This is a genomic window from Streptomyces zhihengii, from assembly GCF_016919245.1.
Lineage (GTDB): Bacteria > Actinomycetota > Actinomycetes > Streptomycetales > Streptomycetaceae > Streptomyces > Streptomyces zhihengii.
Map to the genome: position 1 here is coordinate 2963101 of NZ_JAFEJA010000001.1, position 57671 is coordinate 3020771.

Sequence of the window (57671 nt, forward strand, 5' to 3'; positions counted from 1 at the left end):
TCCTTGGCCTGCTCGTTCGGCTGGACCTGGAACTTCTGGACGATGGCCGGGTACAGGCCGCCGATCAGGATGGCCGAGAGGACCATCAGGCCGAAACCGATCACCGGGAGCTGCCAGGTGCGGCGCCACAGGGTGGCGAAGAACAGCACCGCGCAGATGATGGCGATGCAGAAGAGGATCGTCTTCGCCGGCAGGTAGGCGTTGGCGTCGACGTACCGCAGACCCGTCCAGTTGCTCGTCGCCTTGAAGTCACTGGACTTCACCGCGAGTCCGTACCGGTCGAGCCAGTACGCGACGGCCTTGAGCGCCACGAAGATGCCGAGCAGCACCGACAGGTGGCCCGTCGCCGCGCCGGTGGCGCGCGCGCCGGGGCTGGTGATGCGCAGCCCGCCGTACAGGTAGTGGGTCAGCGCGGCGGCGATCAGGGAGAGCACGACGGCCGCGAAGCCGAAGCCCAGCAGGAAGCGGTACCACGGCAGGTCGAAGGCGTAGAACGCCACGTCCATGCCGAACTGGGGGTCCTTCTCGCCGAAGGGCACGCCGTTGACCCACATGAGCCAGGTGCGCCACTGGCTGGTCGCGGAGGCACCGGCGATCAGCCCGACGAGCGCGGTGACCCCGAGGAGGACCCACTTCTTGTACGGGGCGATGCCCATGCGGTACCGGTCGAGGCTCTGCTGCTCCAGCGACATCGCGCTGAGCGGCGGCCGCAGCCGGTGCGCCAGCCAGATGTTCAGCCCGACGGCCGCTGCCATGAGCAGGCCGAAGACGGCGAACAGTCCGATCTTGGTCCACAGGGTGGTCGTGAAGACGGAGGAGTACCGGACGGATCGGTACCACAGCCAGTCCGTCCAGAACCCGGAGAACATGACGAACACCATGGCCAGCGCGGCCAGGACGCCCAGTGTCATGAGCAGGGTGCGGACACGCCGGGACGGCCGGCCCACTCTGATCCGTGGCCCGGTCGGGCCTCCGCCGCGGTCCGGCATCTGGAAAGCCAACGTGCGCACCTCGAAGTTCGCGGTCGTGTGAAACGGGCCCCGCGATCGTAGAGCCCCACTCATGCAACTTACCGAGGCTTTACCTAGTTCCCGCAGCGGGGCAGGAACCAGGCAGGATATTGGCCATGTCCAACGCTTCAGCACCGACCCCCGACAATCAGCCGCCCCAGGCGCCCATGGCGGCGAGCCCGCTCACCCGGGCCGTGCTCGAGATCGACGAGTACGCCTCGGGCCTCGGCTGGGACCAGCCCGCCCGTCTCTTCGCCCTGGTCGACACCGCGCGGCTGCGCACCCAGGAGCCCTCCCTCGCCTCCCAGCTCGGCCTCGACGAGAACGACTCCGCGGCGGCCCTGACGCCGGTCGAGCAGGACGAGATCCCTGCGGGCACCGCCCTGGACGAGTTCCTCGGCACGCTCGCCTGGCCCGACGCGGTGGCGGGGTGCGCGCTGACCGTGGAGCGCCTGATGCTCCCCTCGTCCGCGGAGTCGTCCGTTCCGGAGGGGCTGGACGACGCGGCGCTGGCCGACTGGGTCGCCTCCCACCCGGACCGCCAGGAGGTCCGGATGACGGTGGCCGTGCTGCGGGACGGCAGCCGCGAGTCGGCGCTGCGCCTGCGCGAGAAGGACTCGCCGACGGAGGTGCTCACGGGCGCCGGGCTGGTCCCCGGTCTGGCCGAGGCGCTGGCGGCCACGTTCGAGGACTGACGGCACCCCGCACCCGACGGCGTCCCGGCCCGGCCCGGTCCCCGTATGCGTGAAGGCGCCCCCGGACGGTGGTCCGGGGGCGCCTTCACGCGTGGTGCGGCGGCGGGCCCGTCAGCCCGTCGTGCAGCTCGGCAGCCCGGCCGTCTCGCCGGCGCGGATCTTCTCCAGCGAGTCGGCGGCATCCTCGATCGTGTCGACCTTGACCAGCTTCAGGCCGTCCGGGATGTCGGAGGCCGCCGTGGCGCAGTTGTCGCCGGGCGTGAGGAAGTACTCCGCCCCCGCGTTCCGCGCTCCCACGAGCTTCATCTCGATGCCGCCGATCGGGCCGACCTTGCCGGCGTCGTCGATCGTCCCGGTGCCCGCGACGAACTTCCCGCCCGTCAGGTCGCCCGGGGTCAGCTTGTCGACGATGCCCAGGGCGAACATCAGACCGGCGCTCGGTCCGCCGACGTCGGCGAGGTGGATGTCGATGGTGAACGGGAAGGTGTGGTCCGTGCCCGCCGCGATGCCCACGATCGCGCGGTCGTCGTCCGGGGCCTTCACCGTGGTGACGGTGACCTTCTCGGTGCCCTCCGGCTCCTTGCCCGCCTTCTCGGCGGCGGCCGCGTCGGGGGCCGGGACGATGGTGAACTCGACCTTCTCCCCCGGCTTGTGCTTCACCACGAGGTCCGCCACGTCGCCGGGCTTCTCGATCGGCGTGCCGTCCACGGCCCGGATCACGTCGCCCGCGTGCAGGGTGCCCTCGGCGGGCGAGTCCTTGACGACGGTGGCGACGACCACCCGGGACTTCACCGGGATGTCCAGCTCCCGCAGGGCGGCGACCTTGGCGCTCTCCTGGGACTGGCTGAACTCCTCGGCGTTCTCCTGGGTGGACTGCTCCTCGGTCTTGCCGTCCGGGTAGAGGGTGTCGTGCGGGACGACCACGTTGTCGTGGGCGAGCCAGCCGTACATCGCCTCGAAGAGGTTCATCCGGTAGTCCGCGCCGGTCACCCGGACCGTCGTCATGTTGAGGTGACCGGTGGCGGGGTAGGTCTTGCGGCCGGAGATCTGCAGCACCGGCTCGCCGTCGGCGGATCCCAGGGTGTTCACCGTGGGGCCCGGGGACATCTCCGCGTAGGGGACCTTGAAGAAGACACCCGCGCACAGCAGTGCGATGAAGACCAGGGTGGAGGCGAGCATCGTCGCGGTGCGGCGTGGCATGGAACGACAGTACGGGACGAGCCTGTGCGAGCACTGCCGGGGCCGGTCCGTCCGGGGGCCGCCCGGGGCCGCCCGCAGAAGGGGTCCGGAGGGTCAGTTCCGCACGGCGTCCGTACCGGAGGCCGCCTTCTCCATCGCGTCGCGGAAACGCGCGTATCCCGCGAGCTCGGCGACGTCCCCGCTGGTGCGGTTGCGCGAGGCCCAGCTCGCCCATATCGCAGCACCGACAGCAGCGAAAAGCGGAATCAGCAACCAGGCCAGAACTGCCATCGCGACCTCCCTACCCCATGAGCGAAAGCGACTGAGTGATCAGCAGATTAGTCATCTGCGAGATCAACGCTCACGGCAGGGGTGGGGTTACGCAAATCGGGGCGGAAGGGGTCCGTGCGGGTTTCGGCGGCCCCGATCCGCGCGAACGGGCCGACACGCCCCGGACTACCGGGGAGCGCCGCCCCCGCCGCTACGCGCCGACCCACTCCTCGGAGCCGTCCGAGAAGCGCTGGTGCTTCCAGATGGGGGCCTCCTGCTTGAGGTCGTCGATCAGCTTCCGGCAGGCCTCGAACGCCTCGCCGCGGTGGGGGCAGGAGACGGCGACCACGACGGCCAGGTCCCCGACCGCGAGGTCACCCACACGGTGGACGGCGGCGAGCGCCCGAACGGGGTACCGGGCCACCACCTTCTCCGCGATGCCCCGCATCACGGCCTCCGCGCTCGGATGGCTGGAGTAGCCGAGGTCGGCGACGTCCGCCCCGCCGTCGTGGTTGCGGACGGTGCCGACGAAGAGCGCGGTGCCGCCCGCCGCGTCGTCGCCGACCGCGGCGAAGACCTCGTCGACGGAGAGCGGCGTGTCGCGGATCGCGATCAGCCGCACCGGGTCCTGCGCCGCCTGCTCACCGGGGTGGTCGTACGTGCGTGCCATGGCCCCATCGTGCCGCACGCCGGGTGCCCCGCCCAATAGACCCTCCGACGGTTCGGCGCCCGCCGGATTGGACTGTCCTACAGCGGCGCGGCCCCGGCCGGGGCCGCGCCGGCCCTCAGATCCTCCGTCGGGCCTTCCGGGCGCGCCGGACCAGGGCGGCGGTGCCCAGCAGGGCGACGGTCGCGCCCGCCGCGCCGGCGGCCGTGGCGTCCTTGCGCCCCAGCCGGCGGCCCGCCACCGTGTGCCGGCCCTCGACCTCCTCCAGGAGCGCGGCGAGCACCTCCTCGTTCGTCCACCGGGGGCGCCAGCCCGCGTCGTGCAGCCGGCTCACGCTCACCACCCAGGGGTGCATCGTGTACGCGAGGTCCCCGGCCGGGGACGGGGTGAGGCCGATCCGGTGCAGCCGGGCGGCGGCGCCGAGGGCGACGGCGGAGGGCAGTTCCATCCGCCGGATCCCGCTGAGCTCCTCGATCTCCTCCTGCTCCAGCCAGCCGTCGCAGCCGACCGCCAGCTCGCCCTCGACCTTCTCCAGCGCCGCGTACTCCAGCGCCGTCACCAGGTCGTCGACGTGGCAGAACTGCCAGGTGGGCCGGGAGCCGGCGACCACCAGCAGCCGGGGCGACTCGAAGTACCGGGTCAGCGCCGTGTCCGTGCCGCCGACCAGCACGGCGGGGCGGACGACCGTCACGTTCAGGCCGGGGTGGGCGCGGGGCGCGCGGCGCGCCAGGCGCTCGATCTCCAGCAGGTCGCCGACCCCGGTCGCCTCGGCGGTGGCCTTGAGCTCGGCGTCCTCGGACAGCGGGACGTCGTTGTCCGGCAGCGCCCCGTAGACCATGGCCGACGTGCACAGCACGACCCGGTGCACACCGGCCGCGGCGGCCGCGGTCAGGACGGTCTGGGTGCCGCGGACGTTGTACGCGGTGCGGGCCGCCGCGTCCGTCTCGAGGTCCAGGTCGAGCGCGAGGTGGACGACGACGTCGGCGCCGCGCAGCTTCTCGGCGATGGCCGGGTCGCGCACGTCCAGGACGTGCCAGTGCGCCTCGGGAACCTCGCCCCTGCGCTCGTCGATCGCGAGCACCTGCTTGACCTCGTCCGACGCGGCGAGACGCCGTGTGAGCAGGTCTCCGACGCCGGTGGCGGCGCCGGTCACGGCGACCACGGGGCCGCGCCCCCCGGCCGGGGTTGAGTGGTTTCGCGCTGCGCGAACCTGCGGATCTGGGGAACTCACCAGGCGTCTCCAGCGGTTGTCTTCAGTACGCAAGCGCATGACGCATACGCACCAGGTGACGTCCATCCTGCCGCAGGCCGTCGGCGGGCGGGGCACCGAGGCCGCAAGCCGCCTCGATGTCCTCAGCCGTCCGGCCGCCCGGCCGCTTAGGCTGGGTGTTGTTGTCGGGCAGTCGCCGTCGGCAGTCAGCCGACGGCCCTACGAGCCGAGGAAACCCGTGAGTGACACCCCATTCGGATTCGGCCTTCCGCCGGAGGAGCCGGAGAACGGCGACGAGGGCAAGAAGAAGAATCCCGGCGGAGGTGGCCAGGGCTCCGGCGGGTCCCCGGCCAACCCGTTCGGTTTCGGTTTCGGGGGCGAGGGCGGGGACAACCCCTTCGCCGCCATGTTCGGGTCGATGAACCCGAACGACCTGGGCGCCGCCTTCCAGCAGCTCGGCCAGATGCTGAGCTACGAGGGCGGCCCGGTGAACTGGGACATGGCCAAGCAGATCGCCCGCCAGACCGTCGCCCAGGGCACGGCCGACGGCACCAAGGACAGCAGCGTCTCCCCGGTCGACCGCACCGCGGTCGAGGAGGCCGTGCGCCTGGCCGACCTGTGGCTGGACGGGGCGACCTCGCTGCCGTCGGGCGCGAGCACCGCCGTGGCGTGGAGCCGCGCCGAGTGGGTCGAGGCGACGCTGCCGGCGTGGCAGCAGCTCGTCGACCCGGTCGCGGAGCGGGTCGGCGTCGCCATGGGCGACGTGCTGCCCGAGGAGATGCAGGCCATGGCGGGCCCGCTGCTCGGGATGATGCGTTCCATGGGCGGCGCGATGTTCGGCCAGCAGATCGGACAGGCCGTGGGCGTGCTGGCCGGCGAGGTGGTCGGCTCGACCGACATCGGCCTGCCGCTCGGTCCGGCCGGCAAGGCGGCGCTCCTCCCGCTGAACGTCGAGGCCCTCGGCAAGGACCTCGGGGTGCCCAAGGAGGAGGTGCGGCTCTACCTCGCCCTGCGCGAGGCCGCCCACCAGCGCCTCTTCGCCCATGTGCCGTGGCTGCGCTCCCACCTCTTCGGCGCCGTCGAGGGGTACGCGCGGGGCATCAAGGTCGACACGACCAAGCTGGAGGACGTGGTCGGCCAGTTCGACCCGACCCACCCCGAGCAGCTCCAGGAGGCGCTCCAGCAGGGCATGTTCCAGCCGGAGGACACGCCGGCGCAGAAGGCCGCCCTGGCACGTCTGGAGACGGCTCTCGCCCTCGTCGAGGGCTGGGTCGACGCCGTGGTCCACGCGGCCGCGTCGAACCGCCTCACCTCGGCGGGCGCGCTGCGGGAGACGCTGCGCAGGCGCCGGGCGTCCGGCGGTCCGGCGGAGCAGACGTTCGCGACCCTGATCGGGCTCCAGCTCCGTCCGCGGCGGCTCCGGGACGCCTCGCGCCTGTGGGCCTCGCTCACCGACGCGCGCGGTGTCGACGGCCGGGACGCCCTGTGGGAGCACCCCGACATGCTGCCGACGGCGACCGACCTGGACGACCCCGACGGCTTCGTGCACCGCGAGCAGCTCGACTTCTCGGAGCTGGACAAGATGCTCGGCGAGGCCGCGGCCCCCAAGGACGGCCCGGGTGCGGGCGCGTCCGGCGACGCCGGCACCGACGACGGCACGGGCGGCTCCGGCCGCGAGGACGAGGGCAAGGACGAGGGCAAGGGCGACGCCGGCCGGTGAGCCTCCACGACGACGCGGCCTCGGTGCTCAAGGAGTACCGGGGCCGCGATGACGAGCAGAGCGCGCTGCGGGACGCCTATCTCGCCCATCTCGCGGCGCACCCGGACGGCATGTGGAAGTCCTGCGGCGCGGGGCATCTGACGGCCAGCGCGCTGGTCGTCGACCCGGAGCGCGGGAAGGTGCTGCTGACGCTGCACCGCAAGCTCGGCATGTGGCTCCAGATGGGCGGCCACTGCGAGCCCGGGGACGGCTCACTCGCCGCCGCCGCGCTGCGCGAGGCGACGGAGGAGTCGGGCATCGCGGGCCTGACGCTGCTGCCCGGCGGCCCGGTGACGCTGGACCGCCACGCGATCCCGCCGCCCTGCCATTGGCACCTGGACGTGCAGTACGCGGCGCTGGCCCCGCCCGGTGCCGTCGAGAGCATCAGCGAGGAGTCGCTCGACCTGCGCTGGTTCGGCTGGGACGAGGTGGCGGCCGTGGCCGACGCCTCGGTGGTCCGGCTGCTGGAGCGGACGCGGGCGGCTCTCTGACCGGGACGGGCCCGGCTCCGGCCCCCGGACATGGCACAGGGGCGGTCGCCGGGCGACCGCCCCTGTGATGCCGTCCGGCCGCCCCGGCGGGGCGGTCAGTTCCAGGCGTTGTTCTGGTTCTGGGCGTGGGAGCCGTGCTGGCCGACGCCGTACTGGGCGCGGACGCCCTGGCCGAGGTCGGCGTGCTGCGGCGGCATGACCTCGCTGGGCTGCACCAGCGCGAAGCCCTGGCCGAGGAAGCTCAGCTCCCAGCCCTCTCCGGTGTTGCCGCGGCGGCGGCGCACGTTCGAGGAGTGGGTCTGCGCCTGCATCTGCACCCGCAGGCCCGAGGACCAGGCGACGATCGCGTCGGCGTCGACGTTGACGTACTTGTCCGGGGTGACGTGCATCATCAGCGGCTGGCCGGAGGTCATCAGCGCGACCTTGCCCCGGCCGGAGATGTTGAGCTGGTACTTGCCGGAGCCCGAGATGCCGTACTGGCTGTCCACCGCGATGACCTCGGTGTGCAGCGCGGAGTCGAGAGCCAGGACGTAGGCGCTGTCGACCGTCATGCCCTCCTGGTCCACGTCGACGACGTGGACGTACTGCGCGAGGTTGGCGAAGTAGACGGTGCCCTGGCCCGAGCAGCGCATCAGGTCGAGGCCCTCGCCGGTGTTGGCGCGGGCCCGGCGCTGGCTGCTCGTCTGGTACTCGCCGTCGAAGTCGATCAGCCCCTGGTACGCCACCATCGCGCCCTTGCGGGCGAGGACGTCGTCATGGCCGGTGAGCGCCACCCGCAGCAGCTGCGGGTTCTGGACGGCGTACCGCTCCTGGGACTGCTGTTCCCCGTGGCTGAAAAGCGAACTCTGCATGATCTGTTCCCGCTCCCCCTCAGCCCCGGACCCGCAGGCGGTCCGTGCTGTCCTCGCTCGGCTGTACGACGACGATGCCCTGGCCGGAGAAGGCCATCTGGTACGCCTCTCCGCTGCCCCGTCCGATGAGGGAGCCGGCCTTGAAGCTGCGCTTGCCCTTCACCTTGAGGTTCGGGGACCAGGCGACGAGGGCGTCGGGGTCGACGTAGGTCTCGTCCTCGCCGCGGCCGCAGTCGACGACGATCGGCGTGCCGCGCGAGGTCAGGGCGACCCAGCCGGTGCCGGCGATCTGGACGTTCCACAGGCCCTGGCCGGCGAACTTGGCGAGGCCCTTGACCTTCTCCACACCCCACTGGAGGTGGGCGTCGAAGGCCAGCAGGTTGGTGCCGTTCACCGAGATGGCGTCGTTGTCGAGGTTGATGACGACGACGTCGGCGCCGTAGTCGGCGAGGTAGAGCAGCCCGTCGCCGGAGCACTTCATGATGGGGGCGCCCTCGCCGGTGACCCACTGCGAGGCGACCTGGCGGACGGCCGGCGGGTTGGGCTCGTACTGCACGAAGCCCTCGTAGGCGACCATCGAGCCGGTGCGTGCGTAGAGGTCCTGGCCGGTGGCCATGGCGACCTTCAGCATGGTGCGGCCGTGGTTCTCCATACGGGCGGCCATCGGGGTCGGGGCGTAGCCCGCGAGTTGCTGGTTCATTCTTCGGGCTCCCTCAGACCTCGTAGGGCTGGACGACGATGAAGTTGCCGGGGGCGCCCCGGAACTGGAGGTTCACGGTCTCGCCGCTGTGGCCCGGGTAGGCGTTCCGCCGCAGCCTGACCTGGCTGGAGAGGATGACCTGGGAGGCCGCCGACCAGGCGACGACCGCGTTGCAGTCGGCGAAGGTGGTGGGCGTGACGGGCAGGACCACGGGCACACCGTGGGTCTTGACGACGACGGTTCCGGTGCCGTGGAACAGCATCGTGAACAGCGCGCCGCCGGGGATGCCGTGGCCCTCGATCCGCCGGACCTCGTACTGCAGGGTCTCGTCGAAGGCGAGGACGTTCTCCGCGGAGACGCAGATGCCGTCGCCCTGCAGGTCGATCTGGTGCAGGTGGGCGCCCTCCTCGGCGAGGAAGACCTGGCCCCGGCCGGTGCAGCGCATGAGCTGCATCTCCTGGCCCGTGGCGTTGCCGACCATGCGGCCCGCGAAGCCGGCGCCCTTGTAGCCGAAGTCGACCTTCCCCTGGTACATCACCATGCTGCCCTGACGGGCCAGCACACCCGAGCCGCCCATCGTCAGGTCGACCCGCATGAGCTGCTGGTTCTGCGGCGTCCACCGCTGGCCCGTGGGCGTCTCGCGGTAGGACTGGAGGGCGGCCTGGAGACCGGCGCCCGCCTGCGGCGCACCCTGGGGGACGCCCTGCGGCATCCCGCCCGGGGGCATGCCGGGGGGCTGCTGACCGTAGGGCGCCGGCGGCTGCTGCCCGTACGGCGCCGGCGGCTGCTGGCCGTAGGGGGCCGGGGGCTGCTGCCCGTACGGCGCGCCGTGCGGCGGGGTCTGGCCCGGGATGTGACCGGGCGGCTGGCCCGGGACCTGCCCGAACTGCGGCTGCTGCGGCGGCTGTCCGTAGGGGGACGGCGCGGGCGGCGCCAGCGGGGCGGCCATCGTGGGCGCGGCGTGGATCTGCGGACCGGGCGCCGGGGCCTGCGGGGCCGCGGGCGCGCCGAAACCGGGTGCGGGCTGCGGGGCCTGCGGCGCGGCCGGGGCGCCGAAGGAAGGTGCGGGCTGGGGTGCCTGCGGGGCCGCGGGGGCTCCGAAGGCGGGCGCGGGCGCACCACCGGCGGGCGGGGCGAAGCCGGGAGCGGCACCCCCCGGCTGCTGCGGAGCGGGCTCCTCCTCGGCGACCTCGCCGCCGAAGTTCTTCAGCAGGGCCTCCAGGCCGCCGTCGAACCCCTGGCCGATGGCGGCGAACCGCCATACGTCCTTGAGGTAGAAGTCGCCGAGCATCACGGCACGCTCGGTGCTGAACTCGGAGCCGTCGAAGGCGTACCTGACGACTTCCTGGCCGCCCGCGACGATCCGGATGTAGCCGGGGCCGATCTGCGACATCTGCCCGGCGCCGTCGATGGTGGCGGTGAACGAGAGCCGGTGGACGTTCGCCGGAATGCGGTCCAGCGTGACGCGGAACGACTCCGTGTCACCGGCCTGCGCGCCGAGGAGCTGAATGGACTCCTCGGGCGACTTCGGCTGGTTGAAGAAGATGAAGTACCGGTCGTCCGACAACTGCTCGTTCGCGTCGAGACCGAAGCAGCTGATGTCGAAGGTCAGCCCCGGAGCGGCGACCTGCACGCCGACGTACAGATCCGTTCCCGGAGTGAGATCACTGATCTTGGCCTTGTGGCCGCGTTGGAATTCCCTGGCCATACGTGACGACCGTCCCCCATCCCGAATTTCGAATGCGTCGCGCCAGGCTAACCGCTGAGGGCGACAATGAGCCAAGCCGGTACACATTCGGTACAGGAGCGACCCTGCTTCGGTACAGGAGTGACCTTGCTTCGGCACGGGAGCGACCCTGCTTCGGCACGGGCGGGCGCGGCGCACCCCCTTGGTGCGCCGCCGGTCCGCGGCGCACGCCCTTCGCACCGCCGGACCGCGTCCGCGAGGGCGGTCGCTCAGTCCTCCGGAGCGGGCGGCCGGTGCGGCAGCCGGCCCGCGGCGACGACACCCTCCAGGTAGCCGCGGGCCCGCTCGGTCCGCGGATAGGCCTCCAACAGCCGCCAGAAGCGCGGGCCGTGGCCCGGCACCAGCAGATGCGCCAGCTCGTGGAGGAGGACGTAGTCGACGACGTACTCCGGCATGCCCTGCAGCCGGTGGGAGAGGCGGATGCTGCCCTCCGACGGGGTGCAGGAGCCCCAGCGGGTGTTCTGATTCGTCACCCATCGCACGGATGCCGGTTTCGCCCGCCCGTCGAAGTACTGCCCGGACAGCCGGGCGGCGCGCTCGGCGAGTTCGCCGTCACCGAGGACCTTGCGGCTCTCCTGGGCGGCGAGCTTGTCCAGCATCACCGTCACCCAGCGCCGCTCCTCCGCCTCCGACATACGGGCGGGGATGAGCACGATGGTGCGGTCGCCCTCGCGGTAGGCGGAGACCGTCCTGCTGCGCCGGGCGCTTCTGCGGACCTCGACCGCGCTCGCCGCCGACGCACGGAGCGGGAGCCGCTCCGCTTCGCGCCGGGCACGTCCCGCACCACGCGCTGGGGTCTCCCCTGCGGTGAGCCGAGGGGACGGGTCGACGGGCACGCTCCGACGTTACCCGCTGCCCGCGCGGGAAGTCCCGCCCCGGACACGGTTCACGGGTGATCCACTCCTCGGCTGCACGATGACTGCACGATGACTGCACGATTCGAACGACAAATACACCGGGCCTGTGGACAACTTTTTCCCCGTCTCACCGACTGCGGGCATTCTGACAACACGTCGGAGAACGAAGATCGATTTCCCGGGGACGGGAGAGGACGGGGGCGGATGTGCATCCGATGATGAAGCCCGCGCTGCGCCGGGCCTGGCGGGACAGACAGTCGGTGCAGTTCGGGGTCACCCCTGAGCGCGCGACGACGGTGGGCCCGGTGGACACGGCGACCGGGTCGCTGATCGATCTGCTCGACGGCACCCGCGGCATGGATCTGCTGCGGGCGGCGGCACGGGCGATGGGCCTGCCGGACGGCCGGGCGGACGCACTGGTCCAGCGGCTCGCGGGAGCGGGCCTGCTCGACGACACCACCGCGGGCGGCCCGGCCGCGGTGGCCCTGCGCGGGCGGACGGCCGCCCTGGAGCGGCTGCGCCCGGATCTGACCTCCCTCTCCGTGGTCCACCCCGAACCGGGCGGCGCCATCGAGCGGCTGGCCGGGCGCAGGACGGCGCGTGTCCTGGTCCGCGGCGCCGGGCGGGTGGGCTCGCTCGTCGCCGCCACCCTCGCGGCGGCCGGCGTGGGGCGGGTGGAGGTGCGGGAGAGCGGCCTGACCGAACCGGGCGACGTGGCGCCGGGCGGCCTGTCCGCCGAGGAGATCGGCGAGCGGCGGGACACGGCGGCCCGCCGGATGGTGCGCAGGGCCGCGCCCGACCGGCCGCCCCGGTCGGAGGAGACCGACCCCTCGGCGCCCTCCCTCGCCCTGGTCGTGGTGGCCCCTCGCGACGGGCTCGGCGCCTGGGCTCCCGACCCGCTGCCCGCCGAGGACTGGATGGCGAGCGGAATTCCCCACCTCTACGCGGGGATCGTGGAGGCGACGGGCGTGGTCGGCCCGCTGGTCCTGCCCGGGGGCACCGCGTGCGCCTCCTGCCTGGAGGCCGGCCGGTCCGCCCGGGACCCGGCGCGTTCCCTGCTGCTCGCCCAGTGGCGCTCGGGCCGGCGCAGGAGGGTCCCGGCCGCCTGTGACATTGCTCTCGCCACGACGGTCGCCGGGCTCGCGGCCTGCCATGCTCTGTCGTTCCTCGACGGCGACCTGCCGGGGAGCGCGGGCGCCCGGTGGGAGGTCACCCTTCCGGGCGTACGGTGGCGGTCCGAGCGGATCACACCGCACCCCGAGTGCCCCTGCGGAGCCTCTGGGGGCGATAGGGGAATGCGCGCCGGCGGAGGCGACGGAGAATCCTGGACGAGGGCGAAAAGTAAGGGCAACCGCGCCTCGGGTATCCCCGCGGCACACGAGACAATGACCGGGTAACCGCCGTCAACGGTGCGAGGCCGTACGGCACATGCGACAGGCCGGCTGGGTTTTGGAGGGGCGTATGTCTGATCTTCCCCGCAAGGCGGTCACCCGTACCGCCAAGTTGGCCGCGCTGCCCCTGGGGTTCGCCGGCCGCGCCACATGGGGCCTCGGCAAGCGGATCGGCGGCCGGTCCGCGGAGATCGTGGCACGGGAGCTGCAACAGCGCACCGCGGAACAGCTGTTCAAGGTCCTCGGTGAACTGAAGGGAGGCGCCATGAAGTTCGGGCAGGCCATGTCCGTCTTCGAGTCCGCCCTTCCCGAGGAGGTCGCCGGTCCCTATCGCGCGGCGCTCACCAAACTGCAGGACGCGGCACCCCCGATGCCGACCGCCACGGTCCACGTGGTCCTCTCGGAACGCCTCGGCGAGGACTGGCGCGAGCTGTTCACCGAGTTCGAGGACAAGCCCTCGGCGGCGGCGTCCATCGGCCAGGTGCACCGGGCGGTGTGGCACGACGGCCGGGAGGTCGCGGTCAAGGTGCAGTACCCGGGGGCGGGCGAGGCCCTGCTCTCGGACCTGGCCCAGCTCAGCCGGTTCGCCCGGCTGCTGGGGCCGCTGATCCCCGGCATGGACGTGAAGCCTCTGATCACGGAGCTGCGCGACCGGGTCGCCGAGGAGCTGGACTACGAGCAGGAGGCCGCCTCCCAGCGGGAGCACGCGGCGGAGTTCGCCGACGACCCGGACGTCTTCGTCCCCGACGTGGTGCACCAGTGCGACCAGGTCCTGGTCACCGAGTGGATCGACGGCATCCCGCTCTCGGAGGTGATCGCCGACGGCACCCCCGAGGAACGCGACCGTGCCGGACAGCTCCTCGCCGGCTTCCTCTTCTCCGGCCCCGCCCGCACCGGTCTGCTGCACGCGGACCCGCATCCGGGGAACTTCCGGCTGATGCCGGGCGAGGAGGGCGAACCGTGGCGGCTCGGCGTCCTCGACTTCGGCACGGTGGACCGGCTGCCCGGCGGGTTCCCTCCGACCATCGGCACCTGTATGCGCCTGGCCCTGGAGGGGGAGGCCGAGGCGGTCTACCAGCTCCTGTGCGACGAGGGCTTCGTCAAGGAGTCGATCGACCTCGACCCGGACGGGGTGCTGGAGTACCTGCTGCCGATCATCGAACCGGCCGAGGCCGAGGAGTTCGCGTTCAGCCGGGGGTGGATCCGCTCGCAGGCGGCCCGGATAGCCGATGTCCGCTCCCCCGCCCACCAGTTGGCCAAGCAGCTCAACCTGCCGCCCTCGTATCTGCTGATCCACCGGGTGACCCTGAGCACCATCGGCGTGCTCTGCCAGTTGAACGCGACGGTGCGGCTGCGGGACGAGCTGGAGTCCTGGCTGCCGGGGTTCCTGGCGCCTGACGACGAGGCCGAGGCGGCCGCGGACGAAAACGCCGGGGAACTGGTGGAGGAGAAGACGGGGAGCTAGGGCCTCGCACGCCGCCGGGCCGGTGTCCTACCGGGCAGGCGGAAGCCGGCGGCCTGACGGGCCCGCGGTCCACCGGGCCGGGCCGGCGGCTACCACCAGGAGGAGTCGAGCCTGCCCTCGATCGCCCTGATGTGGGTGCGGGCGCACTCCTCGCACAGGTAGTGCGGGACACCGTCCTCCAGGGAGAAGGTCCAGGTGGGGGGCGTTCCCTCGGCGATCGCGCCGCAGCCGGAGCACACGGTGCCGCCGGCGGCCTCCGGCCGCTCGCTGCCGCCGTCGGATCCGTCGTGTGCGGTATGCGGTGTCCTGTCCTGGTCCACCTGGTGACGATACCTCCGGCCGTCGGCGGTCCGGGGGCACCACGCACCGCGGGGGCCGGTCCGAGGGACCGGCCCCGCGGGGACGTCAGGCGGTCAGTGCATGACCGCCATGGCCAGGGCGCGACGGGCGCGCATCGACACGCGCTCGGCGCGCCGCTGCATGCGCCGGGCGGCGACCAGGCGTACCGCCTGGCGTTCCGCCTCGGCTTCGCGCCGGCGCTCGTGCATATGCGCACGTGCCAGGGCTTCTGGGATGAGTTGCATTTCGCGGGTCCTGTTCTGACGCGACGCGTGGGCGCCGGCGGAGGTGACTGCTGGGGTGGCGGAGCCCGAGGGCTCGCTCGCGGAAGAGGTCATCGGGGCCTGCTTCTTGGGATCGTGCGTGAGGGGTCGGTCGATGGTTCCGGTGGCGTTCATGCCGCGACCGGGTTCTTGCGCGGACGGCCACGCGGACGCTTGCGGGCGACGACCACACCCTGGACGAACAGCTCGCCGCCCCAGACGCCCCACGGCTCACGCCGCTCCTTGGCGCCGGCGAGGCAGGCCTCCATCAGCGGGCAGGTGCGGCAGAGGGATTTGGCGTACTCGACGTCCGCCGGGGACTCGGCGAAGAAGACCTCGGGGTCGTAGGAACGGCACGGTACGGGGACGCCCAGGTTCTCGATGGCGTCGTCGAGCGCGGTGAGCGCGGTCAGGGGAGTCAAGGCGGAGTCCTCGGTGCGGGCGGGCGGGAGCGTCTCGGAAGGCGGTACGGACGGGGCGTGCGCTTCGAGTTGCACGGTGTGTGATTCCTCGTCTTGTCGTGCCGGCCGGTCGGCCGGTTTGGCTGCTACCGGGTGGTGCTGGTCCCGAGGCCCTCGCTCCGCTCCCCCGTTGGGGAAAACAGAAGGGCCGCGGATCCCGGGTGGGGTTCCGCGGCCCTGAAGGCGCCGGCCTGATCGTCGATCAGGCTGGATCACTCCAGGGTTCGAGCCCGCGGAAGGCCCACATCAGGTGGTGCTGCGTCGTCGTCTGCTGCTTCGTTTCGGCACCGGCCGCCGCAAAGGCATAGGCCTGCGCCTCTGCCGCTGCTACTCCTGCCGCCAGTGCCTTGGTCGGTCGCTCATTGCGCTCCCGGACGGGGAGGCCGCCGAGACCGGACACGGGGAGGGCGGCGGAAATGCCGGACACACCGGTGCCGATGAAGGCCGAGGCAAAGCCGAGCGAGCAGGCGGAGACGACCGAGCGATCGGTCATTTTGGCGGTGCTGACGAAGCTGGTCTCGATGCTGATCACTGGAATCGCCTCCTCTCGGCGTCTCGGGGACCGGGCGAGCCGGTCACGGATATTCGGATAAGTAGAGCACGGGGACAGGGCTTCAGAGAAGCCGCCGTTCCCGTGGTTAAGAACCTATGGGGCTTGCCCCGGCAGGCGCAAACTATTTTTTCGACGAGTTTTCATCAGTCCTCCCCGTCGTCGCCCCCGGGCTCCTCACCTGCGCAGATGGCCAGGACATCCGCCCCGAACCGCTCCAGCTTGCGGCCGCCCACGCCGGAGATGCCCGCGAGCTCGCCCTCGGTGTCCGGGACCGCCTCGGCGATGGCCATCAAGGTCTTGTCGGTGAAGACGCAGTAGGCGGGCTGGCCCAGCTCCTTCGCCCGGTCCGAGCGCCACTCGCGCAGCCGCTCGTAGAGCGCCTCGTCCATGTCCGAGGGGCAGTCCTCGCAGCGCATCAGCTTCATCTCGCCCGCGTCCGTCAGCGTCTTGCCGCAGACCCGGCACAGCACCGGCCCCCGCCGCTTGCGCCGGCCCGAGCCGCGCTCCACACCTCCGGCGCCGCCCGCACCGCGGGAGCCGGCCGCCGCCGAACCGGGGCGCAGCCCGTTCAGGAAGCGGCTCGGACGGCGCGAGGCGCGGCCGCCGGGGGCGCGGGACAGCGCCCAGGACAGCGACAGATGGAGCCGGGCCCGGGTGACGCCGACGTACAGCAGCCGGCGCTCCTCCTCGACCTGCTCGTCCGTCTTGGCGTAGGTGATCGGCATCATGCCCTCGGTCAGCCCGACCAGGAAGACCGCGTCCCACTCCAGGCCCTTGGCCGAGTGGAGGGAGGCCAGGGTGACGCCCTGGACGGTGGGGGCGTGCTGGGCGGCGGCGCGCTCGTCGAGCTCGGCGACCAGGTCGCCGAGGGTGGCCGAGGACTTGGCGCGGGCGAAGTCCTCGGCCAGCCTGACCAGGGCGGCGAGGGACTCCCAGCGGTCCCGGACGGCTCCGGAGCCGGCGGGCGGCTCGGTGGTCCACCCCTTGGTGGAGAGCACGGCGCGCACCTGGGAGGGCAGGTCCTCGGCGTCGTCGAGCAGGGAGTCGTTGGCCCCGGCACGGGCCGCTCCGCGCAGGGCGACCCCGGCCTCGCGGACCTCCTGGCGCTCGAAGAAGCGCTCGGCGCCGCGGAGCTGGTAGGGGACGCCCGCGTCGGCGAGCGCCTGCTCGTAGACCTCGGACTGGGCGTTGACGCGGTAGAGCACGGCGATCTCGCCGGCCGGGACGCCGGCGGCGATCAGATCCCGGATGCGCCGCGCGGTGCCCTCGGCCTCGGCGGGCTCGTCCGGGTACTCGGTGTAGGCGGGCTCGGGGCCCGGGTCGCGCTGGGAGACGAGCTCCAGGCGGTGCTCGGCGGCACGGCCGCGGGCCTGGTTGAGGAGCCCGTTGGCGAGGTGGACGACCTGGGGGGTGGAGCGGTAGTCCCGGACGAGCTTGACGACCGTCGCGCCGGGGTGGCGGGTGCGGAAGTTCAGCAGGTGGTCGGGGGTGGCGCCGGTGAAGGAGTAGATCGTCTGGCTGGCGTCGCCGACCACGCACAGGCTCTCCCGGCCGCCGAGCCACAGCTCCAGCAGCCGCTGCTGGAGCGGGCTGACGTCCTGGTACTCGTCGACGACGAAGTGCTGGTACTGGCGGCGGACGAGGTCGGCGATGTCCTGGCGGTCCTGGAGGATGCCGACCGTGAGCAGCAGGACGTCCTCGAAGTCGATGGCCGAGCGGTCGCGCTTGAGCTGCTCGTAGGTGCCGTAGACCTGGCTGACCTCCGCCGGGTCGCGGGGGGCGTCGCGCGAGGACTTCGCGACGGCCGCCGGGTAGTCGGCGGGCACCGTCTGGGTGACCTTGGCCCACTCGATCTCGCTCGTCACGTCGCGCAGCTCGTTGCGGTCGAGGCGGATGCGGCAGCGGGCGGCGGCCTCGGCGACGAGCTGGATCTTGCGGTCCAGCAGCCGGGGCAGGTCCCCGCCGACGGCCTTCGGCCAGAAGTACTGGAGCTGGCGCAGGGCGGCCGAGTGGAAGGTGCGCGCCTGGACGCCGCCGGCGCCGAGCTGGCGCAGCCGGCCGCGCATCTCGCCCGCCGCGCGGTTGGTGAAGGTGACGGCGAGCACGGCGGCGGGAGGGAGTATGCCGGCGCGGACCCCGTAGGCGATGCGGTGGGTGATCGCGCGCGTCTTGCCCGTGCCGGCGCCCGCCAGCACGCACACCGGGCCGTGCAGGGCCGTCGCCACCTCGCGCTGCTCGGGGTCGAGCCCGTCGAGCACCGCGTCGGCCGAGTCGGGAACCTGCGGGAAGAGGGAGGAGTGCGTTGCTGCTGTCACCCCGCCATGCTGCCAGGTCCGGTGCGGGTGGTGCGCCGGGTTGTCCACAGGCCCGGCGCACCGGTCGTACGAATCCCGGTCCCGCGGCCCGTCGTCCCGCGCCCGTCGTCCCGCGGCCCGCGGCGCAGTCCGGCGGCCCGTGGTCCCGCGGCCCTCGGCGCAGTCCGGCGGCCCGTACCGCGGGCCGCCGGACCGCGGCGGGAATCGCCGGGGCCCCCCGGACGTTCCCCTGCCGGGTGAACACGCACCCCGACGAGCCGAGGAGCACACGAGACGATGCAGGGCACTGTGACGATGTACAGCACCACCTGGTGCGGATACTGCCGTCGGCTGAAGAGCCAGATGGACCGCGAGGGCATCGCCTACACCGAGATCAACATCGAGCTCGACCCCGAGTCGGCCGCCTTCGTCGAGAAGGCCAACGGTGGCAACCAGACCGTGCCGACCGTGCTCTTCCCGGACGGTTCGACGCTGACCAACCCGTCGCTCGCCCAGGTCAAGCAGAAGGTCGGCGCCTAGGGTCCCCGCCGGCCGTCAGACCACGTCGCCGGGCTTCGGGAGCGGCTTGCCGTACCAGAGCTCGATGAGGCGGGCCGCGATCGAGATGCCGTAGGGAGGCAGGACCTCCCCGGACTCGAATGCGGCCCGCAGGTCGTCGCGGGAGAACCAGCGGGCCTCGTGGATCTCCTCGCCGTCCACCTCGATCTCCGAGGAGGTGGCCCGGGCCGTGAAGCCGAGCATCAGGCTGGAGGGGAACGGCCACGGCTGGCTGGCGACGTAGGTCACCTCGCCGATCGAGACGCCCACCTCCTCGAGCACCTCGCGCCGCACCGACTGCTCGATGGACTCCCCCGGCTCCACGAATCCGGCGAGGGTGGAGAAACGGCCCTCGGGCCAGTGCACCTGGCGGCCGAGCAGCGCGCGATCCTCCTCGTCGGTGACGAGCATGATCACGGCCGGGTCGGTGCGCGGGTAGTGCTCCGCCCCGCAGGCGGGGCAGCGGCGGATGTGGCCCGCCGCGGCGATGACGGTGCGCTCGCCGCAACGGGAGCAGAAGCGGTGCAGCCGCTGCCAGTTCTCCAGCGCGACCGCGTGCACCAGCAGGCCGGCGTCGCGCGGCGGCAGGAGCAGCCCGGCCTCGCGCAGACCGGCGGGACGCGCCGACTGGTCCATCCGTCCGGGCAGGGTGTCCTTCTGGAGCGCGAAGTAGCGCACGCCGTCCTCGTCGGTGCCGAGGAAGTAGCGGTGGGTCTCGGTCAGCGGCGCGTCGAAGGACGGCGTCATGACCAGTTCGGTGCGCCCGTCGGGGGTGTCGTCGATCAGCGCCTGGCCGCCGGAGACGACGAAGACGCGGGTCGTGGGGTGGCTCCACGCCGCCGCGAGCCATGCCTCGTCGAGGCGGTTGTGGGCTTCGCGGTCGATGCCGCTCGGCGCGGTCAGGCCGATCGGACGGTCCGGTGCGGCGTAGCTTTCGGTGCTCACGGGTTTCTTCCAACTCCCCCGGGTGGACGGTTTCACAGGTCGGGTCAGCGCATGGTCTCGGCCATGTCACCCCACAGGTGGGCGGTGGTCTCGACGCCCTTCAGCAGCAGCTCCAGCTCGACCTTCTCGTCGGGCGCGTGCCAGCCGTCGGACGGCACCGAGATGCCGAGGAACAGCACCGGCGCGCCGAGGACGTCCTGGAGGTCGGCCGCGGGACCGGAGCCGCCCTCGCGGGTGAAGCGGATCCTGTGGCCGTCGAACGCCCGGCTCATGGACCGCGCGACGGACTGGAGCGCGGGGTGGTCCAGCGGGGTCAGACAGGGGCGGGTCGCGGCGCCGAAGACGATCTCGTGGCGGATGCCGGCCGGCACCTGCGCGGCGACCCAGTCGGTGACCGCCCGCTCGATCTTGTCCGGATCCTGGCCGTCGACCAGCCGGAACGACAGCTTCACCATGGCCGACGCGGGGACGATCGTCTTGCCGCCGGGCCCCTGGTAGCCGCCGCCGATGCCGTTGACCTCGGCCGTGGGGCGGGCCCATACGCGCTCCAGCGTGGAGAAGCCCGCCTCCCCGAGGGTGCCGTGGCTCTTCGCGGTGCGCAGCCATGCCGCCTCGTCGAAGGGCAGCTCGGCGATGATCTCGCGCTCGGCCTCGGTCAGCGGGGTGACGCCGTCGTAGAAGCCGGGGACGGTGACCCGCTCGTCCTCGTCGTGCAGCGCGGCGACGATCCGGGCGGCGACGGCGGCGGGGTTGGGCACGGCGCCGCCGAAGGAGCCGGAGTGGATGTCCTGGTCCGGGCCGTGGAAGGTGATCTCGCAGTCGGCGACGCCCCGCATGCCGGTGCAGACGGTGGGCGTCGTCTCGGACCACATGCCGGTGTCGGAGACGATCACGGCGTCGGCGGCGAGCCGGCCGGCGTGCTCCTCGACGAGCGCGCGGAAGTGGGGGGAGCCGGACTCCTCCTCGCCCTCCACGATCAGCTTGAGGTTGACGGCGGGCGCCGTGCGGCCGGTCGCGGCGAGATGGGCGCGGACGCCGAGGGTGTGGAAGAACACCTGCCCCTTGTCGTCGGCGGCGCCGCGCGCGTACAGCCGGCCGTCGGTGAGCAGCGGCTCGAAGGGGTCGCTGTGCCAGCCGTCCTCGCGGGCCGCCGGCTGGACGTCGTGATGTCCGTAGACCAGCACGGTCGGGGCGTCCGGATCGCCGGAGGGCCATTCGGCGAACACCGCGGGGGCGCCGGGCGTGGGCCAGATCTCGGCGACCGGGAAACCCGTCTCCGACAGCTTGGCCGCGAGCCACTCGGCGCTGCGCCGCACGTCGTCCGCGTGCTCGGGCTGGGCCGAGACGGACGGGATGCGCAGCCATGCGACCAGGTCGTCCAGGAAGGCGGCGCGGTGCCGCTCGATGTACGTACGGACGACGCTGTCCGGGGTGTCGCTCATGCCGATGAGCCTAACGGGCGGCGTCGCCGGAGCCGTCGGCCGTCCCACCCAGAAGGATGCGCTCCAGTCCCGCCCGGCCGGGCAGACCGTCCGGTCTGACGATCTCGCCGGTGCGGACGAAGACGAAGGCCGCGGTGACCGCGTCGAGCGGCAGCCCCTGCTGCTCGGCCCAGGCCACCCGGTAGACGGCGAGCTGGAGCGGGTCGGCGGCGCCGCTGCGGGCCGTCTTCCAGTCGACGATCTCGTACGCCGGGCCGCCGCCGTCGCCGCGTTCCGTGCGGTACACGGCGTCGATCCGCCCGCGCACCACCCGGCCGGCCAGCGTGAACTGGAACGGCGCCTCGACGCGGTACGGGGTCCGGCGGGCGTACTCGGTGCGGGCGAAGGCCTCCTTGAGGGCGGCGAGGTCCCGCTCGTCGGCGATGTCGTGGTCGGCGGCGTCCTCACCGCGGTCCTCGGCGCCCCCGGGCAGCTCGTCGGGGCCCAGCATGGGCAGCGGCAGCTCCTCGAACCGCGACTCCACCCAGGCGTGGAAGCGGGTGCCGCGCCGGGCCGCGGGGTGCGGGGCGCGCGGCATGGGGCGGGCCAGCTCGCGCGCGAAGCCGTCCGGGTCGGCGGCCAGGCGCAGCAGCTGCGAGGCGGACAGGGCGCGGGGCAGCCGGACGTCGCGGACGGCGGCCCTGGTGCGGCGCAGCTCGCCCGCGAGGGCGTCGAGGTCGCGGTCCCAGGAGGCGAGGACCCGGGTCTCCTCGGGAGTGAGCCGCCCGGTGTCACCGGGGCCCTCCGTCTCGTCCGGGGGCGCGGGGGCCTGATGCGGAACGGTGCGGGCCGGGCCGGGCCGCCCCGCGCCGCGCCCGTGCGTCTCCGGGGCGTCGGGGGCGTACGCGTCGTCCGACGGAGGTGCGTCGGGGGCGTACGCGTCGTCCGACGGAGGCGCGCCGGGGGCGTACGCGTCGTCCTCAGCGAGTCCGCCGGGGCCGGAGGAGGTGTCGTGGCCGGAGGTGCCGGGGCCGGAGGAGGTGTCGGGGTCGTACGGGTCGGGGTCGTACGGGTCGGGGTCGTCGAAGGGGGGCGGGGGCTCGTCCTCCGGGGGCAGCTCGGACGGCCAGTCGTCGTACCGGTCGCCGGCGGTGCCGTCCGCCGCGGGCGGCGCGTCCGGTACGTCCGCCGGGGGCGGCTCCTCGGCGGCCAGGGCGGCCAGGTGGGCCAGCACCGTGTCGGCGGCGGCGCGGCGGCGGGCCAGGGAGTCGGGGTCCAGCGGCAGCGGCCAGGCCGTCTCGGCGCCCGCCGCGAGCAGCATCGGGTTCTCCGCGTCCTCCTCCGGCTCGTCGGCCCAGACCTCGATCTCGCCGAACCCCTGCGCGCAGTGGTCGTGGAGTGCCCGGAGGAACGGGGACGGGCCGCGGCGGCGCTTCTGGCTCGGCCCCCACCAGTGGCCCGAACCGAGCAGCAGCGACCGCGGGCGGGTGAACGTCACATAGCCGAGGCGCAGTTCCTCGGTGAGCTGGTGCTCCTTCATCGAGTCCTTGAACGCCTTCATGCCCCGCGCGTCCCAGGACCCGACGTCCGGCAGCGTCCCCGCGTCCCCGCGCAGGGCGTGCGGCAGCACCTTGGCCTGGGACGTCCACGCCTCCCGTGCCTGCTCGCTGGGGAAGTGCTTCGCCACCAGTCCGGGCACGGCGACGACGTCCCACTCCAGGCCCTTGGACTTGTGGGCGGTGAGGACCTTGACGGTGTTCTCGCCGCCGGGCAGGGCGTTGTCCAGGCCCTTCTCGTACTGGGCGGCCGTCCGCAGGAAGCCGAGGAACGCCAGCAGCGTCGCCTCGCCGTCCACGGCCGCGAAGGAGGCGGCGACGTCCATGAAGTTGGCGAGCGTCTCCCGGCGCCGGGCGGCCAGGGCGTGCGGGGACGCGGACAGCTCGACGTCCAGGCCGGTGTGGGCCAGCACCCGGTGCAGCACGTCCATGAGCGGGTCGGCGAGCGAGCGCCGCAGGTCGCGGAGCTCCGTGGCGAGGCGGGCGAACCGGACGCGCGCGTCGGCCGAGAAGGCGAGCCCGTCGTCCCCCTCGCCCCCGCCGTCGATGAAGGTGTCCAGCGCGTCGGCGAGCGAGACGGTCTCGGCCGGGTCGGTGCCCTCCACGGCCGCCGCGAGCCGCAGCGCGGGGTCCTCCTCGGCGCCCGCGCGGTGCACCAGCAGCCGCGCCCGTCTGCCCAGCAGCGCCAGGTCGCGGGGGCCGATGCGCCAGCGGGGACCCGTCAGCAGGCGGACGAGGGGGGCGTTGGCGCCCGGGTCCTGGAGCACCTCGCACACGGCCACCAGGTCGGCGACCTCGGGCAGGTGCAGCAGTCCGGAGAGGCCGACGACCTCCACCGGGACGTCACGGGCGACCAGCGCGCCCTGGATCTCGGGGAAGTCGCCCGCAGTCCTGCACAGCACGGCGATCTCGCCGGGCTCCGTCCCGGTGCGCACGAGGTGGGCGATCCCGTCGGCGATCCAGGCGATCTCCTCCTCGTGGGTGGCCAGCAGGGCGCAGCGGACGATGCCGTCGTGGTCGGCGCCGGGCGCGGGCCGCAGGGCCTCGACGCCCTCGTGCATCGCGCGCAGCGGGGCGGCGAGCCCGTTGGCGAGCCGCAGCAGCCGGCCGCCGCTGCGCCGGTTCTCGCTGAGCGCGAAGCGGGCGGCGGGGGTGCCGTCGGCGAAGGGGAAGTGGCGGGGGAAGTCGTCCAGGTTGGCGACGGAGGCGCCGCGCCAGCCGTAGATCGCCTGGCACGGGTCGCCCACGGCCGTCACCGCGTGGCCGGTGCCCTGCCCGAACAGCCCGGACAGCAGCTGCCGCTGGGCGACCGAGGTGTCCTGGTACTCGTCGAGCAGCACCACCCGGAACTCGTCGCGCAGGATGCCGCCCACCTCGGGGCGGGTGAGCGCGAGCTCGGCGGAGAGGGCGATCTGGTCGCCGAAGTCGAGCAGATCGCGTTCCCGCTTGGCGGCGCGGTAGCGGGTGGTCAGGTCGAGCAGCTCGCGCCTGGCCCGGGCGGCCTCGGGGACCTTGCGCAGGTCCGCGTTGCTCAGCCGGGCCCCGGCCAGGGTGCCCAGCAGCGCGGAGTCGTGGGCGCCGAGCCGGTCCGGGGGCACCAGGTGCTCGGACAGCTCGGAGTCGAGGGCGAGCAGATCGCTGACGAGGCTCGGGAAGGAGCGGGTGAGCGCCGGGTACGGGCCCGGTGCCTCGCGCAGCACCCGGGCCGCCAGCTGGAAGCGGGTGGCGTCGGCGAGGAGGCGGGAGGACGGTTCGAGGCCGATGCGCAGGCCGTGGTCGGTGAGGAGCTGGCCGGCGAACGCGTGGTACGTGGAGATGCGCGGCTCCCCGGCGGCGCCGTCCTCGCCGGTGCCGTCGCCGGCGGGGGCGTCCCGGTCGGTCACCCCGGCCCGTACGAGGGCGGTGCGGACGCGCTCCGCGAGCTCGCCCGCCGCCTTGTTGGTGAACGTGAGGCCGAGGACCTGCTCGGGGGCCACCTGGCCGGTGCCGACCAGCCACACCACCCGGGCGGCCATCACCGTCGTCTTCCCCGAGCCGGCGCCGGCCACGATGACCTGCGGGGCGGGCGGCGCGACGATGCAGGCCGTCTGCTCCGGGGTGAAGGGGATCCCGAGGAGCTCCTTGAGCTGCTCGGGATCGGTGATGCGTGCGGTCACCCCAAAGAGGCTAACCGGGACATCCGACAGTCCCGACCGCCCGGAGCCGCCGGGCCCTCGCGCCGCCCGCCTCGGAGCCGCCGGCCTCCGGACGCCCGCCTCGGAGCCGCACGGCCGGAGGCCGGCCACCCGGAGCCGTCAGGACGTGCCGGGGCCGTCCTGCTCGGCTCCGGCGCCGAAGCCGGACTCGGTCCCGTCCTCCGGGGCCTCCGCCGACGAGGTGGGCGCCGGCGACGACGGCTCCCCGGACGGACTGGTCTCGGTGCCCGTGCCGGAGTCGGAGTCGGGCGAGACGCCGTCGGACGGGTCCGACGGGATGTTCCCGCCGAGCTTCTCCAGGTCCACCACCTCGTCGGACGGGGGTGCCTGGACCCGCACCGGCTTGTCGAAGTCCGAGAAGGCGACCGTGCCCGCGTCGTCCCCGCCGGCCTTGACGACCTTCAGCAGGTAGGGCTTGCCCTCCTTGGCGACGTACGCGGTCGTCGTCTCCCGCCCGTCCTTCCTCACCAGCGTGGCGGCCGGGACGCCGTCGACCTCGGTGTCCTTGCCGAGCGCCATGCCCGTCGGGTCGTCCTCGCCGTCGAGCTCGGAGAGCATCGCGTCGAGATCGCAGACGCCCCGCATGTCCGCGATGGCGCTCCCGGGCATCTTGATCCAGCGGTCCGTCATCAGCTCGACGACACCGTCGCCCCCGCCGTCCGGGGAGGCCGAGCCCCGCTCGTCCATGGTCGCCCGCCAGAAGGCCCCGTCCCCCTTCAGATAGATCACGTCGCTCAGCCTGCGCAGCTCGGCCCGGCCGCCCTTGACGCCGAGGTCGCCGGTGCAGTTGTCGCGGGAGTCCATGGCCAGGTCGACGGTGACCGGGTCGCCGTCGCTCTCGATCGCCCCGGCCATCCGCAGCGAACCGGCGCCCTTGGTGGCCGCGATCGCCTTGTCCGCGATCCGGTCGGCGCTCATCCCCTTGAACGGACCGGCGGTCGCGCCGCTCGTCACCGCCACCGGCTCCTTGGGGCCGCCCGCCGCGCTCCCCGCCCGGACGCCGCCGTCCTGCGAGCAGCCCGCGAGACCGGCGACGGTGCCGGCGCACACGATCGCCGCCGCTGCCAGGGACTTCCTCGTGGCCATGTGATGTCTCCTCGAAGGTCCGTCTGCCGGGGCCCGGACGGGCCTCGGTGACCTTCATTGGATGCACCCGGATGGCCATGAAAGGGATCATCCGGCGCAAAACACCGATCATTCCACTATTTGGCGGCCCTCCGGCTGCGCGCTGCACGACGCCCGGAAGGTGCAGTGGGCACAGTGCTGACCTGCGGAGGGGGTGAAGCGCTCATCCAGGACCCGGCCCGCGGCGGTGGCGAGCAGATCGCCCACCCACTCCCCCGACGGGGCCTCCTGCGCCTGCACCTTGGGCAGCGCCTCGCCGCCCTCCTTCTGCGGGGCCGCCTGCCGCAGGTGCACCAGTTCCGCGCCGCCCGGCTCGGGGCGCCGGCCGTCGAAGACGTCGTCCACGGCCCCCTCCCGGACGGCGAGCTGGTACACCGCGAGCTGGGGATGGCGGGCGACCTCGTCCTTGGTCGGCGCCTGCTTGCCGGTCTTGAAGTCGACGACGTAGGCCCGGCCCCCGGCGTCCTGCTCGACCCGGTCCATGGAGCCGCGGATGCGCACCTCGTACGCGCCGGCCTCCAGGGTCACGTCGAAGTCGTGCTCGGTGGCGGCGGAGGTGCGGCCCGCACGGTCCGTCACATGCCAGCGCAGGAAGCGCTCCAGGGCGGTGCGGGCGTGCTCCTTCTCCTGGGCGGACTTCCAGGGCGCGTCGAAGACCAGGCCGTCCCAGACGGATTCGAGCCGCTCCATGAGGACGGCGAGATCGGCCGGGGTGCGGCCGGACGCCACCTCGTCGGCCAGCACATGGATCACGTTGCCGAAGCCCTGGGCCGCGGTGGCCGGGACCTCCGCCTTCACCTCGCGGCCCAGGAACCACTGGAGGGCGCAGGTGTTGGCGAGCTGGTCCAGCGCGCTGCCGGACAGGGCGACGGGACGGTCCCGGTCCCGCAGCGGCACCGCGCTGTGCGTCGGGTCGAACATGCCCCACCAGCGGTAGGGGTGCGCCGACGGGACCAGCGGCTGGCCCTCCTCGTCGCTGAGCGCGGCGAGCCGGGCGAGCCGGCGGGCGGCGGCGTCGCGCAGCGCGGGCGAGGCGGCCGGGTCGACGGTCGTGGCGCGCAGCTCGGCGACGAGCGGGGCGACGGCGAGCGGGCGGCGGGGGCGGCCCGCTATGTCGCGGGGCTCGACGCCCAGCTCGGTGAGGAAGCGGGAGGGCTGGTCGCCGTCGTCGGCCGGAGCCTTGACGGCGGTGACCACCAGCCGGTCGCGTGCCCGGGTCGCGGCCACGTAGAACAGCCGCCGTTCCTCGGCCAGCAGCGCGCCCGGCGGCAGCGGCTCGGCGAGGCCGTCCCGCCCGATGCGGTCGGCCTCCAGCAGCGAACCGCGGCGCCGCAGGTCGGGCCAGAGCCCCTCCTGCACCCCGGCGACGACGACCAGGCTCCACTCCAGGCCCTTGGAGCGGTGCGCGGTCATCAGGCGTACGGCGTCGGCGCGGGCCTCCCGGCGGGAGAGGGTGTCGGCGGCGATGTCCTGGGCGTCGAGCTCCTCGATGAAGTTGAGGGCGCCCCGGCCGCCGGTGCGTTCCTCGGCGCGGGCCGCGGTCTCGAAGAGGGCGCACACCGCGTCGAGGTCCCGGTCGGCGTTGCGGCCGCCCGGGCCGCCGCGGAAGGCGGCGCGCTCCAGCCGCTGCGGCCAGGAGGTGCCGTCCCAGAGCAGCCAGAGCGCCTCCTCGGCGGTGCCGCCCCCGGCGAGCAGTTCGCGCGTCCTGCGCAGCAGGGCGCCGAGCCGCTGCGCGCCGCGCGCGTAGGCGGCGTCGTGCGCGACCAGACGCTCCGGCTCGGCGAGCGCCCGGGCGACGAGCACGTCGGACGGCGGCGGCACCCGGTTGCCCCCGGCCCGCTCCTCGTCCCGCAGCGCCCGGCCGAGCCGGCGGAGATCCGCGGTGTCCATGCCGCCGAGCGGCGAGGTCAGCAGCCCGATCGCCGTCTCCGCGTCCATCCCCCCGAACCGCACGGCGGAGCCCGCCCCCGCGGCGCCGCGCGCCTCATCGCCATCTGCCGCCCCGGCCTCGGGCCGGGCGCCCCCCGCCGGACCCGCTCCGTCTTCCACCGCACCCGCGGCCTCGCCGGCGCCGGCGCCCTTCGCGGAACCGGCTCCGTCCTCGGGCCGGGCGCCCTCAGCCGCACCAGCCCCGTCCTCCGCTCCGACGCCCCGGGCCTCGTCGCCCTCCGAGGCAACGCCCTCCGCACCCTCCTCCGAGGCAACGCCCTCCGCACCCTCCTCCGAGGCGACGTCCTCCGCGGCGACGCCCCCGCCGCCCGCAGAAGCGGCACCCGGCGAGGCGTCCCCGTCGCCCGCAGGAGCGGCACCCCTGCCGCCCACGGGCGCGGCCCCCGGCGACGCGCCCGCGAGGCCGCCCGCCTCCCCCGGCCCCTCCGGGGCGGACGCCCCCGCCGCCTCCGCCGAGGCGCGCAGGGCCGTCAGGAGGGGAGCGACGGCGGGCTCGTGGCGCAGGGGGATGTCGTCGCCTGAGACCTCCACCGGGACCCCGGCCGAGGTCAGGGCGCGGCGCAGGGTCGGGACGGTGCGGCCGCCGGCGCGGACGAGGACGGCCATCTCGCGCCACGGCACCCCGTCCTCCAGGTGCGCGCGGCGCAGGATGTCGGCGATGTTGTCCGTCTCGGTGGACGCCGTCGGGTAGGTGAAGACCTCCACCCGGCCGCCCTCGCGCACCGCCGACGGCTCCCGGTGCGCGCGGACGCGCTCGGCCGGCAGCCGGGTGAGCGGCATCCGGCGGGCCAGCCGCCGGGTCGCCTCCAGCAGGCCGGTGCCGCTGCGCCGGGACGTGGTGAGGACCGCGACCCCGGCGGGCGCGCCGTCCCGGCGGGGGAAGGCGTCCGGGAAGTCGAGGATGCCGTTCACGTCGGCGCCCCGGAAGGCGTAGATCGACTGGTCGGGGTCGCCGAAGGCGACCAGGGTGCGTCCGCCGCCGGCGAGCGCGTGGAGCAGCCGGACCTGTGCCGGGTCGGTGTCCTGGTACTCGTCGACGAACACCGCGTCGTAGGGGAAGTCGCCGGGTGCGAGCTCGCGCTCGGCGAGCAGCACGGCGCGGTGCACCAGTTCGGCGTAGTCGAGCACCCCCTGCATGTCGAGCACGTCCAGGTACTCGGCGAGGAAGGCGGCGGCGGCGCCCCAGTCGGGGCGGCCGGTGCGCGCGGCGAAGCGGGCGAGGGCGTCCGGGCCGAGGCCGAGTTCCCGGCTGCGGGCCAGCACCGCGCGGACCTCGTCGGCGAAGCCCCGGGTGGTCAGGCAGGCCCGCAGGTCGCCCGGCCAGCGGACCCCCGCGAGTCCCTCGCGTTCGAGGGCGATGTGCCCGGTGAGGAGTTCGCGCAGGGCGACGTCCTGCTCCGGGCCGGAGAGCAGCCGCAGCGGCTCGGCGAAGAGGTCGGCGTCCTGGTGGGCGCGGATCAGGGCGTAGCAGAAGGAGTGGAAGGTGGTCGCCTGCGGGCCGTGGGCGCCGCCGAGCCGCAGGGCCATCCGGTCGCGCAGCTCCACCGCGGCCTTGCGGCTGAAGGTGAGCACCAGGATCCGCGCGGGGTCCTGGCCGCGGGCGATCCGCGCGGCGACGGACTCCACCAGGGTCGTCGTCTTGCCGGTGCCCGGTCCGGCGAGCACCAGCAGCGGTCCTTCGCCGTGATCAACCACCGCGCGCTGTGCTGCGTCCAGCTGAGGGGGATCCAAGGGGACCGGCGGTGTGCGCACCAGCCGGTACGCACCCGTGGGCCTCCGCCGTACCTGATGCGGGTACGTCGTACGCCCCGTGGTGGAGGAGGAACTCACGTGGATCGCCGGTCCTGGTGGGTGTGCTGGTGGTGAGAACGCGGCGTGCGCCGCGCGCCGGCGAGGCTACGCCGGTTCGTGCCGTGCGGGTGGCCGCCGCGTCATGTCGCCCGTGCGCCGTCCGGGACGGCGGGGCCGCCGGCCGGATCCGGCCCGGGCCCCGGGGCGGCGGCGCCGTCCCACCGTGCCCGCTTCATGTCCAGGCGGGGCACATGGCCCTCGCTTGCGCGGGACGCCCCGCGCAGCGGTGTGCCCTCGGCACGGTACCGCTCCAGGGCGCGCAGCTCGTGGCCGGGCAGCAGCACGCCGTCCGCCCGGACGACGCGCCACCAGGGGACCGCGCCGCCGTAGAGCGCCATGGCTCTGCCGACCTGCCGCGGACCGCCCTCGCCGAGCCATTCGGCGACGTCTCCGTAGGTCATCACCCGGCCCTCGGGGATCAGCTCGGCGACCTCCAGCACGCGCTCGGCGTAGTCGGGGTACTCGGGCGGCTCGCCCATCCGGTCGTCCATCCGTCCCATCCTGCCGCACACCACCGACAACGCCCCCGGCCGGGGGAGAATCGGGGCACAGACCCCGAAGCACGAGATCTCGGGCACACTTGTCGTCCGCAAAACACCCTGATACCCGCCTCTGTCGCCGGGCCGTGCCACCATCGTGCGGGCGGTGACTGGTGATACGAGATCAAGAAGAGACCGAGACGGCGAAGGAGCAGGGCGTGCAGGCTCCTCACGCGACGGACGGCCCCGAGTCCGGGGCGCGCCCCGGCGCGCCCGTTCCCGGCGCTGAGCCGGGGCACGACGGCGCCGCCGAGGTCCCCGCCGGCGCCACCGCGGTGAGCGCGCAGGCCGGCGCCGACCGGGTCTCCGGCGACGAGCCGCTGCTCGCCGCGCGGGTCCACCGCCCCTCGGACCTGATGCGACTGCTCGTCGGCATCCTGGTCATCGCGCTCGTGCTGGCCGTCGCCGCCTTCGCCCAGGGCACCACGACCGGCCTCGAGTCCGACATCAGCAAGGGCACCGACCAGGCGCCCGATCTGCTGGTCAAGATCGCGGGCCTGGTGTCGAGCATCGCGGTGCTGCTGGTGCCCGTGGCCTTCGCCATCGAGCGGCTGGTCAAACGCGACGGGCTGCGGATCGCCGACGGCGTGCTCGCCGCGGTGCTGGCGCACGGGGTGACCCTCGCCACCGACCTGTGGGTCTCACGGGCCGCCCCCGGCAGCCTCCAGGACGCGCTGACCCAGGCCCGCGCGGACGGGCTGACCGACCCGGTGCACGGCTACCTCGCCCCCGTGATCGCCTACATGACCGCGGTCGGGATGGCCCGCAGGCCCCGCTGGCGGGTGATCCTGTGGGTGGTGCTGCTGCTCGACGCCTTCGCGATGCTGGTCGCGGGCTACACCACACCGTTCTCGATCATCCTCACCGTGCTCCTCGGCTGGACGGTGGCGTACGGCACCCTCTACGCCGTCGGTTCGCCGAACGTCCGCCCCACCGGCCAGACCCTGCTGGCCGGTCTGCGGCACGTCGGTTTCCACCCGGTGAGCGCGATGCGCGCCGAGGACACCCCGGAGAACACCGACCAGGACCGCGGCCGCCGCTACATCGTGTCCCTGGAGGACGGCCCTCCGCTGGACGTCACCGTCGTCGACCGGGAACAGCAGGCGCACGGCTTCTTCTACCGGGTGTGGCGCCGGCTGACGCTGCGCTCGATCACCACCCGCCGCTCCATCCAGTCGCTGCGCCAGGCGCTGGAGCAGGAGGCGCTGCTGGCGTACGCGGCGATCGCCGCCGGCGCCAACGCGCCCAAACTGATCGCCACCTCCGAGCTCGGCCCCGACGCCGTGATGCTGGTCTACGAGCACCAGGGCGGCCGGCTGCTGGACTCCCTCGCCGACGAGGAGATCACCGACGAGGTGGTGCTCGGCGCCTGGCGGCAGGTGAAGGCGCTCCAGTCGCGCCGGATCGCCCACCGCAGACTGGCGGGCGACGCGATCATGGTCGACGGCACGGGCCGGGTGATCGTCACGGATCTGCGGGGCGGCGAGATCGCGGCCGGTGACCTGGTGCTGCGGATGGACATCGCGCAGCTCCTGGCGACCCTGGGCCTGCGGGTCGGCGCGGAGCGCGCGGTCGCCGCGGCGGTCGAGGTGCTGGGGCCGGACGCGGTGGCCGACTGCCTGCCGCTGCTCCAGCCGATCGCGCTGAGCCGCTCCACCCGGGCGACCCTGCGCCAGCAGGCCCGTGAGCGGGCGGCGCGCGAGCGGGAGGCGGTGCTGGAGGCGTCGGCCGCGGCACGGCGGGCCCGCACCGACGCGGAGGAACCCGCCGCCGACGAACGAAGGGACGACCGCAAGGCCGCCCGGAAGGTCGAGAAGGCGGAGCGGCAGGCCGACAAGCGGGCCGTCGACGAGGCGCTGGAGGAGGCCCGCGAGGAGGACCTGCTCTCGCAGATCCGCGCCCAGGTGCTGCTGATCAGGCCCCAGGCGCCGGTGGAGCCGGTCCGTCTGGAGCGGATCAGGCCGCGGACGCTCGTCAGCTTCATCGCCGGGGCCGTCGCCGCGTACTTCCTGCTGTCGCAGATCGCGGGCATCGACTTCGGCACGGTCTTCGAGCGGGCGCACTGGGGCTGGGTCGCCGCGGCGCTGGCGTTCTCGGCGCTCAGCTATCTCGCGGCGGCCATGAGCCTGCTGGGCTTCGTGCCCGAGCGCGTCGGGTTCCGGCCCACCGTGTGGGCGCAGGTGGCCGGGTCGTTCGTCAAGATCGTGGCCCCCGCCGCCGTCGGCGGTGTGGCGCTGAACACCCGCTTCCTCCAGCGGTCGGGGGTGCGGCCCGGTCTGGCGGTGGCGAGCGTCGGTGCCTCGCAGCTGTTCGGCCTGGGCTGCCACATCCTGCTGCTGCTGCTCTTCGGCTATCTGACCGGGACCGAGCGGACGGCCTCCTTCACCCCGTCGAGGACGGTGATCGCCGGTCTGCTGACGGTCGCCGTGCTGGTGCTGGTGGTGACGGCGATCCCGTTCCTGCGGAAGTTCGTCGTGACCCGGCTGCGCTCGCTCTTCGCCGGTGTGGTGCCGCGCATGCTGGACGTGCTCCAGCGCCCGATGAAGCTGCTCACCGGCATCGGCGGCATGCTGCTGCTGACCGGTGTGTTCGTGATGTGCCTGGACGCCTCGATCCGCGCGGTCGACGGCGGCAACCAGCCGATCAGCTACGCCAGCATCGCGGTGGTCTTCCTGGCCGGCAACGCCCTCGGCTCGGCCGCGCCGACGCCCGGCGGCGTGGGCGCGGTGGAGGGCGCGCTGCTGGGCGGTCTGGTGCTGGTCGGCGTGCCGAAGGAGGTCGCCGCCCCGGCGGTCCTGCTCTACCGGATGATGACGCTCTGGCTGCCGGTGCTGCCCGGGTGGTTCGCGTTCAACCACCTCACCCGCAAGGGGTCGCTGTGAGGCCCGCGTCCAGGTCCCGGCGGTGAAGTCCACCCGTACGGCCCAGCAGCGGCACCCGTAGGGAGCACGGGGCGGTACGCCACCCGCATGGGCCCGTCGCCCGTGCGGCGCATCCGGGGGCGGCGCACGATGGCCGCATGCCGACGACTTCCGCCGCAGCACGCCGCACCGCCCGCCGCGCCGCCCTCGCATCGGCCACGGCCCTCGTCCTGCTGACCGCCGCCGGCTGCTCCGGCGGCGGGGACGGGGACGGCGCGGGCGACGCGACGGACTTCGCCGCCCAGAAGCTGGACTGGCAGCCGTGCCCGGCGCCGTCGCAGGCGGAGGGCGGCGGCACGAAGCCGTCCCCGCTGCCCGGCGGCGCCACGTGGGAGTGCTCCTTCATGGAGGCACCGCTCGACTACGACGACCCAGGCGGCGACACGATCGAACTCGCGCTCATACGCGCCCGGGCCTCGGACCCGGACCGGCGCATCGGCTCCCTCGTCTTCAACTTCGGCGGCCCCGGCGGCTCCGGCGTCGCCACCCTGCCCGCGGCGGCCGTCGACTACGGCACCCTGCGCACCCGCTACGACCTGGTGAGCTTCGACCCGCGCGGGGTGGGCCGCAGCGAGCCCGTGGAGTGCCTGGACGACCAGCAGATGGAGGAGTGGGTCGCCGAGGACTCCACCCCGGACACCCCGGCGGAGGTCGAGACCTTCACCGAGAGCCTCACCTCCTTCGCCGACGCCTGCGAGAGCAACTCCGGCGAGGCGCTGCCGCACGTCGGCACGACCGAGGCCGCCCGCGACATGGACCTGATGCGCCAGGTGCTCGGCGACGACAAGCTCCACTACTTCGGCATCTCGTACGGCACCGAACTCGGCGGCGTCTACGCCCATCTGTTCCCGCGGAACGTGGGGCGGGCGGTCTTCGACGCCGTGGTGGACCCGACCGAGACCTCCGAGCAGGGCTCGCTCGGCCAGGCCGAGGGCTTCCAGCTCGCGCTCACCAACTTCCTGGAGGACTGCGTATCCCGCGGCGACGACTGCCGGCTGCCCGGCTCCACCGCGGGCGAGATCCAGGACTGGATCATCCGCTTCCTCGACGGCCTGGACGGCAAGCCGATCCCCGGCCTCGGCGGCCGGGAGCTGACGCAGAGCCAGGGCCTGAACGGCATCGCCCAGACCCTGTACTCCCGTGAGTACTGGGAGCTGCTGGAGCAGGCCCTCGACGAGGCGGAGGGCGGCGACGGCGCCCTGCTGATGGCCTTCTCCGACGCCCTGACCGGCCGCAACGAGAACGGGACCTACTCCAACAGCCAGGCGGCGGGCTCGGCCATCGGCTGTGTCGACTCCAAGGAGCGGTACACCCTGGAGCAGACCCGGGACGCGCTGCCGCGCTTCGAGAAGGCGTCCCCCGTCTTCGGGGCCTTCCTCGGCTGGGGCCTGATGGGCTGCACCGAGTGGCCGGTCCCCGGCACCTGGACCCACCCCGACGTGTCGGCCCCGGGCGCGCCCCCGATCCTCGTGATCGGCAACACGGGCGACCCGGCCACCCCGTACGAGGGCGCCCAGCGGATGGCCGAGGCCCTCGGCGAGGGCGTCGGCGTGCGGATGACGTACCGCGGCGAGGGCCACGGCGCGTACGGCAACAGCGCCTGCGTGGACCGCGCGGTGAACGGCTACCTGCTGGACGGCCGGGTGCCGAAGGACGGCACGGTCTGCCGCTAGGGCCGGACCGTCCGCCGGCAGGGGCGGAACCGTCCGCCGCGCGGAGGGGCCGGCCCGGCGGCAGGAGGCCCGGCATGCGTGGGCCCCGGACCGCCGAAGCGGTCCGGGGCCACGGACACCGTGGGGCGCCTGCCGTCAGTAGACGGGCTTCTCCGGCTCGATCTGGTGGACCCAGCCGATGACGCCGCCGCCGACGTGCACCGCGTCGGCGAAGCCGGCGGACTTCAGCACCGCGAGGACTTCCGCGCTGCGGACACCCGTCTTGCAATGCAGGACGATCTTCTTGTCCTGCGGCAGGTCCTGGAGGGCGCCGCCCATCAGGAACTCGTTCTTCGGGATCAGCCGGGCACCCGGGATCGAGACGATCTCGTACTCGTTGACCTCGCGGACGTCGATGATGTCGATGTTCTCGCCGTCGTCGATCCACTCCTTGAGCTGCTTGGGAGTGATCGTCGAACCGGCGGCCGCCTCCTGCGCCTCCTCGGACACGACGCCGCAGAAGGCCTCGTAGTCGATGAGCTCGGTGACGGTCGGGTTCTCGCCGCAGACCGCGCAGTTCGGGTCCTTGCGGACCTTGACCTGGCGGTACTGCATCTCCAGGGCGTCGTAGATCATCAGGCGGCCGACGAGCGGCTCACCGATGCCGGCGAGCAGCTTGATCGCCTCGTTGACCTGGATGGAGCCGATGGACGCGCAGAGCACGCCCAGCACGCCGCCCTCGGCGCAGGAGGGGACCATGCCCGGCGGCGGGGGCTCCGGGTAGAGGCAGCGGTAGCAGGGCCCGTGCTCGGACCAGAAGACCGAGGCCTGTCCGTCGAAGCGGTAGATCGAGCCCCAGACGTACGGCTTGTTCAGCAGCACACACGCGTCGTTGACCAGGTAGCGGGTCGCGAAGTTGTCGGTGCCGTCGACGATCAGGTCGTACTGGCTGAAGATCTCCATCACGTTCTCGGCCTCGAGCCGCTCTTCGTGAAGGATCACGTCGACGTAGGGGTTGATGCCCTTGACCGAGTCGCGCGCGGACTCCGCCTTGGAACGGCCGATGTCCGCCTGGCTGTGGATGATCTGACGCTGCAGGTTCGACTCGTCGACCTCGTCGAACTCGACGATGCCGAGCGTGCCGACTCCCGCCGCGGCCAGGTACATCAGCGCCGGCGAGCCGAGGCCGCCCGCTCCCACGGCCAGCACCTTGGCGTTCTTCAGCCGCTTTTGCCCGTCCATGCCCACGTCGGGGATGATCAGGTGGCGGGAGTACCTGCGGACCTCGTCTACGGTGAGCTCGGCAGCCGGCTCGACCAGGGGTGGCAGCGACACGGGGGCTCCGTCGGTTGGGTAAGTACGGTTGTTCTTCCGTAACACTGCCACGCCCCTTCTCATTCCGAGACACCCGGTCCGATCTGCGAGACGATTTCGTCCCAGTAGCCGGGCAGCGCCTCGAATGGACTGCCGTGCCCCTTTCCTCCCCTGGGGCCGCCTCGGTCGGTGAAGAAGATCGTCCCCGCGCCCTGCCAGCGGGCGATGCGGGTGGCCTCCTCCAGATGCGTGCGCGGGACGCCGTGGACGAAGTGCGCGAACCGCTCGGGCGGATACTCCGCCGTCCACTCGGCCACCTGCGACCAGCGGTAGTCCGCCCAGGCGCCGGAGAAGGTGACGAGCTGGTCGGCCGCCTCCGCGTAACCGGGGTAGGGGTGCGTCCCGTGGCCGAGCACCAGATGGCCGCCGTCCAGCACGGCGTCCAGGGTCGCCGTGGTGCGGCGCACCTGGGCGAGCTGCGCCCGCTCGGCCGGGCAGCGGTCCAGCAGGAAGCCCCCGACCTTGTACCAGTCGGCGAACTGCTGGGCGTCGGCGACCACCTCGCCGAACGGCCGCGCACCGTGGGCCAGATCGAGATGGCCCAGCACCCGCACACCGGCGTTCGCGAGACGCCCGGCGGCCTCCAGGCAGTGCGGGTCCGGCCGGGCGCCCGGGCCGTTCGACACATTGAGCACCACCCAGTGCAGCGGGGTCCCCGGCACGGTCAGCCCGGCCCACTCCAGGGGCGCGAGCAGCGGATGCGCGTAGCCGGGCACACCGAAGCCGAGCCGCTCCGCCCCGGTCGCCGACTGCCTGGCGCCGGTGCTCGTCAGATGCGGCATGCCGCCTCCATCCAGATGTCGGCGAGCGACTCCTCCAGGTTGATGCGGGGCCGCCAGCCGAGCCGGTCGCGGGCGGTGCGCACATCGGCCTGCTGCCAGGCGCCGCAGCCGTCCGGGTACGGGGAGGGCGTGGCGGCCAGGTGCTCGGACACCGACTCGCCGCGCGGGGCGCCGATCAGATGCCGGCCGCCGGGGACGTCCAGCTCGTGGAGGGCGCCCGCGTAGCCGGCGACACGGGCGAGGACGGCCGCGGCGTCGCGGAGCTTCACCGCACGGCCGGTGCCGATGTTGACGACGCCCTGGGCGGCGGAGAGCGACGCGGCGTGCACGGCGCGCGCGACGTCGCGGACGTCGACGAAGTCCCGCTGCACACCGAGGCCGCTGAGCTTCAGCTCGCCGTCACCCGACTGCATGGCCCGGCGCATCGCCTCGGCGAGCCGCCCGAGCGGCGAACCGGCGGGGGTGCCGGGGCCCACGGGCGAGAACACCCGCAGCACGACGGCGTCGAGGCCCGAACCGAGCACCAGCTCGGTGGCGGCGAGCTTGCTGACGCCGTAGGGGCCGCCGGGGCGCGGCACCGCGTCCTCGGCGGTGGACGAGCCCTGCTGGGAGGGCCCGTACTCGGAGGCGCAGCCGATCTGCACCAGCCGCGCCCCGCAGCCGGAGCGCCGGAGCGCCTCGCAGACGGTGGCGACGGCGACGGTGTTGTGACGGGTCAGGTCGCGGGCGTTGCCGCGGGTGGCGCCCGCGCAGTTGACGACGACACCGGGGTGGACGGCACCGAGGAACCGGGTCAGCGCGCCGGGGCTGCCGCCGGAGAGGTCGAACCGCACGTCGGCGTCGTCGCCCCGCCCGAGCGCGGTCAGGTGGACGGCCGGGTCGGCGAGGAGCCGTTCGGTCACGAAGCGGCCGATGAATCCGTTGGCACCGAGCAGGAGCACCCTCATCGCGCGCCCCCCTGGGGCCGACGGGGTGTCACGGGGTGTTGCGGGGTCATGCGTTGTCTCCTTGGAGGTGTCGTGTCGGTGCCGGGGGCGGCTCCACTTCGCGGTGTCGGCTCCGCGCAGTGGCGCCGCCCCGGTCAGGGGGTGTGGGCCGAGGCCCGGACGAGCACGGTGCACGCGGTGGCGAGCAGCGCCAGGGCGGCGCCCGCGCAGGCGAGGACGGGGGCGGCCGCGGTGCCCCCCAGCCGGACCAGCAGTTCGGCGGGGCGGGCGAGGAGATCAAGGCCGGGCAGCCGCCCGGCCAGCAGCAGCGCGGGCACCGCGGCCTCGACGGCGCAGGCGGCGGCGAGCGCGGCGGACGCGGGCCCGGGGAAGCCGTGCACGATCAGCAGCCGGGCGAGGAAGAACAGTGCCCCCAGGGCGACGACGGGAGCGGCGGCCCCGTCCGCTCCCGGCAGCAACGGACCGGCCAGCAGCGCGAGGGTAGCCAGCACGGCGGTGAACAGGGCGACCACGGCGAGCAGCAGGGGACGGACGCCGGCGGCGAACTCGTGCAGGCCCCGGCTGGTACGGATCCGGCGGGCCGCCCGGACGGCGAACAGGCGCGCGCACCAGGCCGCGGGGACGACGGCGACGGCCGTCACGAGCAGGGGCGCGGCGGACAGCGGCACCGCGCCCTCGGGGCCGCCGCCCGCGATCTCGCCGATCAGGCCGGGGCCGCAGACCGCGTAGCCGAGCAGCCAGAGCGTCCACAGCCGGGCGGCGCCCGGCGCCCGGCGGCCCCGGGCCCGCAGCGGTCCACTGCGCAGGGCGTGGAGCAGCGCGAGTGCGGTGGCGAGGGCGCCGGCCGCGCCGGCGGCGAGGCGCTGGCCACCGTCGGTGACGGCGACGGCGGCCAGGGCGAGGGCGCACACCACGCCGGGTGCGGCCACCCGCGGAGGCACGCCCGGCAGACCGGGGCGCGGGCCGGGGGCCGGCGCCGGAGAGGCGGTGACCGCGGTCCGCCCGGCGCGGGCGGACATCTCCTCGGCGAGCGAGAAGACGTCCCGGTGCCGGTAGCGCGCCGCCGTCCGGTCGGTCAGCCCGTGCGCTTCGAGGCCGGCCGCGATCTCGAAGGCGTCCACGGCCTGTTCGCACAGGTCACGGTGCTGATGGAGCAGGCCCTTGACCGGGTCCCCGCCGCCGCGCCGGGCCGCCTTGCGCACGGGCGCCGCGTCCGCGTCCCGGCTGCGGAAACGGTCCGTCAGACGCCCGCCCCGGTCGCCTCCCGCGAGGCTCGCCTCCGCCTCACCGTCCGGGGCCCCGGACGACGACACCGCGCGTCCCTCACCGGACCGGGACCCCTCGGCGGAGCCACCTGCCCCCGGCGCGGCCCCGCGCCCGCCGGGGGCGCCCCGCTCCGGCACGTCCGCGCTCCCCGGGGAAGGCGGCCCCTCGCCGGGCCGGGTCCCGGTGTCCGGCTCGCCCCACACATCCGCCCCCGCGAGGGCCTCGGCCTCCCTGCCGGCCGGAGCCCCGCCCACGGCGACGCCCGCCACGGCGTCAGGCCCCGGCACGTGAGGCCCCGAGGCGTCGGAGTCCGCGGCGTGGGGCGCCGGCGCGTCGGAACCCGAGTCGTCGGAACCCGTGGCGACAGTCCACAGCGCGTCAGGCTCCGAGTCGTCGGAGTCCGCGGCGTGGGGCACCAGGGCGTCAAGCCCCGGCACGTCAGGCCCCGGCGCATCAGGCCGCCCCGCGGTGCCCGGCGCGCCGGCGACCGGGCCGGGGGCCCACGCCCCGGAGACCGGCGGCGCCTCCCGGCCCGGGGCCTCCGGGGCGGCGCGCCCCGAGGCCGGCGATGCCTCCGAGCCCGGGGCGTCGCGGATGCCGTCGAGGGCGGTCAGGGCCGCCATCTCCCAGACGGCGCGGATGTGTTCGGCGTCGACGTCCTCGTCCGTCACCGGCGCGCGGCCGTCGGGGCGGGGGGTCGGGTCCTCGTCCACGGAGGCGTTCTCCGTGGCGCGTGCCGCGTTCATCGGCGTGCCTCCTTCGGCGTCCCGGGGGTGTCGGCCCCGGCGGGCGGGCCGGACGCCGCGTCGGCCGCCCAGCTCGGGATGTGCGCCGCGCCGGTGAGGCGTCCGGCCACCTGGAACTCGGCCGGGTGCGCGAAGGGCACCGGGCCGCCGTCCGCGTCGACGGCCTCCGTCGCGCGGCGCACCGGGGAGTGGGAGATCAGCTCCAGGTAGATGCCGTGGAAAGCGGCCACGTTCTGTTCGACGGTGAAGAGCTCCAGCGCCCGGGCCCGTGCCGCGGCGCCCAGGCGCGCCCGGCGCTCGGGGTCGCGCAGCAGCGCGAGGCACGCGTCCGCGAGCGCCCGCGGATTGCGCGGGGGCACCACGAGCCCCGTCCCGCCGATGACCTCGACGACCGCGCCGACGTCCGTGGAGACCGTCGCCCGCCCGCAGAACATCGCCTCGACCAGGCTCAGCGGGAAGCCCTCGACGACGCTGGAGAGGACCACCACACCGCCGGCCGCGTAGGCGTCGGCGGGTGACGGCGCCTCCGGACCGCCGATCTCGTCGAAGGAGACGGGGCTGTCGCCCACCGCGTGCGCGTCCGCGGCCTCGTCGGGGAAGAGCTGCGCGGCGAGCGCCCGGCAGTGCGCGAGCTGGCCGGCGCTCTCCTCGTCGCGCGCCGGGGCGGTGAAGAGCCGCAGCCGCGCGCCGGGCTCCTCCCTGCGGATCTCGGCGAAGGCGTGCAGCAGCCCGACGAGGTCCTTCGCCGGCTCCACGCGCCCCACCCAGACCAGGGTGTGGCCGTCGCCCGCGGCGCCCGCGTCCTCGCCGTCGCCGCTCTCGCCGACCGCCGTGAAGGCGTCGGCCGTCATGCCCGGGTAGACCGTGCGCAGCTTGGCGCGGTCCGCGCCGCACTGCTCCTGCCAGCGGCGGGCGTGGGTGTTGCCGGGGGTGAGCACGTCCGCTCGGGCGTAGATCTCGCGGGCCAGCAGGCCGTGGAAGGAACCGAGCAGGGCGCGCACCGGGGCGCTCAGCCGGTCCTCGCGCCCTTCCAGATAGCGGGCGCGCAGATGCACGCCGTACTCGGTGACCAGCAGCGGGACCCCGCAGAAGCGTTTGGCCAACAGCCCGGCCAGGGCGGCCGGTCCACCGGACGCGGCATGGCAGAGGTCGGCGGAGGCGAGGCCGTCGTCCTCGTACCAGTCGAGCGACAGGGGGCGCAGGGCGCGTTCGAGCCGGTCGGCGGCCTCCAGCAGATCGGGCACCGCGACCGCCTGGAGCGCCCGGTGTGCGCCGGGCGCCCGGCAGGCGGACTCCAGGGCGCGCAGGGCGACTTCGGAGCGCAGTGCGGCGGGGAGTCCCCCGTGGTCCCGGGCGAGGACGGCGAGGCCGTCGAGCCCTTCGGCGAAGCCGTCGCCGCCCGTGCACACACCGCGCGCCAGGGTCGCGAAGTGCTCCGCGAAGCGCCGGCGTTCACGGCGCCCGAGGCTCACGCCGTCGTCGGCGGGCGCCCACAGGGCCGCGGTGCGCGCCAGGCGCACATGCGGGGGGAGCGCCGGCGTGCCCCGCTCCTCCTGGCCGGCGCTGCCGCTCATGGCGTAGACGTCGAACTCGTGCTGCGCGAGCCCGCGCACCAGCCGGTCGCACCAGAGCCCGGACTCACCCGGCGCATAGGGACAACCACCCTCGGTGAGCATGCCGATCCGCACGAGCGCACCCCCGATCTCCGTTGTGGACGGCCGCCGTTGCCCGGCGGCTGACAGCGGCACGACGTTATGCGGACGTGACGGTGGCGCGACGGACGGTTGTCCATCGCGCCACCGGAAGGGGTGAATGCACGTAACTTTCGCACCCGGGCGACGTTTCGTCGCGCTACGGTGTGCAGCGGTCACAGCCCGTCATCGCGACGGGCCGGGCCGCGGGGCGCCGACCGGGCGTCAGTTCCCGGGGTGCACCCAGGGGTTGGGGCGGCAGGAGACACCGCCGACGTCGAGCGACTTCGTCTGCTGCTGCATCACCGGCGCGAGCGCCCCCGGCGTCGTGCAGTTGACGTGGTTGTGGCCGAGCCGGTGTCCGACCTCGTGGTTGATGAGCATCTGCCGGTAGGCGTGCATCGCCTTCGGCCCGTAGGTCTCCGCCCCGCGCGCCCACCGGTAGGCGTTGATCATGACGCGCTCGGTCGACGCGGAGTCGCAGGACACGTTGTCGACGGTGGTGTCCAGCCCCGACTTGGCGCACCAGACGCCGGTCGTGCCGGGGCTCGCCAGGGTGAGGACGAACTCCGGTTCACCCGAGGAGATGCGTTCGAACGTCATCGCGCCGTTGTGCGCCCAGCTACGGTCGTCGTTGAGCGTCTCCTGGACGGCCCGCGCGAAGAGCCCGGTGTCCAGGCCGAGCCCTTTCTCGACGTCGATCCGGTAGCGGACCTTGCGGCCCTTGCCGGGCGCCTTGTCGAGGCCCGGCACGGCCTCGAACTTCCCCGGCCCCTTGAGCTCGGGGTCGATCGGGAACTGCGCCGCCATGAGCTGCTCGTAGGTGGGTGCCGGGGTGACCGGCGCCGCGTCCGCCTCCTGCTGGGGGGTGGCCCTGCCCTCGGAGCGGTCGGGCCGCTCCTGGGCCGCGCCGCGCTCCTGGCCCGCCGACTGCGAGCCCACGCCGTCCGTCCGGTCGTCGGTGACCTGCCCCGCGACGATCACCGCGAGCACGGTGGTCACGGCCGCGGCGGCGACACCGGTGAAGGCCCGGCCCCTGCCGCCCTTGGCGGCCTCCGGCGTACCGGCGTCGCCGCCGTCACCGCCGTCCACGCCCCGGCCGTCCCGGGTGCCGGCCCCGCCCGGGGCGGTTTCGCGCGGTTCGCCGTGCGTCGCGGGTCCGTCGAAGGCCTCCACGAACTCGCGCCGCGGGCCCGGTATCCGCGGCGCCGCGGGGGCCGGTGCCGGGGCGGTGCGCACCCGCGGTCCCCCGCCGGTCTCCCAGTCGCCCCAGCCGCCGCCGGGCTCGTGGTGCTCGGGGTGTCCGCCCCGCGCCGGCGCGCCGGGGCCGGGCCCGGCCGCCGCGTGCTGTTCGGCCGGCCTGCGGCGCCTGCCGCCGCCGGGCCCCGCCGTCTCCCAGGCACCGGGCAGGGCGCCGGACGCGTCCTCGGTCCCGGCGCCCTTGGGCAAAGGGCCCTTGCGGCTGTGTCGTCCCACGCCCCGGATCAGCTCCCACCGCAGTCGTCGAGCAGCTCCCGGAACGCCTGGGCGACCGTCTCCGGGTACTCCATCATCGCAACGTGCCCGGCGTCCGGGAGCGTCAGCAGCCGGGAATCCCGGAACGCCGCCGTCGCCTTGCGAGCCATACGGTACGAGACGAGCCGGTCCCTGCGCCCGTAGACGAGCAGAGTCGGCGCCATCACCCGCTCCGCCTGACGCCACAGCGCGTGCTGCCCGCCGAGAGTGTAGGCGTCCACGATTCCCCGGGCCGACCTGGTCATCGCGTCCCAGAAGTAGGGGAGCCGTATCCGCCGCTCCATCTCCTCGACGGCGTTGCGCAGCCCTTCATCCGTCACCCGTGCGGGGTCCCCGTAACAGAGGGCGAGTACCCCGCGCGTGCGCTGTTCGGCACTCCAGTCCTTGGTGAGCCGGTTGAAGAGGGGGGCGACGCCGGGCAGGCCGAGCAGTGCCGTCGGCACGGCGGACCGCTGCACCCGCAGCTCCGGCAGCGCGGGCGAGACCAGGGTGAGCGTGCGGACGAGGTCGGGCCGGACGGCGGCCACCCGCGTGCACACGGCGCCGCCGAGCGAGTTCGCGACCAGGTGCACCGGCCCGCGGCCGGCGGCGTCGAGGTGGCGGACGACGGCCCGGGTGTGCCCTCGGACCGAGTAGTCGCCGTCGTCCGGCGGCGGGGAGTCGCCGAAGCCGGGCAGGTCGATCGCCTCGCCGTCCACGACGTCCGCGAGCAGCGGCATCAGGGCCGACCAGTTCTGCGACGATCCGCCGAGCCCGTGCACGTAGAGCGCGGGCGGCAGTCCGGGACGGGCGGGAGGGCGGGAGCGGACGGTCAGCGTGAGACCCGGCAGGGCGACGGAGCGCAGCTCCTCCCCCTCGGCGACGCGCACCGCCGCGACCTTGGGAGACGCGGCCGCGCCGATCGCCGGGGCTCCCGGCAGCTCGGTCGAAGACATGCGGGCAATGTTACGAGACGATCACGCCCCCACCCGTGTGTCCGCCGTCACAGGTGACGCTCGCGCGGCATGGCGTCCGCCTTCCGGAACTCCTAGGCTCGTATCAAAGGGCGCATTCCAGGGAAAGCGGTGCGGTATGACAGTCGATCCCTCAGAGCCGGACACCTTCGACGAAGACGACCGGAACACCGCCCAGCAGGACTCCGAGGTCCCCGAGGCCGACGCCGCGGAACAGCACACCGACATCCGGCAGGACCGCGACGACCCGGTGAACCGCGCCGACCCCGACGCCGCGAACGAGGCGGACGCCGCCGAGCAGGCCCGCGTGGTCACGCTCGACGAGGACGACTACCGGTAACCTGCCGCACTTACCGCCGGTATGTCCCTGTATCGCGCCCGAGCAGGCAACTTCCGCGACCGTCCGGTCCGTGAAATTCTGCGTCCGCACCACGCACACCGTCGTTACCGAAAAGTACGATGGCGGGCGCGGCGCACAGCGCGTACGGCACGACTGTGCTTGTTCAACACTTGGGAGGCGGCGTGACAGCCATCGAGCAGACAGAGGCGGCGCGCCCGCGGGGCACGCGCCTGCCACGCCGAGCCCGCAGGAACCAGCTCCTGGGCGCGGCCCAGGAGGTCTTCGTCGCGCAGGGGTACCACTCCGCCGCGATGGACGACATCGCCGAGCGCGCGGGCGTCAGCAAGCCCGTCCTCTACCAGCACTTCCCGGGGAAGCTGGACCTCTACCTGGCCCTGCTCGACCAGCACTGCGAGGCGCTGCTCCAGGCCGTCCGCGGGGCGCTCGCCTCGACCACGGACAACAAGCTGCGCGTCGCCGCGACGATGGACGCGTACTTCGCCTACGTCGAGGACGAGGGCGGCGCGTTCCGCCTGGTCTTCGAATCGGACCTGACGAACGAGCCCGCGGTGCGCGAGCGTGTCGACCGGGTGTCGCTCCAGTGCGCCGAGGCGATCTCGGACGTGATCGCCGGGGACACCGGGCTGTCCAAGGAGGAGTCCATGCTGCTGGCCGTCGGCCTCGGCGGGGTCTCCCAGGTGGTCGCCCGCTACTGGCTGTCCAGCGGTTCCGGGATCCCGCGCGACAACGCGGTGCAGCTCCTGACCTCGCTCGCCTGGCGCGGTATCGCGGGCTTCCCCCTGCACGGCAGCGAGCAGCACTGACCCCTGTTCGCTCCTGGCGTTTCCCGCCGACGCCGGACGGGCGCGGTGTCCGGGCTAATGTGTGCCGCGTACGGCGCGGTTGACCGCGCAACGCACTGACCGTTCGGAGGGACATAGCCGTGGAGGTCAAGATCGGCGTGCAGCACGCGCCCCGGGAGATCGTTCTGGAGAGCGGGCAGTCCGCCGAGGAGGTCGAGCGCGCGGTGAACGATGCGCTGGCCGGCAAGGCGCAGCTGCTCAGCCTCACGGACGACAAGGGCCGCAAGGTCCTGGTGCCGTCCGACCGTCTCGCCTATGTGGAGATCGGTGAGAGCGCCACGCGGCGCGTGGGGTTCGGCGCGCTCTAGGGTCCGCTCCCGGCCACTGCCGGGCGCCCGCACGTGTACGTGACGGCAACGGGGCCCGCGGGACAGTCACTGTCCCGCGGGCCCCGTCGGCGTTCTCCCCCACCGACGTCCGGCACGCTTCGCCCGATCTCGGGGGAGCTGCCGGATTTGGCTGTTCAGAGGCATTGTCGCCCGCTCGGGGAGGGTTGTGATCGCTGCGTGCCGGGTAGGACGGGCTACGACCGACCGTGCCCCGCACCGACGTGAGGTGATCAGCAGTGCTCCTGGAAACGCTCGGCTCCGTCCTCATCGGACTGGCCCTGTCCTGGGCCGCCACCCGTCACCTCTCCGAACGCCTCCCCTCCCGCCGCGCGGTCTTCACGACGGGCACGGTCGGAGCGCTGTTCGGCGCGTATGTGACGCATGTGGCGCTCGGCCCCGGGCGCGAGGCGGCGACGCTCGTCGGCTCCGCCGCGATCGCCGCCGTGCTGCTCTCGCTGCTGCTGCGCCCGGCCCGATCCGCCCGCAGGCTGCACCGCGCGTTCCCTTTCTGAGCCGCAGAGAAAGGCGGCCGGACACGAGGTCCGGCCGCCACGAGGACTGACCTCGGCGCGCGCCGAGGGGTCAGGCCGCCAGCCCGAGGGCCGCCATCCGCTTGGTGTGCGCCTTGGTGATCCGGGAGAACATCTCCCCCACGGCCGCCAGGTCGAAGCCGCCGGCCACGCCACCGACGAGCATCGTCGACAGCGCGTCGCGCTCCGCCACCACCCGCTGGGCCTGGGACAGCGCCTCGCCCATCAGCCGCCGCGCCCACAGGGCGAGCCGGCCGCCGACCCGGGGATCGGCCTCGATGGCGGCGCGGACCTTCTCCACCGCGAAGTTCCCGTGGCCGGTGTCGTCGAGCACGGCGAGCACCAGGGCCCGGGTGTCGCTGTCCAGCCGGGCGGCCACCTCGCGGTAGAAGTCACTGGCGATCGAGTCGCCGACGTAGGCCTTGACCAGGCCCTCCAGCCAGTCGGACGGCGCGGTCTGGCGGTGGAAGTCGTCCAGCGCCTGGGCGAACGGCTCCATCGAGGCGGTGGGCTCCGCGTCGACCGCGGTCAGCCGGTTCCGCAGCTGCTCGAAGTGGTGGAACTCGGCCGATGCCATCTTCGCCAGCTCCGCCTTGTCACCGAGCGTCGGCGCGAGCTTCGCGTCCTCGGCGAGCCGCTCGAAGGCCGCCAGCTCGCCGTACGCGAGCGCGCCCAGCAGGTCCACGACGGCGGCGCGGTACTGCGGGTCGGCGGACGCCGTGTCCCAGTCCTGGGCGGCGATCCCGGTGTGTTCAGTGGCGATGTCAGGCGTCTCCATGAACCGAACGATAGCCCGCTCGACGGGCCCGCCAAGGGCCTGGTCAGCAGGGCACCGGACACACTCGCGGTGAATTCACCCAACACACATGCGCGAATCCGGGGTACAGTGGTAAAGCGCCTGCTGAGCATCAGCGTCATTCGAACTGCTCGGTGGGCCGTCTCATGAATGAGGATGCCCGGTCGGTGGCCCGATCGGCTCCGACCCGCCCGCCCTCCACGCGGACCAGGCGCACAGGTGCGCCCGACCGCAGATGAGGGGCCCCTCAGCGGTATGACGCTCGAGCGACGGCAGTGGTCCCGCACCATCCGGTCAATCCACGGCCGGCCAGTACCCAGGTGCGGTACGACCCCCAGCGTTCGCCTCGTGCCGCGTCTCACAGAAGAGGCAACACCCTGACTACGCAGCCGAAGACTTTCCGGGATCTCGGGATCCTCGCCGAGACCGCCGAAGCCCTCGAGGCCGTCGGCATCGTGCACCCGTTCCCCATCCAGGAGATGACGCTCCCCGTCGCCCTCACGGGCACCGACGTCATCGGACAGGCCAAGACCGGCACCGGCAAGACGCTCGGTTTCGGCCTGCCGCTGCTGGAGCGCGTCACCGTCCCCGCCGACGTCGAGGCCGGCCGGGCGAAGCCCGAGCAGCTCACCGACGCCCCGCAGGCCCTGGTGGTCGTCCCCACCCGCGAGCTCTGCACCCAGGTCACCAACGACCTCCTGACGGCGGGCAAGGCCCGTAACGTCCGCGTGCTCGCGATCTACGGCGGCCGGGCCTACGAGCCCCAGGTCGAGGCGCTCAAGAAGGGCGTCGACGTGATCGTCGGCACGCCCGGGCGTCTGCTGGACCTGGCCGGACAGCGCAAGCTCGACCTCTCCCACGTCCGCGCCCTGGTGCTGGACGAGGCGGACGAGATGCTCGACCTGGGCTTCCTGCCCGACGTCGAGAAGATCATCCAGCAGCTTCCGCCCAAGCGGCAGACCATGCTGTTCTCGGCGACCATGCCGGGTGCCGTCATCGGTCTCGCGCGCCGCTACATGTCGCAGCCCACGCACATCCGCGCCACCGCGCCGGACGACGAGGGCGCGACCGTCGCCAACATCACCCAGCACGTCTACCGCGCGCACTCCATGGACAAGCCGGAGATGGTCTCCCGCATCCTGCAGGCCGACGGCCGCGGGCTGGCGATGATCTTCTGCCGCACCAAGCGGACCGCGGCCGACATCGCCGACCAGCTCGCCCGCCGCGGCTTCGCCTCCGGCGCGGTCCACGGCGACCTCGGCCAGGGCGCGCGCGAGCAGGCCCTGCGGGCGTTCCGCAACGGCAAGGTCGACGTGCTGGTGTGCACCGACGTCGCCGCCCGCGGCATCGACGTCGAGGGCGTGACCCACGTCATCAACTACCAGTCGCCCGAGGACGAGAAGACGTACCTGCACCGCATCGGCCGCACCGGCCGCGCGGGTGCCTCCGGTACGGCGATCACCCTGGTCGACTGGGACGACATCCCGCGCTGGCAGCTCATCAACAAGGCGCTGGACCTGAAGTTCGCCGACCCGGTCGAGACGTACTCCACCTCGCCGCACCTCTACGAGGAGCTGAAGATCCCCCAGGGCACCAAGGGTGTCCTGCCGCGTGCGGAGCGCACGCGGGCGGGTCTGGCGGCGGAGGAGCTGGAGGACCTCGGCGAGACCGGTGGCCGCGGCCGCCGCGGAAGCGCCCCGGCCCCCGCCGAGGAGCGTCCGGCGCGGACGCCGCGTCAGCGCCGCCGCACCCGTGGCGGGTCCGACCTGGCAGCGCCGTCGGTGCCGGAGCAGGCCTCGGCCGAGCCGGCCGCCGCCGAGCCGCGCACCCCGCGCCGTCGCCGCCGCACCCGTGCGGGCGCGTCCGGCCCGGCCGCCGTGGCGGTCGTGGAGACGGTCGAGAGCGGACACGTCGTCGAGCCCCGTGCCGAGGCCGCCGTGGCGGTCGCGGAGCCCGAGGCGCCGGCCGAGCCGCGCCGCCGTCGCACCCGCAAGGCCGTGGCCGAGCCGGCCGAGGCCGCGGTGGCCGTCGCCGAGCCGCCGGCGGAGGCGGAGAGCAAGCCCCGCCGCACCCGTACCCGCAAGGCCGCCCAGCCCGCCGACGCCGCGGTCGCGGTGTCCGAGGCCGCGGTGTCCGAGGCCGCCCCCCGGCGTGCCCGGGCCCCGAAGGCCGAGGCCGCGGTGGCCGTCGCCGAGCCGGTGGCGGAGGCGGAGAGCAAGCCGCGCCGCACCCGTACCCGCAAGGCCACCCAGCCCGCCGACGCCGCGGTAGCGGTGTCCGAGGCCGCAGTGGCCGTCGCCGAGCCCGTCGCCGAGACGAAGCCGCGCCGCACCCGTGCGGTCAAGGCCGTGGAGACGGCGGAGACGGCCGAGGCGGCGCCCAAGGCCCGTCGTACGCGTGCCGCCAAGGCCACCGCCGTGGACACGGTCGCCGTCGCCGAGCCGGCGGCGGAGACCGAGGCCGTGACGAAGCCCCGCCGCACCCGCAAGGCCGCCCAGCCCGCCGAGGCCGCCGTGGCCGTCGCCGAGCCCGCGGCGGAGGCGGAGAGCAAGCCCCGCCGCACGCGTGCGCGCAAGGCGGTGGCGCAGCCCGAGAGCTGACGCCCGCACGTACCGGACGGCCCGGCCCCCTTCGCGGGGGCCGGGCCGTCGGCGTGTGGTGCGTCACCCGGGGCGGGCGCGCCGGCCCCCGCGCCGTTAGCCTCGTGCCATGAGCCGCCCGCCCACCTTCGTGCCGCCCTCCTGCGCCCGCTCCGTCCGTCTGCCCACCTCCCGTGGGGAGTTCGCCGTGCTCGACGCACGGCCGGCGGGGACGCCCCGGGGCACCGCCCTGCTGCTGCCCGGCTACACCGGCAGCAAGGAGGACTTCATCGCGATGCTGGAGCCGCTGACGGCGGCCGGATACCGGGCCGTGGCGGTGGACGGGCGCGGGCAGTACGAGAGCGGCGGCCCGGACGACGAAGGGGCCTACGCCCAGGCCGCCCTGGCCGCCGATGTGCTCGCCCAGGCCGCGGCGCTGGGCGGCCCGGTGCACCTCGTCGGGCACTCGCTGGGCGGCCAGATCGCCCGTGCGGCCGTCCTGCTGGACGCCTCCCCCTTCGTGACGTTCACACTGATGTCGTCCGGGCCGGCCGAGGTGAGCCCGGACCAGCGGCAGAAGGTGAAGCTGCTCGCCGACGCGCTGGCCGTGATGACGATGGACGACGTCTGGACGGCCATGCAGGCGTTCGACGCCCCCGCCCCCGAGGACTCCCAGCGGGCAGCCGACAGCGGCCGGGAGGATCTGCGGCAGCGCTGGCTGCGCCACAGCCCGGTGCAACTGCGCGTCACCGGGCGGCAGTTGACCGTGGAGCCGGACCGGGTCGACGAGCTCGCCGCCGTGCGGACGGTGCCGAAGCACGTGGTCTCCGGGGAGCGGGACGACACCTGGCCGGTTTCGCTGCTGGACGAGATGGCGTCCCGGCTGGGGGCCGCCCGGACGGTGGTGGCCGGTGCCGAGCACTCGCCGAACACGGACCGTCCGGCCGAGACCTCCGCCGCGCTGACCGGCTTCTGGGACCGGTACTGAGGGGCTGCGGGTGCTGCCGGCTTCCGGGACCGGGGGCGGTACTGAGCCTGCGGGTGCTGCCGGCTTCCGGGATCAGTACTGGGACTGAAGGTGCTGCCAGAACCCGTCGCGCAGCGCCCGCCTGAGGGCGGCGTGTCCGCGCAGGGAGCGCTGGAGGTGGGCCTCCGCCTCGACGAGCAGCTCCTGGTCGACCGCGCCCGGCAGGTACGGGTAGCCGGGGAGCAGGTCGGCGAGCGCCTCGCTCCCCCGCTCGCCCAGCCAGGTGGCGGCGATCCGGGCGCCGACGAAGCGCACCTCGTCGCGGGAGGGCGGCGGGGCGCCCTCGTTCTCGTAGGTGGTGACGGGCCTGCGGGTGATGTACGGGCGGCAGAAGTCGAGGTCGAAGGAGCGCTGGCTGTCGACCTCCCACAGCAGCGGTTCGGCCTGGTTGCGGCCCTCGGCGGCCTCGACGCCCCAGAGGTGGACCCGGGCGCCGTAGCCCTGGGCGGCCTCGACGGCCGGGACGAGGTCCTCGTCGCCCCCGACGAGCGCGGCGTCGCTGATGGCGCGGTGGCGGGCGAGGGACTCCAGATCGCTGCGGATGAGGGAGTCGACGCCCTTCTGCTGGTTGTTGGCGTTGAGGTTGCCGAGCCGCACCTTGACGTCGGGCAGCTCGGCGACGGCCTGCTGCTCGGGGGTGTGGATCCGGCGGCGGGCGCCGTCGTACCAGTAGACCCTCAGCAGGCGGCTGTCCGCGAAGATGGTGCGCGCGGTGTCGATGAACGCCTCGATGAGCCCTTCGGCGTCGAGGTCGAAGGAGCGCCTGTCCTCGGTGCCCGCGACCAGCAATCCGGCCGAAGCATAGACGTAACCGGCGTCGACGAAGATGGCGTGTGTCGACGGGGTCTTCGCGACCTCGGCGAGCATCCGCTCCAGGAGTGCGTTGGTGCGCTCCAGGCGGGCTGCGACACCGGCCGCGTCGACGGTGGGCTGGGGGGCGTGCTCTGCGTCGTCCATACGCGCCTCATTGTGCGCGGCCGGGACCCTACCCGCCAGTAGTTAGGCATCCGAAAAATTTCCTTAGCGTAGGGAATGTTTGCAGGATGCATGGCGTTGTAGACCCCGACACACGGGCGGAGAATTCCGTCTGTCAGCAGTTCTCCTTCAGGAGGATCAGACGAAGGGAGAAGCCCTTGCGCTTCGAGATCATGCGACTGGACGACGTCGACGGCACGGCCGTGGACAGCACCGTCGTGGACGCCGCCTCCGTCAACCGGATCGTGCAGCAGGCCGCTTCGATCGGTCAGCGCATTCTCATCCGGCCCGCCGAGACATCGGCTTCGTAACCCTTGCGAGCAGCCGCTCGCACCGCGCCCCCGTACGGACCGACCGTACGGGGGCGCGGTGCGTCGCGGGGCGTGCTCAGGCGCCCTGGACGACCTGGGTGACGCCGTTGATGATCTGCTGGACGGCGATGGCGGAGAGCATCATGCCCGCCAGGCGGGTCACCAGGACCACGCCGCCGTCCTTGATGACCCGGATGATCAGCAGCGAGTAGCGCATGGTCAGCCAGAGCACCACGTGCATGGCCACGATCGCGGCCCAGACCGAGACCTGCCGCGCGGCGCTGTCGGCGTGCTGCACCGCGAGGATGACCGACACGATGGCGCCCGGGCCGGCGAGCAGCGGCATGCCGAGGGGCACCAGCGCGACGTTGACGTCCTTGGTCTGCTGCGGCTCGTCGGTCTTGCCGGTGAGCAGGTCGAGGGCGATCAGCAGCAGGAGCAGTCCGCCGGCGATCATCAGCGCCGGCACGGAGACGTGCAGGTAGTCGAGGATCTGCTGCCCGAGGATGCCGAAGACGGTGATGACGCCGAAGGCGACGGCGACCGCCTGCCAGGCCATCCGCCGCTGCACCTTGGCGGGCCGGCCGGAGGTGAGGGCGAGGAAGATCGGGGTGATCCCGGGGGGATCCATGATGACGAAGAGGGTCAGGAACAGGGAGCCGAAAACGGCAGCGTCGAACACGTGAAGGGCCTTGCGGGAGAAGGGGTCGTGCGGGTGGGCGGCGGGGCGGGCGCCTTCCGGCGGATCGGGGCCGGAGGGGCCCTACGGGCGGGGTCCGCCGGTACCGGGCACCGGGAACGCGCCGGTGGCGCGCCGGGTGATCTCGCCGTAGATCTCGGGGTCGGTGGTGTACTCGCCGAGGCGGCAGGTCTTGCGGCTGCCGTGGTAGTCGCTGGACCCGGTCGTCAGCAGGCCGAGGTCGCCCGCCAGCGCGCGCAGCCGGGCGCGCGCCGCCTCGTCGTGGTCCATGTGGTCGACCTCCACGCCGTCGAGGCCGCAGGCGGCCAGTTCGGCGAGGGCGCTCTCGGGGACCGTGCGGCCGCGCTTCACGGCGAGGGGGTGCGCGAGGACGGTGACGCCGCCGGCGGCCTTGACCAGGCGGACCGCGGTGAAGGGGTCGAGTTCGTGCTTCTCGGCGTAGGCCCGGCCGCCGTCGGCGAGCCAGGCGGGCGTGAAGGCGTCCGAGACCGAGGCGACCACGCCCAGCTCGACCAGAGCCTCCGCGATGTGGGGGCGTCCGACGGACCCGTCACCGGCGATACGGGCCACCTGGTCCCACTCGACCGGGACGCCGAGCTCCCGGAGCCTGCGGATCATCGTCCGGGCGCGCGGCACCCGGTCGTCGCGTACGAGCTCGCGCTCGCGCAGCAGCTCCGGCTCCTCCGGGTCGAAGAGGTAGGCCAGCATGTGCAGGCCCACGCCGTCGAGGCGGCAGGAGAGTTCGGCGCCGGTGACCAGGGTGAGGCCCTCGGGGACCGCGGCCGCGGCCTCGGCGTGGCCCCGGGTGGTGTCGTGGTCGGTGAGCGCGACGACGTCCAGGCCGGCCGCGGCGGCGCCCAGCACCAGACCGGCCGGGGAGTCCGTGCCGTCGGACGCGGTGGAGTGGGTGTGCAGATCGATGCGCACGACGCTGGCTCCACGGCTCGGGACGGACAGGGGACGCTCCAGGATAACGGGCGCGAGAGGCCGCGCCGACACCGGCAGGTAATAAGACCTCCCGCGCACTGCCCCTTACCGCGACGGTGCCGCCCCGGCTACGAGAGCAGCCTCGGCGACAGGGCTCCGCACGGCAGCAGCTCGACCTCGGCGCCCGCGTCGCGCAGGTCGGTGAGCACCAGCTCGTCGTAGAGCAGCAGACCGGACTGCTCGGGCCAGACGATCGCCCACAGCCACAGCCCCCGCGCCTCCCCCGCGAACACCGCCCGGTCCGGCGGGGCGTCCGCCACGTGCCACAGGGGGGTGGGGCGGCCCGCGGCCAGCACCTTGGCGTGCGGGGCGCGGTCGACCTCGATGTGCGGGCCCGGGTCGGGGCCGTCCATTCCCGCGAAGCGGGCCCCGAGGCCGACTCCGAGCTCCTCGGCCACCAGCAGCAGTTCGCCGATGCCGCCGAGCGGGCCGGGCCCGGAGCACGCCACCGCGGTCGCCCGGCCGCCGCTGCGGTCGTCGCCCGCGTAGGCGACGCCGGTGAACAGCCAGCCCACGGGGAGCGGCCATGGCATCCAGACGGGGACCTGCGCGCGGTTCACCACGACGCCGAGGGCTTCGACACTCGGCGGGATCACCGGCTGGAGCGGATACACGGCGCCGTGCACGTCGCATTGCCAGGCGTCGGCAAAAAGTCCGGGCGCCCGCACCCGGCCACCACACTTCGGGCAACTGGGTTCGCCCCTCATAGTGCCCCACGGTCCTCCCAGGTCGACTCCGCGTCAAGGACGATCACCCGTCCGGAGCGCGCCCCTGCCGGGGCAGCACGCCGACCAAGTAGATGTATCTTGCATTTATTAGCCTGTCTAAATTATCGTCCGCAGGGACCGACCGTCAGCCGCGGACACGGCGCAGACCACGAGGAGGAGCCGCCATGCAGGGAAAGGACCGCGGGCCGGGCCACGCCGACGACCCGTTCGACGAAGGGGCGCACAGCATCCTGCGGCAGCCGGTGGCCGTCTGGGCGACCGCCGGCGCCGCCGTCGTGGCCTTCATGGGCATCGGCCTGGTGGACCCGATCCTGCCCTCCATCGCCCAGGGCCTGGGCGCCACGCCCAGCCAGGTGTCGCTGCTGTTCACGTCGTACTTCCTGATCACCGCGTTCGCGATGCTCGTCACCGGCTTCGTCTCCAGCCGCATCGGCGGCCGCCGCACGCTGCTGGCCGGGCTCGCCCTCGTGATCGTCTTCGCGGCGCTCTCCGGCACCTCCGGATCCGTCGGCGAACTCGTCGGCTTCCGGGCCGGCTGGGGCCTCGGGAACGCCCTGTTCGTGTCGACGTCCCTCGCCGTCATCGTCGGCGCGGCGGCCGGCGGGAGCGCGGCGGCGATCCTGCTGTACGAGTCGGCCCTGGGCCTCGGCATGGCCTGCGGGCCGCTGCTGGGCGCCGTCCTCGGCGACGCGAGCTGGCGCTACCCGTTCTTCGGGACGGCCGCGCTGATGGCCGTGGGCTTCCTGTGCATCGCCGTGTTCCTGAGGGAGCAGCCGCGGCCCGCCCGCAGGATCTCGCTGCTGGACCCGCTCAGGGCGCTCGGGCACGGGGGCCTCGCGTCCGCCGCGGCGTCGGCGTTCTTCTACAACTACGCCTTCTTCACCGTCCTCGCGTTCACGCCGTTCGTGCTGGACATGACGCCGTACGCCTCGGGCGGGGTGTTCTTCGCCTGGGGCGTCCTGCTCGCGGTGTTCTCCGTCCTGGTGGCCCCGCGCCTCCAGGAGCGCCTCGGCTCGATCCGGGTGCTCACGGGCGCCTTGGTGCTGCTCGCCGCGGACGTCGTGGTGCTCGGCTACGGCGGCCACACCACGGCGGTGGTGTGCACGGTCCTCTCGGGGGCGTTCATCGGCGTCAGCAACACCGTCTTCACCGAGCTGGCCCTCGGCGTGTCCGACGCGCCCCGGCCGGTGGCGAGCGCCGGGTACAACTTCGTGCGCTGGTTCGCCGCGGCGGCCGCGCCCTTCCTGGCGCCCCGGATCGAGGAGTGGAGCGACATCCACACGCCGTTCACCGTCGCCGGCGCGGCCGCGCTGACCGGCGCCGGCATCGTCTGGGCCCGGCGCGCCGCGCTGGGCCGCGAGGCGCGGGAGCAGGAGCCGCGCCACCTCACCGGGGACGGCGCGGCCGTCTTCGCCGACTGAGACACGCCGGACGGCGGAGGCCGGTCAGTCCAGGCTCACCGGCCTGCGCAGCGGATCGCGCAGGTCGGTGCCGTGGCCGAGCCAGCGCTCCTGGAGCGCGGCGGCGCCGTGCACCCGCTTCCACGCGGCCTCGTTCGACGTCATCGGCAGCAGCGGCAGGAAGCGCACCGGCTCCATCGGCCCGGACAGCTCCAGGTCCTCCACCAGACCGCCGGGCTCCGCCACCAGCACCGAGGTGAACGCGGCCCCCGGCCACAGGGGCTCCCCTACGTCCAGGGAGGCGCCGGGCGCCACCACCACCCCCTCCACCTGCGGGGACGCGGCCAGCACCGCGAGCGGGCGCAGCACCTTGTCGGTGTCCGCCCGCCCGGCCCGCACGGAGAGCACCAGCTCGGCCCGGGGGCCCTTGTGCGGGTCGGCGAAGGCGGCCGTGGGATCGGCCATCGGGCTCGCCGACATGCCGAGCGTGGCGTAGCGCACGAGACCGGCGTCCGCGTCCTGAAAGCGCAGCACCTCGATGCGGTCCGTGCCGAGGAACGTGACGGCGGCGCGCGCGTCCGGCTCACCCAGGGCGCTGCGCAGGCGGGCTTCGACCGATGCGAGAACTTCTTCCATGCGGCGAGCATAGGTCGCGTAAGGAACGGGCAAACACAGGGATTGACCCGTTGTCGGCTGATAGTCTTGGCCGCTGGTCGGGACGGCACGCAGGGGCATCTCCCCGCGGCCGCCGAGGAGGTAGCCCTCCGGTCCCGACGACACGTCGTCCCTCACGGGGGACCGGCCGGAGGAGGTGGGGCTGCGATGGACCGAAGTCGATCGTGCAGTACCAACAGCTCTTCCGCGCGACACCTTTCCCCGCGTCACGCCTGATCCCGGCGCACCGCCGAGCGGTGCGGTGCCCGTGCTCCGACCGCACGGGCCGCCCACGGCTTCTCGCACGACGGAAGAGCCTCGTTCCTCCCTGTCTGTAGCGAACGCCGTCACCGCGATCGTGCGGTGCCGCCCGCTTTGCGGACGTATGCCTCACGTCCCCATTCCGGGCTGTGCCACGTCTGTCGCCGACGGCCTCTCCGTGAAGGAGCCAGCCATGTCGATGATCCGTGACCTGCGCGCAGCGGTCCGCCCCTCGCTGCGCAAGAGCAGCGCCCCGTACAGCACCTACGACGCCACCCGTGACCCCTCGGCCTCCAGCGCGGTCGTCGACTGCGCCGTCTACCGCGACGGCAGGCGGCTGGAGAGCGACGCCTGCCAGACGCCGCACGAGGCGATGCTCCGGGTGCGCGAGGGAGGCGGCTTCGCCTGGATCGGCCTGCACGAGCCGACGGAGTCCGAATTCGCGGGCATCGCCGCGGAGTTCGGTCTGCACCCGCTGGCGGTCGAGGACGCCGTCCACGCCCACCAGCGGCCCAAGCTGGAGCGTTACGACGACACCCTGTTCACCGTCTTCAAGACGATCCACTACGTGGAGCACGCCGAGCTGACGGCGACCAGCGAGGTCGTCGAGACCGGCGAGGTGATGGTCTTCACCGGACGGGACTTCGTCATCACCGTCCGGCACGGCGGCAAGGGCTCGCTGCGCGCCCTGCGCTACGGCCTCCAGAAGGACGCCGACCTGCTCTCCAAGGGCCCCTCCGCGGTGCTGCACGCCATCGCCGACCATGTCGTCGACGGGTACATCGCGGTGGCGTCCGCCGTGCAGGACGACATCGACGAGGTGGAGATCGACGTCTTCTCCGCCCCGGCCAAGGGCGGCCCCCGCGGCAGCGACGCCGGGCGGATCTACCAGCTCAAGCGCGAGGTGCTGGAGTTCAAGCGGGCCGTGTCCCCGCTGCTGCGGCCGATGCAGCTGCTGAGCGAGCGGCCGATGCGCCTGGTGGACCCGGACATCCAGAAGTA

Annotated in this window: 50 protein-coding genes (2 of these 50 only partly in view); 17 read left to right on the forward strand and 33 right to left on the reverse strand. The window is 73.8% G+C overall.

Translation table 11 applies throughout. The features are described from left to right. Positions 1 to 989: the 5' portion of a UPF0182 family membrane protein gene (locus tag JE024_RS12115; RefSeq protein ID WP_205376514.1), read on the reverse strand. 1891 nt of this gene lie to the left of the window's left edge; the window shows 989 of its 2880 coding nt (coding positions 1–989); it begins with the start codon at positions 987 to 989; its stop codon lies off the left edge, out of view. A 137-nt stretch (positions 990 to 1126) separates the two neighbouring features. Here JE024_RS12115 and JE024_RS12120 point away from each other — a divergent pair, with 137 nt between their 5' ends. Then, the gene (locus tag JE024_RS12120; protein WP_244882793.1) at positions 1127 to 1705 is read left to right on the forward strand and encodes a PPA1309 family protein; all 579 of its coding nucleotides are present in this window, start codon (positions 1127 to 1129) and stop codon (positions 1703 to 1705) included. Between the two features lie 111 nt (positions 1706 to 1816). Here the strand turns inward: JE024_RS12120 and JE024_RS12125 are convergent, their stop codons facing one another. The 4 genes from JE024_RS12125 to JE024_RS12140 form a co-directional block, all read right to left on the reverse strand. After that, on the reverse strand, positions 1817 to 2905 hold the full coding sequence (locus JE024_RS12125; protein ID WP_205373589.1) for a YlbL family protein: 1089 nt from the start codon (positions 2903 to 2905) through the stop codon (positions 1817 to 1819). A 93-nt stretch (positions 2906 to 2998) separates the two neighbouring features. After that, positions 2999 to 3175 (reverse strand): hypothetical protein, encoded by a 177-nt coding sequence (locus JE024_RS12130; protein ID WP_187283196.1) that lies wholly within the window; start codon positions 3173 to 3175, stop codon positions 2999 to 3001. A gap of 190 nt (positions 3176 to 3365) precedes the next feature. Next, complete coding sequence (locus JE024_RS12135; protein WP_205373590.1) at positions 3366 to 3824, reverse strand: molybdenum cofactor biosynthesis protein MoaE; 459 nt, start codon at positions 3822 to 3824, stop codon at positions 3366 to 3368. Between the two features lie 115 nt (positions 3825 to 3939). Further along, positions 3940 to 5052 (reverse strand): SDR family oxidoreductase, encoded by a 1113-nt coding sequence (locus JE024_RS12140; protein ID WP_205373591.1) that lies wholly within the window; start codon positions 5050 to 5052, stop codon positions 3940 to 3942. 217 nt (positions 5053 to 5269) lie between these two features. Here JE024_RS12140 and JE024_RS12145 point away from each other — a divergent pair, with 217 nt between their 5' ends. Both JE024_RS12145 and JE024_RS12150 read left to right on the forward strand, forming a co-directional pair. Continuing rightward, positions 5270 to 6751 (forward strand): zinc-dependent metalloprotease, encoded by a 1482-nt coding sequence (locus JE024_RS12145; RefSeq protein ID WP_205373592.1) that lies wholly within the window; start codon positions 5270 to 5272, stop codon positions 6749 to 6751. Beyond that, positions 6748 to 7281, forward strand: a complete 534-nt coding sequence (locus JE024_RS12150) for an NUDIX hydrolase (RefSeq protein WP_205373593.1) — start codon at positions 6748 to 6750, stop codon at positions 7279 to 7281. The genes JE024_RS12145 and JE024_RS12150 overlap by 4 nt, the downstream gene beginning before the upstream one ends. A 95-nt stretch (positions 7282 to 7376) precedes the next feature. On the opposite strand, the gene JE024_RS12155 is transcribed toward JE024_RS12150, so the two are convergent. The 4 genes from JE024_RS12155 to JE024_RS12170 form a co-directional block, all read right to left on the reverse strand. After that, complete coding sequence (locus tag JE024_RS12155; RefSeq protein WP_205373594.1) at positions 7377 to 8132, reverse strand: AIM24 family protein; 756 nt, start codon at positions 8130 to 8132, stop codon at positions 7377 to 7379. A 19-nt stretch (positions 8133 to 8151) separates the two neighbouring features. Then, a complete protein-coding gene (locus tag JE024_RS12160) occupies positions 8152 to 8832 on the reverse strand; it encodes an AIM24 family protein (protein WP_205373595.1) in 681 nt (226 codons plus the stop codon). A gap of 13 nt (positions 8833 to 8845) precedes the next feature. Further along, complete coding sequence (locus JE024_RS12165; RefSeq protein ID WP_205373596.1) at positions 8846 to 10540, reverse strand: TerD family protein; 1695 nt, start codon at positions 10538 to 10540, stop codon at positions 8846 to 8848. A 248-nt stretch (positions 10541 to 10788) separates the two neighbouring features. Next, positions 10789 to 11415, reverse strand: coding sequence for a M48 metallopeptidase family protein (locus tag JE024_RS12170; protein WP_205373597.1), 627 nt, complete (start codon positions 11413 to 11415; stop codon positions 10789 to 10791). Positions 11416 to 11642: 227 nt separating this feature from the next. Between JE024_RS12170 and JE024_RS12175 the strand changes: the two genes are divergently transcribed. Both JE024_RS12175 and JE024_RS12180 read left to right on the forward strand, forming a co-directional pair. Then, positions 11643 to 12833: a TOMM precursor leader peptide-binding protein gene (locus JE024_RS12175; RefSeq protein ID WP_205373598.1), complete on the forward strand. Its 1191-nt coding sequence runs from the start codon at positions 11643 to 11645 to the stop codon at positions 12831 to 12833. Between the two features lie 64 nt (positions 12834 to 12897). After that, positions 12898 to 14292 (forward strand): ABC1 kinase family protein, encoded by a 1395-nt coding sequence (locus JE024_RS12180; protein ID WP_205373599.1) that lies wholly within the window; start codon positions 12898 to 12900, stop codon positions 14290 to 14292. Between the two features lie 89 nt (positions 14293 to 14381). Here the strand turns inward: JE024_RS12180 and JE024_RS12185 are convergent, their stop codons facing one another. The 5 genes from JE024_RS12185 to JE024_RS12205 form a co-directional block, all read right to left on the reverse strand. After that, the gene (locus tag JE024_RS12185) at positions 14382 to 14612 is read right to left on the reverse strand and encodes a hypothetical protein (RefSeq protein WP_205376773.1); all 231 of its coding nucleotides are present in this window, start codon (positions 14610 to 14612) and stop codon (positions 14382 to 14384) included. Positions 14613 to 14705: 93 nt separating this feature from the next. Then, positions 14706 to 15029 carry a putative WhiB-interacting protein gene (locus JE024_RS12190; protein ID WP_205373600.1) on the reverse strand — a complete coding sequence of 108 codons (324 nt, stop codon included), beginning with the start codon at positions 15027 to 15029 and terminating at the stop codon, positions 14706 to 14708. After that, positions 15026 to 15391 (reverse strand): WhiB family transcriptional regulator, encoded by a 366-nt coding sequence (locus JE024_RS12195; protein ID WP_205373601.1) that lies wholly within the window; start codon positions 15389 to 15391, stop codon positions 15026 to 15028. Before JE024_RS12195 ends, JE024_RS12190 begins: the two co-directional genes overlap by 4 nt. 166 nt (positions 15392 to 15557) lie before the next feature. Further along, on the reverse strand, positions 15558 to 15887 hold the full coding sequence (locus tag JE024_RS12200; RefSeq protein ID WP_205373602.1) for a hypothetical protein: 330 nt from the start codon (positions 15885 to 15887) through the stop codon (positions 15558 to 15560). A gap of 164 nt (positions 15888 to 16051) precedes the next feature. After that, complete coding sequence (locus JE024_RS12205; RefSeq protein WP_205373603.1) at positions 16052 to 18223, reverse strand: ATP-dependent DNA helicase UvrD2; 2172 nt, start codon at positions 18221 to 18223, stop codon at positions 16052 to 16054. Between the two features lie 276 nt (positions 18224 to 18499). On the opposite strand from JE024_RS12205, the gene JE024_RS12210 reads away from it, so the two are divergent. Further along, positions 18500 to 18742, forward strand: coding sequence for a mycoredoxin (locus JE024_RS12210; protein WP_205373604.1), 243 nt, complete (start codon positions 18500 to 18502; stop codon positions 18740 to 18742). Positions 18743 to 18757: 15 nt separating this feature from the next. Here JE024_RS12210 and nudC read toward each other — a convergent pair whose 3' ends face one another. The 6 genes from nudC to JE024_RS12240 all read right to left on the reverse strand — a co-directional run bounded on the left by nudC (position 18758) and on the right by JE024_RS12240 (position 30303). Further along, positions 18758 to 19705 (reverse strand): NAD(+) diphosphatase, encoded by a 948-nt coding sequence (gene nudC, locus JE024_RS12215; RefSeq protein ID WP_205373605.1) that lies wholly within the window; start codon positions 19703 to 19705, stop codon positions 18758 to 18760. A 44-nt stretch (positions 19706 to 19749) separates the two neighbouring features. Continuing rightward, positions 19750 to 21147: a dipeptidase gene (locus JE024_RS12220; RefSeq protein ID WP_205373606.1), complete on the reverse strand. Its 1398-nt coding sequence runs from the start codon at positions 21145 to 21147 to the stop codon at positions 19750 to 19752. Positions 21148 to 21157: 10 nt separating this feature from the next. Then, positions 21158 to 24838, reverse strand: coding sequence for an ATP-dependent helicase (locus tag JE024_RS12225; RefSeq protein WP_205373607.1), 3681 nt, complete (start codon positions 24836 to 24838; stop codon positions 21158 to 21160). 138 nt (positions 24839 to 24976) lie between these two features. Next, positions 24977 to 25963, reverse strand: coding sequence for a hypothetical protein (locus JE024_RS12230; RefSeq protein ID WP_205373608.1), 987 nt, complete (start codon positions 25961 to 25963; stop codon positions 24977 to 24979). A gap of 108 nt (positions 25964 to 26071) precedes the next feature. Next, positions 26072 to 29782: an ATP-dependent helicase gene (locus tag JE024_RS12235; RefSeq protein ID WP_205373609.1), complete on the reverse strand. Its 3711-nt coding sequence runs from the start codon at positions 29780 to 29782 to the stop codon at positions 26072 to 26074. Positions 29783 to 29883: 101 nt separating this feature from the next. Beyond that, positions 29884 to 30303: an MGMT family protein gene (locus JE024_RS12240; RefSeq protein WP_205373610.1), complete on the reverse strand. Its 420-nt coding sequence runs from the start codon at positions 30301 to 30303 to the stop codon at positions 29884 to 29886. Positions 30304 to 30500: 197 nt separating this feature from the next. Here JE024_RS12240 and JE024_RS12245 point away from each other — a divergent pair, with 197 nt between their 5' ends. Together JE024_RS12245 and JE024_RS12250 are read left to right on the forward strand one after the other, a co-directional pair. Next, entirely contained in the window at positions 30501 to 33224 is a 2724-nt protein-coding gene (locus tag JE024_RS12245) for a lysylphosphatidylglycerol synthase transmembrane domain-containing protein (protein WP_205373611.1), read from the forward strand. Between the two features lie 137 nt (positions 33225 to 33361). Then, positions 33362 to 34936 (forward strand): alpha/beta hydrolase, encoded by a 1575-nt coding sequence (locus JE024_RS12250; protein WP_205373612.1) that lies wholly within the window; start codon positions 33362 to 33364, stop codon positions 34934 to 34936. A 135-nt stretch (positions 34937 to 35071) separates the two neighbouring features. Here JE024_RS12250 and moeZ read toward each other — a convergent pair whose 3' ends face one another. From moeZ to JE024_RS12285, 7 genes are all read right to left on the reverse strand, one after another. Beyond that, complete coding sequence (gene moeZ / locus JE024_RS12255; RefSeq protein WP_205373613.1) at positions 35072 to 36250, reverse strand: adenylyltransferase/sulfurtransferase MoeZ; 1179 nt, start codon at positions 36248 to 36250, stop codon at positions 35072 to 35074. A 59-nt stretch (positions 36251 to 36309) separates the two neighbouring features. Further along, entirely contained in the window at positions 36310 to 37071 is a 762-nt protein-coding gene (locus tag JE024_RS12260; RefSeq protein ID WP_205373614.1) for a spherulation-specific family 4 protein, read from the reverse strand. After that, positions 37059 to 38018, reverse strand: a complete 960-nt coding sequence (locus tag JE024_RS12265; protein ID WP_205373615.1) for an NAD-dependent epimerase/dehydratase family protein — start codon at positions 38016 to 38018, stop codon at positions 37059 to 37061. The genes JE024_RS12260 and JE024_RS12265 overlap by 13 nt, the downstream gene beginning before the upstream one ends. A 134-nt stretch (positions 38019 to 38152) precedes the next feature. After that, positions 38153 to 40030, reverse strand: a complete 1878-nt coding sequence (locus tag JE024_RS12270; protein ID WP_205373616.1) for a hypothetical protein — start codon at positions 40028 to 40030, stop codon at positions 38153 to 38155. Then, positions 40027 to 41718, reverse strand: coding sequence for a DUF3492 domain-containing protein (locus JE024_RS12275; protein ID WP_205373617.1), 1692 nt, complete (start codon positions 41716 to 41718; stop codon positions 40027 to 40029). Before JE024_RS12275 ends, JE024_RS12270 begins: the two co-directional genes overlap by 4 nt. 228 nt (positions 41719 to 41946) lie before the next feature. Then, positions 41947 to 43197, reverse strand: coding sequence for a DUF3152 domain-containing protein (locus JE024_RS12280; RefSeq protein WP_205373618.1), 1251 nt, complete (start codon positions 43195 to 43197; stop codon positions 41947 to 41949). A gap of 8 nt (positions 43198 to 43205) precedes the next feature. Then, on the reverse strand, positions 43206 to 44171 hold the full coding sequence (locus JE024_RS12285; protein WP_205373619.1) for an alpha/beta fold hydrolase: 966 nt from the start codon (positions 44169 to 44171) through the stop codon (positions 43206 to 43208). A 136-nt stretch (positions 44172 to 44307) separates the two neighbouring features. Between JE024_RS12285 and JE024_RS12290 the strand changes: the two genes are divergently transcribed. The 4 genes from JE024_RS12290 (at position 44308) to JE024_RS12305 (ending at position 46233) form a co-directional block, all read left to right on the forward strand. After that, entirely contained in the window at positions 44308 to 44529 is a 222-nt protein-coding gene (locus JE024_RS12290; protein ID WP_205373620.1) for an Rv3202a family protein, read from the forward strand. A gap of 182 nt (positions 44530 to 44711) precedes the next feature. Beyond that, a complete protein-coding gene (locus tag JE024_RS12295) occupies positions 44712 to 45353 on the forward strand; it encodes a TetR/AcrR family transcriptional regulator (protein WP_205373621.1) in 642 nt (213 codons plus the stop codon). Between the two features lie 119 nt (positions 45354 to 45472). Next, positions 45473 to 45700, forward strand: a complete 228-nt coding sequence (locus tag JE024_RS12300) for a DUF3107 domain-containing protein (RefSeq protein WP_205373622.1) — start codon at positions 45473 to 45475, stop codon at positions 45698 to 45700. 257 nt (positions 45701 to 45957) lie between these two features. Continuing rightward, complete coding sequence (locus tag JE024_RS12305) at positions 45958 to 46233, forward strand: hypothetical protein (RefSeq protein WP_205373623.1); 276 nt, start codon at positions 45958 to 45960, stop codon at positions 46231 to 46233. Positions 46234 to 46303: 70 nt separating this feature from the next. Here the strand turns inward: JE024_RS12305 and JE024_RS12310 are convergent, their stop codons facing one another. After that, positions 46304 to 47029: a ferritin-like fold-containing protein gene (locus JE024_RS12310; RefSeq protein ID WP_205373624.1), complete on the reverse strand. Its 726-nt coding sequence runs from the start codon at positions 47027 to 47029 to the stop codon at positions 46304 to 46306. Between the two features lie 497 nt (positions 47030 to 47526). Here JE024_RS12310 and JE024_RS12315 point away from each other — a divergent pair, with 497 nt between their 5' ends. Together JE024_RS12315 and JE024_RS12320 are read left to right on the forward strand one after the other, a co-directional pair. Then, positions 47527 to 49647, forward strand: a complete 2121-nt coding sequence (locus JE024_RS12315) for a DEAD/DEAH box helicase (protein WP_244882796.1) — start codon at positions 47527 to 47529, stop codon at positions 49645 to 49647. Between the two features lie 109 nt (positions 49648 to 49756). Next, complete coding sequence (locus tag JE024_RS12320; protein WP_205373626.1) at positions 49757 to 50614, forward strand: alpha/beta fold hydrolase; 858 nt, start codon at positions 49757 to 49759, stop codon at positions 50612 to 50614. Between the two features lie 72 nt (positions 50615 to 50686). Here the strand turns inward: JE024_RS12320 and JE024_RS12325 are convergent, their stop codons facing one another. Beyond that, on the reverse strand, positions 50687 to 51610 hold the full coding sequence (locus JE024_RS12325) for an NYN domain-containing protein (protein WP_205373627.1): 924 nt from the start codon (positions 51608 to 51610) through the stop codon (positions 50687 to 50689). A gap of 176 nt (positions 51611 to 51786) precedes the next feature. On the opposite strand from JE024_RS12325, the gene JE024_RS12330 reads away from it, so the two are divergent. Beyond that, on the forward strand, positions 51787 to 51939 hold the full coding sequence (locus JE024_RS12330; protein WP_177150633.1) for a DUF8834 family protein: 153 nt from the start codon (positions 51787 to 51789) through the stop codon (positions 51937 to 51939). Between the two features lie 76 nt (positions 51940 to 52015). Here JE024_RS12330 and JE024_RS12335 read toward each other — a convergent pair whose 3' ends face one another. From JE024_RS12335 to JE024_RS12345, 3 genes are all read right to left on the reverse strand, one after another. Further along, the gene (locus tag JE024_RS12335; RefSeq protein ID WP_205373628.1) at positions 52016 to 52621 is read right to left on the reverse strand and encodes a MarC family protein; all 606 of its coding nucleotides are present in this window, start codon (positions 52619 to 52621) and stop codon (positions 52016 to 52018) included. A gap of 81 nt (positions 52622 to 52702) precedes the next feature. Beyond that, positions 52703 to 53566, reverse strand: a complete 864-nt coding sequence (locus JE024_RS12340; RefSeq protein ID WP_205373629.1) for a PHP domain-containing protein — start codon at positions 53564 to 53566, stop codon at positions 52703 to 52705. 128 nt (positions 53567 to 53694) lie between these two features. Next, on the reverse strand, positions 53695 to 54333 hold the full coding sequence (locus JE024_RS12345) for a DUF6758 family protein (protein WP_205373630.1): 639 nt from the start codon (positions 54331 to 54333) through the stop codon (positions 53695 to 53697). A gap of 185 nt (positions 54334 to 54518) precedes the next feature. Here JE024_RS12345 and JE024_RS12350 point away from each other — a divergent pair, with 185 nt between their 5' ends. Beyond that, positions 54519 to 55775, forward strand: a complete 1257-nt coding sequence (locus JE024_RS12350; protein WP_205373631.1) for an MFS transporter — start codon at positions 54519 to 54521, stop codon at positions 55773 to 55775. Positions 55776 to 55799: 24 nt separating this feature from the next. On the opposite strand, the gene JE024_RS12355 is transcribed toward JE024_RS12350, so the two are convergent. Further along, complete coding sequence (locus tag JE024_RS12355; RefSeq protein WP_205373632.1) at positions 55800 to 56390, reverse strand: suppressor of fused domain protein; 591 nt, start codon at positions 56388 to 56390, stop codon at positions 55800 to 55802. 472 nt (positions 56391 to 56862) lie between these two features. Here JE024_RS12355 and JE024_RS12360 point away from each other — a divergent pair, with 472 nt between their 5' ends. Beyond that, positions 56863 to 57671, forward strand: partial view of a magnesium and cobalt transport protein CorA gene (locus tag JE024_RS12360; protein ID WP_205373633.1) — the 5' portion only. It continues 307 nt past the right edge of the window; the window shows 809 of its 1116 coding nt (coding positions 1–809); the start codon lies at positions 56863 to 56865; its stop codon lies off the right edge, out of view.

Excerpts from the sequence above, each read along its gene's own strand:
- JE024_RS12290 (WP_205373620.1), top strand. The coding sequence starts at position 44,308 with ATGACAGTCGATCCCTCAGAGCCGGACACCTTCGACGAAGACGACCGG.
- JE024_RS12350 (WP_205373631.1), top strand. The coding sequence starts at position 54,519 with ATGCAGGGAAAGGACCGCGGGCCGGGCCACGCCGACGACCCGTTCGAC.
- JE024_RS12325 (WP_205373627.1), bottom strand. The coding sequence starts at position 51,610 with ATGGACGACGCAGAGCACGCCCCCCAGCCCACCGTCGACGCGGCCGGT.
- JE024_RS12125 (WP_205373589.1), bottom strand. The coding sequence starts at position 2,905 with ATGCCACGCCGCACCGCGACGATGCTCGCCTCCACCCTGGTCTTCATC.
- JE024_RS12135 (WP_205373590.1), bottom strand. The coding sequence starts at position 3,824 with ATGGCACGCACGTACGACCACCCCGGTGAGCAGGCGGCGCAGGACCCG.
- JE024_RS12250 (WP_205373612.1), top strand. The coding sequence starts at position 33,362 with ATGCCGACGACTTCCGCCGCAGCACGCCGCACCGCCCGCCGCGCCGCC.
- JE024_RS12160 (WP_205373595.1), bottom strand. The coding sequence starts at position 8,832 with ATGAACCAGCAACTCGCGGGCTACGCCCCGACCCCGATGGCCGCCCGT.
- JE024_RS12165 (WP_205373596.1), bottom strand. The coding sequence starts at position 10,540 with ATGGCCAGGGAATTCCAACGCGGCCACAAGGCCAAGATCAGTGATCTC.
- JE024_RS12155 (WP_205373594.1), bottom strand. The coding sequence starts at position 8,132 with ATGCAGAGTTCGCTTTTCAGCCACGGGGAACAGCAGTCCCAGGAGCGG.
- JE024_RS12230 (WP_205373608.1), bottom strand. The coding sequence starts at position 25,963 with ATGGCCACGAGGAAGTCCCTGGCAGCGGCGGCGATCGTGTGCGCCGGC.
- JE024_RS12240 (WP_205373610.1), bottom strand. The coding sequence starts at position 30,303 with ATGGGACGGATGGACGACCGGATGGGCGAGCCGCCCGAGTACCCCGAC.
- JE024_RS12180 (WP_205373599.1), top strand. The coding sequence starts at position 12,898 with ATGTCTGATCTTCCCCGCAAGGCGGTCACCCGTACCGCCAAGTTGGCC.
- JE024_RS12260 (WP_205373614.1), bottom strand. The coding sequence starts at position 37,071 with ATGCCGCATCTGACGAGCACCGGCGCCAGGCAGTCGGCGACCGGGGCG.
- JE024_RS12265 (WP_205373615.1), bottom strand. The coding sequence starts at position 38,018 with ATGAGGGTGCTCCTGCTCGGTGCCAACGGATTCATCGGCCGCTTCGTG.
- JE024_RS12285 (WP_205373619.1), bottom strand. The coding sequence starts at position 44,171 with ATGTCTTCGACCGAGCTGCCGGGAGCCCCGGCGATCGGCGCGGCCGCG.
- JE024_RS12310 (WP_205373624.1), bottom strand. The coding sequence starts at position 47,029 with ATGGAGACGCCTGACATCGCCACTGAACACACCGGGATCGCCGCCCAG.
- JE024_RS12210 (WP_205373604.1), top strand. The coding sequence starts at position 18,500 with ATGCAGGGCACTGTGACGATGTACAGCACCACCTGGTGCGGATACTGC.
- JE024_RS12345 (WP_205373630.1), bottom strand. The coding sequence starts at position 54,333 with ATGAGGGGCGAACCCAGTTGCCCGAAGTGTGGTGGCCGGGTGCGGGCG.
- JE024_RS12270 (WP_205373616.1), bottom strand. The coding sequence starts at position 40,030 with ATGAACGCGGCACGCGCCACGGAGAACGCCTCCGTGGACGAGGACCCG.
- JE024_RS12130 (WP_187283196.1), bottom strand. The coding sequence starts at position 3,175 with ATGGCAGTTCTGGCCTGGTTGCTGATTCCGCTTTTCGCTGCTGTCGGT.
- JE024_RS12220 (WP_205373606.1), bottom strand. The coding sequence starts at position 21,147 with ATGAGCGACACCCCGGACAGCGTCGTCCGTACGTACATCGAGCGGCAC.
- JE024_RS12320 (WP_205373626.1), top strand. The coding sequence starts at position 49,757 with ATGAGCCGCCCGCCCACCTTCGTGCCGCCCTCCTGCGCCCGCTCCGTC.
- JE024_RS12355 (WP_205373632.1), bottom strand. The coding sequence starts at position 56,390 with ATGGAAGAAGTTCTCGCATCGGTCGAAGCCCGCCTGCGCAGCGCCCTG.
- JE024_RS12190 (WP_205373600.1), bottom strand. The coding sequence starts at position 15,029 with ATGAACGCCACCGGAACCATCGACCGACCCCTCACGCACGATCCCAAG.
- JE024_RS12120 (WP_244882793.1), top strand. The coding sequence starts at position 1,127 with ATGTCCAACGCTTCAGCACCGACCCCCGACAATCAGCCGCCCCAGGCG.
- JE024_RS12315 (WP_244882796.1), top strand. The coding sequence starts at position 47,527 with ATGACGCTCCCCGTCGCCCTCACGGGCACCGACGTCATCGGACAGGCC.